The organism is Azonexus sp. GW821-FHT04F04, assembly GCF_059420025.1.
In genome coordinates this window covers 1-55,304 of the sequence record NZ_JBWKSX010000012.1, presented here as the reverse complement: position 1 = coordinate 55,304, position 55,304 = coordinate 1, and the positions used below count along the sequence as shown (strand labels likewise).

The 55,304-nt window shown below is 59.2% G+C and carries 70 protein-coding genes (1 of these 70 running past the window's edge); 65 read left to right on the top strand and 5 right to left on the bottom strand.

What is annotated here, in order from left to right:
• The 7 genes from AC07TV_RS19305 to AC07TV_RS19275 form a co-directional block, all read left to right on the top strand.
• Positions 1-1,510, top strand: the final stretch of a protein-coding gene (locus tag AC07TV_RS19305; RefSeq protein ID WP_494650001.1) for an efflux RND transporter permease subunit. It extends 1,607 nt beyond the left edge of the window; 1,510 of the gene's 3,117 nt are visible here — the last part of the coding sequence; its start codon lies off the left edge, out of view; its stop codon occupies positions 1,508-1,510.
• 94 nt (positions 1,511-1,604) lie between these two features.
• Entirely contained in the window at positions 1,605-4,559 is a 2,955-nt protein-coding gene (locus tag AC07TV_RS19300; RefSeq protein WP_494650000.1) for a Tn3 family transposase, read from the top strand.
• A 73-nt stretch (positions 4,560-4,632) separates the two neighbouring features.
• Positions 4,633-4,938, top strand: a complete 306-nt coding sequence (locus AC07TV_RS19295) for a hypothetical protein (RefSeq protein ID WP_494649999.1) — start codon at positions 4,633-4,635, stop codon at positions 4,936-4,938.
• A 135-nt stretch (positions 4,939-5,073) separates the two neighbouring features.
• Positions 5,074-5,379, top strand: coding sequence for a hypothetical protein (locus tag AC07TV_RS19290; RefSeq protein WP_494649998.1), 306 nt, complete (start codon positions 5,074-5,076; stop codon positions 5,377-5,379).
• Positions 5,380-5,401: 22 nt separating this feature from the next.
• Positions 5,402-6,316: a hypothetical protein gene (locus tag AC07TV_RS19285; protein ID WP_494649997.1), complete on the top strand. Its 915-nt coding sequence runs from the start codon at positions 5,402-5,404 to the stop codon at positions 6,314-6,316.
• A 256-nt stretch (positions 6,317-6,572) separates the two neighbouring features.
• A complete protein-coding gene (locus AC07TV_RS19280; RefSeq protein WP_494649996.1) occupies positions 6,573-9,731 on the top strand; it encodes a DEAD/DEAH box helicase in 3,159 nt (1,052 codons plus the stop codon).
• Positions 9,728-10,297: a GNAT family N-acetyltransferase gene (locus AC07TV_RS19275; protein ID WP_494649995.1), complete on the top strand. Its 570-nt coding sequence runs from the start codon at positions 9,728-9,730 to the stop codon at positions 10,295-10,297. The genes AC07TV_RS19280 and AC07TV_RS19275 overlap by 4 nt, the downstream gene beginning before the upstream one ends.
• Here the strand turns inward: AC07TV_RS19275 and AC07TV_RS19270 are convergent, their stop codons facing one another.
• The 3 genes from AC07TV_RS19270 to radA form a co-directional block, all read right to left on the bottom strand.
• Positions 10,298-11,632, bottom strand: coding sequence for a hypothetical protein (locus tag AC07TV_RS19270; protein WP_494649994.1), 1,335 nt, complete (start codon positions 11,630-11,632; stop codon positions 10,298-10,300).
• Between the two features lie 30 nt (positions 11,633-11,662).
• Entirely contained in the window at positions 11,663-11,965 is a 303-nt protein-coding gene (locus tag AC07TV_RS19265) for a hypothetical protein (protein WP_494649993.1), read from the bottom strand.
• Between the two features lie 129 nt (positions 11,966-12,094).
• Complete coding sequence (gene radA, locus AC07TV_RS19260; RefSeq protein ID WP_494649992.1) at positions 12,095-13,459, bottom strand: DNA repair protein RadA; 1,365 nt, start codon at positions 13,457-13,459, stop codon at positions 12,095-12,097.
• A gap of 131 nt (positions 13,460-13,590) precedes the next feature.
• Here radA and AC07TV_RS19255 point away from each other — a divergent pair, with 131 nt between their 5' ends.
• Positions 13,591-14,607: a GSU2403 family nucleotidyltransferase fold protein gene (locus tag AC07TV_RS19255; RefSeq protein ID WP_494649991.1), complete on the top strand. Its 1,017-nt coding sequence runs from the start codon at positions 13,591-13,593 to the stop codon at positions 14,605-14,607.
• Positions 14,608-14,660: 53 nt separating this feature from the next.
• Here AC07TV_RS19255 and AC07TV_RS19250 read toward each other — a convergent pair whose 3' ends face one another.
• Positions 14,661-16,139, bottom strand: coding sequence for a tetratricopeptide repeat protein (locus tag AC07TV_RS19250; RefSeq protein ID WP_494649990.1), 1,479 nt, complete (start codon positions 16,137-16,139; stop codon positions 14,661-14,663).
• Between the two features lie 366 nt (positions 16,140-16,505).
• Here AC07TV_RS19250 and AC07TV_RS19245 point away from each other — a divergent pair, with 366 nt between their 5' ends.
• From AC07TV_RS19245 to AC07TV_RS18975, 55 genes are all read left to right on the top strand, one after another.
• Positions 16,506-16,847, top strand: a complete 342-nt coding sequence (locus tag AC07TV_RS19245) for a DUF4031 domain-containing protein (RefSeq protein ID WP_494649989.1) — start codon at positions 16,506-16,508, stop codon at positions 16,845-16,847.
• Positions 16,844-17,758: a queuosine salvage family protein gene (locus tag AC07TV_RS19240; protein ID WP_494649988.1), complete on the top strand. Its 915-nt coding sequence runs from the start codon at positions 16,844-16,846 to the stop codon at positions 17,756-17,758. Before AC07TV_RS19245 ends, AC07TV_RS19240 begins: the two co-directional genes overlap by 4 nt.
• 11 nt (positions 17,759-17,769) lie before the next feature.
• Positions 17,770-18,027, top strand: coding sequence for a hypothetical protein (locus AC07TV_RS19235; protein ID WP_494649987.1), 258 nt, complete (start codon positions 17,770-17,772; stop codon positions 18,025-18,027).
• A gap of 109 nt (positions 18,028-18,136) precedes the next feature.
• Entirely contained in the window at positions 18,137-19,270 is a 1,134-nt protein-coding gene (locus AC07TV_RS19230; protein WP_494649986.1) for a phosphoadenosine phosphosulfate reductase domain-containing protein, read from the top strand.
• A gap of 65 nt (positions 19,271-19,335) precedes the next feature.
• The gene (locus AC07TV_RS19225) at positions 19,336-19,872 is read left to right on the top strand and encodes a hypothetical protein (RefSeq protein ID WP_494649985.1); all 537 of its coding nucleotides are present in this window, start codon (positions 19,336-19,338) and stop codon (positions 19,870-19,872) included.
• Complete coding sequence (locus tag AC07TV_RS19220) at positions 19,869-20,819, top strand: hypothetical protein (protein WP_494649984.1); 951 nt, start codon at positions 19,869-19,871, stop codon at positions 20,817-20,819. Before AC07TV_RS19225 ends, AC07TV_RS19220 begins: the two co-directional genes overlap by 4 nt.
• Entirely contained in the window at positions 20,816-22,726 is a 1,911-nt protein-coding gene (locus tag AC07TV_RS19215) for a hypothetical protein (protein ID WP_494649983.1), read from the top strand. The genes AC07TV_RS19220 and AC07TV_RS19215 overlap by 4 nt, the downstream gene beginning before the upstream one ends.
• A 201-nt stretch (positions 22,727-22,927) precedes the next feature.
• Positions 22,928-23,512 carry a FlhC family transcriptional regulator gene (locus AC07TV_RS19210; RefSeq protein WP_494649982.1) on the top strand — a complete coding sequence of 195 codons (585 nt, stop codon included), beginning with the start codon at positions 22,928-22,930 and terminating at the stop codon, positions 23,510-23,512.
• Between the two features lie 112 nt (positions 23,513-23,624).
• Positions 23,625-24,344 (top strand): hypothetical protein, encoded by a 720-nt coding sequence (locus tag AC07TV_RS19205; RefSeq protein ID WP_494649981.1) that lies wholly within the window; start codon positions 23,625-23,627, stop codon positions 24,342-24,344.
• Positions 24,345-24,534: 190 nt separating this feature from the next.
• A complete protein-coding gene (locus AC07TV_RS19200; protein ID WP_494649980.1) occupies positions 24,535-24,984 on the top strand; it encodes a helicase associated domain-containing protein in 450 nt (149 codons plus the stop codon).
• A 303-nt stretch (positions 24,985-25,287) separates the two neighbouring features.
• The gene (locus tag AC07TV_RS19195; RefSeq protein WP_494649979.1) at positions 25,288-25,830 is read left to right on the top strand and encodes a hypothetical protein; all 543 of its coding nucleotides are present in this window, start codon (positions 25,288-25,290) and stop codon (positions 25,828-25,830) included.
• A 151-nt stretch (positions 25,831-25,981) separates the two neighbouring features.
• A complete protein-coding gene (locus AC07TV_RS19190; RefSeq protein WP_494649978.1) occupies positions 25,982-26,260 on the top strand; it encodes a hypothetical protein in 279 nt (92 codons plus the stop codon).
• A 10-nt stretch (positions 26,261-26,270) separates the two neighbouring features.
• The gene (locus AC07TV_RS19185) at positions 26,271-26,684 is read left to right on the top strand and encodes a hypothetical protein (RefSeq protein ID WP_494649977.1); all 414 of its coding nucleotides are present in this window, start codon (positions 26,271-26,273) and stop codon (positions 26,682-26,684) included.
• Between the two features lie 278 nt (positions 26,685-26,962).
• Positions 26,963-27,853, top strand: a complete 891-nt coding sequence (locus AC07TV_RS19180) for a SprT-like domain-containing protein (RefSeq protein ID WP_494649976.1) — start codon at positions 26,963-26,965, stop codon at positions 27,851-27,853.
• 162 nt (positions 27,854-28,015) lie between these two features.
• Positions 28,016-28,372 (top strand): hypothetical protein, encoded by a 357-nt coding sequence (locus AC07TV_RS19175; RefSeq protein ID WP_494649975.1) that lies wholly within the window; start codon positions 28,016-28,018, stop codon positions 28,370-28,372.
• Positions 28,373-28,374: 2 nt separating this feature from the next.
• A complete protein-coding gene (locus AC07TV_RS19170) occupies positions 28,375-28,521 on the top strand; it encodes a hypothetical protein (RefSeq protein ID WP_494649974.1) in 147 nt (48 codons plus the stop codon).
• Entirely contained in the window at positions 28,496-28,774 is a 279-nt protein-coding gene (locus tag AC07TV_RS19165) for a hypothetical protein (RefSeq protein ID WP_494649973.1), read from the top strand. The genes AC07TV_RS19170 and AC07TV_RS19165 overlap by 26 nt, the downstream gene beginning before the upstream one ends.
• A gap of 327 nt (positions 28,775-29,101) precedes the next feature.
• A complete protein-coding gene (locus tag AC07TV_RS19160) occupies positions 29,102-29,425 on the top strand; it encodes a hypothetical protein (protein ID WP_494649972.1) in 324 nt (107 codons plus the stop codon).
• A 66-nt stretch (positions 29,426-29,491) separates the two neighbouring features.
• Positions 29,492-29,833: a type II toxin-antitoxin system PemK/MazF family toxin gene (locus AC07TV_RS19155; protein WP_494649971.1), complete on the top strand. Its 342-nt coding sequence runs from the start codon at positions 29,492-29,494 to the stop codon at positions 29,831-29,833.
• 48 nt (positions 29,834-29,881) lie between these two features.
• A complete protein-coding gene (locus tag AC07TV_RS19150) occupies positions 29,882-30,049 on the top strand; it encodes a hypothetical protein (RefSeq protein ID WP_494649970.1) in 168 nt (55 codons plus the stop codon).
• A 101-nt stretch (positions 30,050-30,150) separates the two neighbouring features.
• Positions 30,151-30,453, top strand: coding sequence for a hypothetical protein (locus tag AC07TV_RS19145; protein ID WP_494649969.1), 303 nt, complete (start codon positions 30,151-30,153; stop codon positions 30,451-30,453).
• Between the two features lie 75 nt (positions 30,454-30,528).
• Complete coding sequence (locus AC07TV_RS19140) at positions 30,529-31,392, top strand: hypothetical protein (protein WP_494649968.1); 864 nt, start codon at positions 30,529-30,531, stop codon at positions 31,390-31,392.
• A gap of 375 nt (positions 31,393-31,767) precedes the next feature.
• The gene (locus tag AC07TV_RS19135) at positions 31,768-32,193 is read left to right on the top strand and encodes a hypothetical protein (RefSeq protein WP_494649967.1); all 426 of its coding nucleotides are present in this window, start codon (positions 31,768-31,770) and stop codon (positions 32,191-32,193) included.
• Between the two features lie 119 nt (positions 32,194-32,312).
• On the top strand, positions 32,313-32,579 hold the full coding sequence (locus tag AC07TV_RS19130) for a hypothetical protein (RefSeq protein ID WP_494649966.1): 267 nt from the start codon (positions 32,313-32,315) through the stop codon (positions 32,577-32,579).
• Between the two features lie 74 nt (positions 32,580-32,653).
• Entirely contained in the window at positions 32,654-34,399 is a 1,746-nt protein-coding gene (locus AC07TV_RS19125; protein WP_494649965.1) for a DUF4942 domain-containing protein, read from the top strand.
• A gap of 224 nt (positions 34,400-34,623) precedes the next feature.
• Positions 34,624-34,866 (top strand): hypothetical protein, encoded by a 243-nt coding sequence (locus AC07TV_RS19120; RefSeq protein WP_494649964.1) that lies wholly within the window; start codon positions 34,624-34,626, stop codon positions 34,864-34,866.
• A gap of 82 nt (positions 34,867-34,948) precedes the next feature.
• Entirely contained in the window at positions 34,949-35,518 is a 570-nt protein-coding gene (locus AC07TV_RS19115; RefSeq protein ID WP_494649963.1) for a hypothetical protein, read from the top strand.
• Positions 35,519-35,589: 71 nt separating this feature from the next.
• The gene (locus AC07TV_RS19110) at positions 35,590-36,372 is read left to right on the top strand and encodes a hypothetical protein (RefSeq protein ID WP_494649962.1); all 783 of its coding nucleotides are present in this window, start codon (positions 35,590-35,592) and stop codon (positions 36,370-36,372) included.
• A gap of 82 nt (positions 36,373-36,454) precedes the next feature.
• Positions 36,455-37,195 (top strand): hypothetical protein, encoded by a 741-nt coding sequence (locus tag AC07TV_RS19105; RefSeq protein ID WP_494649961.1) that lies wholly within the window; start codon positions 36,455-36,457, stop codon positions 37,193-37,195.
• 52 nt (positions 37,196-37,247) lie between these two features.
• Entirely contained in the window at positions 37,248-37,502 is a 255-nt protein-coding gene (locus tag AC07TV_RS19100; RefSeq protein ID WP_494649960.1) for a hypothetical protein, read from the top strand.
• Positions 37,503-37,633: 131 nt separating this feature from the next.
• Positions 37,634-37,852: a hypothetical protein gene (locus AC07TV_RS19095; RefSeq protein ID WP_494649959.1), complete on the top strand. Its 219-nt coding sequence runs from the start codon at positions 37,634-37,636 to the stop codon at positions 37,850-37,852.
• Between the two features lie 12 nt (positions 37,853-37,864).
• Positions 37,865-38,590 (top strand): hypothetical protein, encoded by a 726-nt coding sequence (locus AC07TV_RS19090; RefSeq protein ID WP_494649958.1) that lies wholly within the window; start codon positions 37,865-37,867, stop codon positions 38,588-38,590.
• Positions 38,591-38,594: 4 nt separating this feature from the next.
• Positions 38,595-38,870: a hypothetical protein gene (locus tag AC07TV_RS19085; RefSeq protein WP_494649957.1), complete on the top strand. Its 276-nt coding sequence runs from the start codon at positions 38,595-38,597 to the stop codon at positions 38,868-38,870.
• Positions 38,871-39,224: 354 nt separating this feature from the next.
• Positions 39,225-39,968, top strand: coding sequence for a hypothetical protein (locus AC07TV_RS19080; protein ID WP_494649956.1), 744 nt, complete (start codon positions 39,225-39,227; stop codon positions 39,966-39,968).
• A 58-nt stretch (positions 39,969-40,026) separates the two neighbouring features.
• Positions 40,027-40,428 (top strand): DUF192 domain-containing protein, encoded by a 402-nt coding sequence (locus AC07TV_RS19075; protein WP_494649955.1) that lies wholly within the window; start codon positions 40,027-40,029, stop codon positions 40,426-40,428.
• Positions 40,425-41,030 (top strand): hypothetical protein, encoded by a 606-nt coding sequence (locus AC07TV_RS19070; protein WP_494649954.1) that lies wholly within the window; start codon positions 40,425-40,427, stop codon positions 41,028-41,030. Before AC07TV_RS19075 ends, AC07TV_RS19070 begins: the two co-directional genes overlap by 4 nt.
• 14 nt (positions 41,031-41,044) lie before the next feature.
• Entirely contained in the window at positions 41,045-42,694 is a 1,650-nt protein-coding gene (locus AC07TV_RS19065) for an LPD1 domain-containing protein (protein WP_494649953.1), read from the top strand.
• Between the two features lie 58 nt (positions 42,695-42,752).
• The gene (locus tag AC07TV_RS19060) at positions 42,753-43,013 is read left to right on the top strand and encodes a hypothetical protein (protein ID WP_494649952.1); all 261 of its coding nucleotides are present in this window, start codon (positions 42,753-42,755) and stop codon (positions 43,011-43,013) included.
• 2 nt (positions 43,014-43,015) lie between these two features.
• Positions 43,016-43,249, top strand: coding sequence for a hypothetical protein (locus AC07TV_RS19055; RefSeq protein ID WP_494649951.1), 234 nt, complete (start codon positions 43,016-43,018; stop codon positions 43,247-43,249).
• A gap of 333 nt (positions 43,250-43,582) precedes the next feature.
• Entirely contained in the window at positions 43,583-44,503 is a 921-nt protein-coding gene (locus tag AC07TV_RS19050) for a head GIN domain-containing protein (protein ID WP_494649950.1), read from the top strand.
• Between the two features lie 16 nt (positions 44,504-44,519).
• Positions 44,520-44,867, top strand: coding sequence for a hypothetical protein (locus tag AC07TV_RS19045; protein ID WP_494649949.1), 348 nt, complete (start codon positions 44,520-44,522; stop codon positions 44,865-44,867).
• A gap of 5 nt (positions 44,868-44,872) precedes the next feature.
• Positions 44,873-45,376 (top strand): DUF1643 domain-containing protein, encoded by a 504-nt coding sequence (locus AC07TV_RS19040; protein ID WP_494649948.1) that lies wholly within the window; start codon positions 44,873-44,875, stop codon positions 45,374-45,376.
• 22 nt (positions 45,377-45,398) lie between these two features.
• Positions 45,399-45,749, top strand: a complete 351-nt coding sequence (locus tag AC07TV_RS19035) for a hypothetical protein (RefSeq protein WP_494649947.1) — start codon at positions 45,399-45,401, stop codon at positions 45,747-45,749.
• 85 nt (positions 45,750-45,834) lie between these two features.
• The gene (locus tag AC07TV_RS19030; RefSeq protein ID WP_494649946.1) at positions 45,835-46,014 is read left to right on the top strand and encodes a hypothetical protein; all 180 of its coding nucleotides are present in this window, start codon (positions 45,835-45,837) and stop codon (positions 46,012-46,014) included.
• Positions 46,015-46,184: 170 nt separating this feature from the next.
• On the top strand, positions 46,185-46,484 hold the full coding sequence (locus AC07TV_RS19025; RefSeq protein WP_494649945.1) for a hypothetical protein: 300 nt from the start codon (positions 46,185-46,187) through the stop codon (positions 46,482-46,484).
• Positions 46,485-46,629: 145 nt separating this feature from the next.
• On the top strand, positions 46,630-47,493 hold the full coding sequence (locus AC07TV_RS19020; RefSeq protein ID WP_494649944.1) for a metallophosphoesterase: 864 nt from the start codon (positions 46,630-46,632) through the stop codon (positions 47,491-47,493).
• Entirely contained in the window at positions 47,490-48,263 is a 774-nt protein-coding gene (locus AC07TV_RS19015; RefSeq protein WP_494649943.1) for a hypothetical protein, read from the top strand. The genes AC07TV_RS19020 and AC07TV_RS19015 overlap by 4 nt, the downstream gene beginning before the upstream one ends.
• Positions 48,264-48,265: 2 nt before the next feature.
• Positions 48,266-48,658: a hypothetical protein gene (locus AC07TV_RS19010; RefSeq protein WP_494649942.1), complete on the top strand. Its 393-nt coding sequence runs from the start codon at positions 48,266-48,268 to the stop codon at positions 48,656-48,658.
• Between the two features lie 29 nt (positions 48,659-48,687).
• Complete coding sequence (locus AC07TV_RS19005; RefSeq protein WP_494649941.1) at positions 48,688-49,473, top strand: radical SAM protein; 786 nt, start codon at positions 48,688-48,690, stop codon at positions 49,471-49,473.
• Positions 49,470-50,024: a hypothetical protein gene (locus tag AC07TV_RS19000; protein ID WP_494649940.1), complete on the top strand. Its 555-nt coding sequence runs from the start codon at positions 49,470-49,472 to the stop codon at positions 50,022-50,024. Before AC07TV_RS19005 ends, AC07TV_RS19000 begins: the two co-directional genes overlap by 4 nt.
• 105 nt (positions 50,025-50,129) lie before the next feature.
• Positions 50,130-50,906, top strand: coding sequence for a hypothetical protein (locus AC07TV_RS18995; RefSeq protein WP_494649939.1), 777 nt, complete (start codon positions 50,130-50,132; stop codon positions 50,904-50,906).
• On the top strand, positions 50,906-52,027 hold the full coding sequence (locus tag AC07TV_RS18990; protein WP_494649938.1) for a toxic anion resistance protein: 1,122 nt from the start codon (positions 50,906-50,908) through the stop codon (positions 52,025-52,027). Before AC07TV_RS18995 ends, AC07TV_RS18990 begins: the two co-directional genes overlap by 1 nt.
• A 2-nt stretch (positions 52,028-52,029) precedes the next feature.
• Positions 52,030-52,206 (top strand): hypothetical protein, encoded by a 177-nt coding sequence (locus AC07TV_RS18985; protein ID WP_494649937.1) that lies wholly within the window; start codon positions 52,030-52,032, stop codon positions 52,204-52,206.
• Positions 52,207-52,218: 12 nt separating this feature from the next.
• The gene (locus AC07TV_RS18980; RefSeq protein ID WP_494649936.1) at positions 52,219-52,476 is read left to right on the top strand and encodes a hypothetical protein; all 258 of its coding nucleotides are present in this window, start codon (positions 52,219-52,221) and stop codon (positions 52,474-52,476) included.
• Between the two features lie 22 nt (positions 52,477-52,498).
• Entirely contained in the window at positions 52,499-53,674 is a 1,176-nt protein-coding gene (locus tag AC07TV_RS18975; protein WP_494649935.1) for a hypothetical protein, read from the top strand.
• A gap of 123 nt (positions 53,675-53,797) precedes the next feature.
• On the opposite strand, the gene AC07TV_RS18970 is transcribed toward AC07TV_RS18975, so the two are convergent.
• Positions 53,798-53,977 (bottom strand): hypothetical protein, encoded by a 180-nt coding sequence (locus AC07TV_RS18970; protein ID WP_494649934.1) that lies wholly within the window; start codon positions 53,975-53,977, stop codon positions 53,798-53,800.
• 91 nt (positions 53,978-54,068) lie between these two features.
• Here AC07TV_RS18970 and AC07TV_RS18965 point away from each other — a divergent pair, with 91 nt between their 5' ends.
• On the top strand, positions 54,069-54,362 hold the full coding sequence (locus AC07TV_RS18965) for a hypothetical protein (protein ID WP_494649933.1): 294 nt from the start codon (positions 54,069-54,071) through the stop codon (positions 54,360-54,362).
• 63 nt (positions 54,363-54,425) lie between these two features.
• Positions 54,426-55,283: a winged helix-turn-helix domain-containing protein gene (locus AC07TV_RS18960; protein WP_494649932.1), complete on the top strand. Its 858-nt coding sequence runs from the start codon at positions 54,426-54,428 to the stop codon at positions 55,281-55,283.
• The last annotated feature ends 21 nt before the right edge of the window (positions 55,284-55,304 follow it).

Genomic DNA, 55,304 nt, shown 5'->3' with positions numbered 1-55,304 from the left:
GCGGCACTATCGCTGGGTGGCGGGCGGCGTGGCCGTCCTCACCCTGGCAGGCCTGGCGGCGCTGCCTTTCTTCGGCGGCAGCTTCCTGCCGGAACTGAAGGAAGGCCACTACATCCTGCATATGTCGGCCGTACCCGGCACGTCGCTGGCGGAGTCGCTGCGCATCGGCCGCCAGGTCACGGCGGAACTCTTGAAACTGCCGTCTGTGCGCGCGGTCAGCCAGCGGGTCGGCCGGGCCGAGAAGGCGGACGACACCTGGGGCACCCACTACAGCGAGTTCAACGTCGACCTGAAACCCCTGTCGGGGGAAGAGGCCGAGTTCGCGCAAGCCGACATCCGCAACGCGCTCGCCCGCATCCCCGGCGTGAGCTTCGCGGTTAAGACCTTCCTCACCGAGCGGGTCGAGGAAACCCTGTCCGGCTACACCGCGGCGGTGGTGGTCAATATCTACGGCAACGATCTCGACACCCTGGACGCCGAGGCCCAGCGCGTCGCCCAGGCCCTCGGCCAGGTGCCCGGCGCCACCGAGGTCCAGGTCCAGTCGCCGCCTGGCTCGCCCGAATTGGGTATCCGGGTCCGCCCCGAGGCGCTGGCGCGCTGGGGATTCGACGCCGTGGATGTGCTCGATGCGGTGGAGACCACCTTCCAGGGCTCGGTGGTCGGGCAGGTTTACGACGGCAACCGCGTCTTCAATGTGAGTGTCATCTTGCCGCCAAAGGCCAGACGCAGTATCGCCGACGTGCAGGCGCTGCCGCTGCGAAACGCCGCCGGGGCTTTCGTGCGCCTCGACCAACTCGCCGACGTGTATGCCACGTCCGGCCGCTACGTGGTGCTGCACACCGGCGCCCGGCGCGTGCAGACCATCACCTGTAACGTCGCGGGCCGGGACGTGGCCTCGTTCGTGGCTGACGCCCAGCAAAGCCTTTCCAAGGTGCGCCTGAGTCCTGGCAACTATGTCGAATTCGGTGGCGCCGCGGCAGCCCAGGCCGCCTCGCTGCACGATCTGTTGATCCACTCGGTGATCGCCGCGGTGGCCATCGTGCTGCTCCTCTGGATCACCCTCGGGCGCTGGCGCAACCTCAACCTCGTGCTGCTCAACCTGCCGTTCGCCTTGGTCGGCGGGGTGCTCGCCGTGTTCGCCACCGGCGGCGGCATTTCGCTGGGTTCTCTGGTCGGATTCGTGACGCTCTTCGGCATCACGCTGCGCAACTCGGTGATGCTGCTCTCCCACTATGACCACCTGGTTAATGTCGATGGCCTGGCCTGGGGACCGGAGGCCGCCCTGCGCGGCGCCGTCGAGCGTCTGACGCCGATCCTGATGACGGCGCTCGCCACCGCCCTGGGGCTCCTGCCGCTCGCCATCGGCAGCGGCGACCCGGGGCGCGAGATCGAGGGGCCGATGGCGCTGGTCATCCTGGGCGGGCTCTTCACCTCGACTGCGCTCAACCTGCTGGTGATGCCCAGCCTCGCGCTGCGCTACGGCCGCTTCGGAGCCGTTTTCACCTCATAGTCCTATCCCACGGGTTCGGCCAACTGGCGAGGTCCTGTTGGCCGACCGCATATCCGCCTGAGACCCCAAAGCAACAAGAAGAGGCAAACCCTCTATGGCTTCGATTGAACGTACCGCCTATCCCCGCTTCAAGCGCAGCCCGTCGGCGCGGGAACTGGACACGCTCTACACGCCGACCGAAGACGAGTTGCAGTTCGCACGGCTCATCGCGCGCAAGGTCCAGCCACGCTTCGGCTTGCTGTTGCTGCTCAAGGCATTTCAGCGCCTGGGCTATTTTCCGGCAGTGGAGGACATTCCGGCCGCCATCGTCCAGCACGTGCGCGCCGCGGCCGGCATTGACGCCGAGACGATGCCCGCCTACACGGAGCCGCGCACCCTCTACCGGCATCACCTGGCGATCCGCGAGCGCTTGGGCGTCGCGGCCTGGGGCGAGGAGGGACTGCGGGTAGCGAGCGAAGCGATGGCGAGTGCCGCCGAGGTGATGGACAACCCGGCCGACCTCATCAACGTGGCCATCGAGGAACTGGTGCGCCAGCGCATCGAACTGCCGGCCTTCAGTACCCTCGACCGGCTCTCGCGGCGCATCCGCACCCTGGTGAACGGGCGCTTCTTCGAAGCGGTGCTGGCGCGGCTCGCCGCGGCCGAGCGCGGGCAGCTCGACGCCTTGCTGGAGGTCGGCGACAGTCCCCAGAAGAAAAGCCTGTTCTTCGCGTTGAAGCAACTTCCCAAGCGCTCCTCCCTGGAGCACCTGCAGGACTTGCTCGACCACATCGTCAAGCTGTCGAATACCGTCGGCGCCGACCACCACTTGGCCGGCATCCCCAACGCCAAGATCAAGCACTTCGCGGCGGAGGCCAAGGCGCTCGACGCTGCGGAGCTGAAGAAATTCACCCCGCCCAAGCGCTATGTCCTGGTCCTGAGCCTGATCCACCGCGCCCGCGTCCAGGCCCGCGACGACTTGGCCGACATGTTCATCAAGCGCATGAACCACATCCACCGCCGCGGCAAGGACGAACTGGAGCGGCTGCGTATCCGCTTCCGCCAGAAGACCGAGCATCTGGTGGCGACGCTGGCCGATGTCATCCAGGTGCTGGAGGCCCAGCCGGTGGACGCCGACGCTGGCCGCTCCATCCGGTCGCTGTTGTCCAACCGGGGCGGCGCCCAGGCCCTGCAGGAGGATTGCACGGCCATCAACGCCTTCGGCGGCGACAACTACTTTCCGCTCTTGTGGCGCTTCTATCGCAGCCACCGGCCGACCCTGTTCCGCATGGCGCATCTCCTGACCATGACCTCGACCAGCGAGGACCAGTCGCTGATGCAGGCGCTCGACGTGCTGCTCGCCCATGAAAACCGCAAGGGTGCCTGGATCGACGAGGCGGTAGACCTCTCCTTCACCAACGAGCGCTGGAAGCGCACCGTGCAGGTGAAGACCGACGACGGCGAACGCCTTAGCCGGCCGCACTTCGAGGTGTGCGTGTTCTCCGCGCTGGCCTCCGAAATCAAGTCGGGCGATGTCTCCATCCAGGGCTCCGAAGCCTATGCCGACTACCGCGAGCAACTGCTGTCCTGGGAGGCGTGCGAGCCGCTGGTCGCGGACTACTGCGCGCAACTGGGTTTTGCCACCGATGCCGCCGGGTTCGCTACCAGCCTGCGCGCGAGCCTGACCGAGATCGCCGCGGCCGTGGATGCCGGCTTCCCCGAGAACAAGTCGCTGGGCCTCGACGAGGCCGGCCTGCCGGTATTGAAGCGCGGCACGCCGCGGGAGCCCAAGGCGTCGGCTCGGGCGCTGGAAGCGGCGCTGCTGGAGCGCCTGCCGGAACGAAACGTCATCGACGTGCTCTGCAACGTGGCGCACTGGACGAGTTGGAACCGGCACTTCGGGCCGCTCTCCGGGTCCGACCCCAAGATCGAGAATCCCGGCGAGCGCTACATCCTGACCACCTTCACCTACGGCTGCAACCTCGGGCCGATGCAGGCGTCGCGCCATCTGCGCGGCGCGGTGACGCCCCACATGCTGTCGTTCATCAACCGCCGGCACGTGAACGCCAACAAGCTCAACGCGGCGCTGCGGGACATCATCAACCGCTACCATGGCTTTCAGTTGCCGAAGGTCTGGGGCGAGGGCAAGTCGGCGGCGGCCGACGGCACCAAGTTCGACATGTTCGACCAGAACCTCCTGGCCGAGTACCACATCCGCTACGGCGGTTATGGCGGCATCGCTTACCACCACGTCGCCGACAACTACGTGGCGCTGTTCAGCCACTTCATTCCCTGCGGCGTCTGGGAGGCGGTCTATATCATCGAGGGCCTGCTGCAGAACAAGTCGGACATCCAGCCGGACACCGTGCATGCCGACACCCAGGGGCAGTCGGCGCCGGTCTTCGCACTCGCCTATCTGCTGGGCATCAAGCTGATGCCGCGCATCCGCAACTGGCACGACCTGGTGTTCTTCCGGTCGAGCAAGGAGACGGTCTACGCGCACATCGACGCGCTCTTCAAGGACGCCATCGACTGGGACCTGATCGAGACCCACTGGAAGGACCTGCTGCGCGTGGTGCTCTCGATCAAGGCCGGCAAGATTTCGTCGTCGACGCTCCTGCGCAAACTCGGCAACTACAGCCGCAAGAACCGGCTCTACCAGGCGTTCCGGGAGTTGGGGCGGGTGGTGCGCACCGCCTTCCTGCTGGACTACATCTCGGACCTCGAACTGCGTGAGCAGATCACGGCGACCACCAACAAAGTGGAAGCCTACAACGGCTTCTCCAAGTGGCTGTTCTTCGGCGGGGAAGGGGTTATCGCCGACAACGATCCCGAGGAGCAGGAGAAAATCATCAAGTACAACGATCTCGTGGCCAATGCGATCATCTTCCACAATGTGGTGGACCAGACCCGCATCCTGCGCGACCTCAAGGCGGAAGGGTTCCCGGTAGCCCGAGAGGACGTGGCCACGCTGAGTCCCTACGTCACCAGCCACATCAAGCGCTTCGGCGATTACATCATCGACGCCGAGGCGGTGCCGGAGCCGATTGATCCGACGCTGCCGATCTGAGAAATGTCGGGCATGAGCCGGGTGGGGACGGCTCTATGTCCTGTTTTTACATGTATGTCGGCTGGACCCGAAAATGAAATTCACGGATGAGGATGACCGCATCCTTTTCCTGTGCGTCGCCCTCTGGTATGCCAGGGTTGCACTCGACTGGCTGGAGAAACGCGAAGACGAGGGGCTGCTGAGAGGCGGGGTCTCTTATCGTGAAATGACTGCACAAGCTTCCCAGCTTGGGTCATGGCAGGAACCGAACGAGCAAGCTGCAACCGAAATCCTTCCGGAAGAGTCGAGCATCGTTGACGAATTGGACGAAGAAGATCCAAGAGTGGCGAGATACCAGCGCTGGACCTACATCGACATAGATTTCGAAGACTGCCTCTAAGCCAAAACCTCCCAGGTCTTCTCCATAGCTATGTCGCACGCTTCTTGATAGGGCAAGCCCCGATTTAGACATTGGCCCCCAGGCCACGGCCATCTGTATCGTCATCCTTTTCAATCCACGCTGGAAGGATGCACGATGAACGCCCCAGAATCACGACCCGCCGGCCGCATCTGGACCTACAGTCCGACGATTGCCGAGAGCAAAGTTGCGAACATCACGCGGATTGGCACGATGGCCGGTATCTGGTTCATCGGCCTGGCTATTTCCGTCATTATCGGCACCCACATCGACAAGGTAGTCGCCGGCGCCATGATCGCTATCGCGCTCGCGGTGATCGCCAGTTGCAGCATCTGGATGGTGATCGCCGTCCGGGACGCAAGGCGTGCTATTCGGCTGGTAATTGACGGGCAACCGCTCGACAGCAAACCTATCCGCTACTGATCGCCGGATGCAATCCGGCATCATGAATATCCCTGAACTGCCCAAGGCATTCCACGCGCTCGCCACCGTACTCGCAAAAGCGACAGCGGCCGGCATGAAGATCATCGTCAATTTCGAAGGCGAGAACATGCCCCTTCGGCAAGTCGAACTGCACGATGATGGGGTACGCATCCGCTACGGCAGCTCACCACGGGGCCAGTACTCGACCGTCCTCATGCAGGTACAGCGGGTTGGCGAACATTTCTGCCTTGGCATCGATGACGATGACGAAGAATTCATTGTTTGGGCCAAGCATGCGCGCCGCATGGACGCCATACCGGCCGAGCAGCCGACGACGGATGATTACGGTTACATCGGACGTGTCTATGGGCAACTCACCGTCCTGCAAACAATGGGATGGAAGAACCGCAACCGGATGGCGCTGTGCGTCTGCACCTGCGGGGGGCTGAAGCTCGCCCGTATCTCGTCTTTGCGGCTGGGCTGGGTCATCTCCTGCGGTTGCCGGCGCGGCAAGAACACCGAACTACCGCTTGAGGCAGGTAGCACCTACGGCCATCTCACCGTAATCCGTCAAGTTGAGCGACCAGCGGACCAGACCAAGAAGGAAGGCTACTACCTGGTGCGCTGCATCTGCGGTACCGAACAAATAAGGGGGCGGGAAAACATCGTCACGCCGAAGCAACCCGATTGCGGTTGTCGGGGGCGAAGCCTGCTCGAGGGACAGCGCTTTGGAAAACTGGTCATCCTCGGCGAAACCAAGAAATCGGAACGCCAGCTGCTGGTACTGACGAGATGCGATTGCGGTACCGAAAGCTTTGCTCGCCTTGGCAGCTTGCGTAGCGGAAAGAAGAAGAGCTGCGGCTGCATGAAATCCGGACCGCGCGCCAGCCAACTGAATCAGGAACAGACATGCAAAAACGAGCCAGAGCCCTCCTGAAGGCTATTGCTACGACCGTCGTGGCCATGATGGCCGCCTACGCGGTTGCCTCGGCTGCCGGGCATCACCTGGCAGACATCGCCCGATCGTTCAAGCCAGCCGTGTCGGCACAACCCAAAGCACGCCCCCATTCGGCACCGGCCGAACGCACGGGAAGACCATAGGCCGATTTCCAAACTCCGGTTAGGATTCCGGCATTTATCCATTCCGGGAATCCGGAGCAGAACACGAAGATTCACAAGGGAGCAGCAGTACCATGAACGAGAAGACCTTCCTCAACCTGGTCACCTTCTGGCGCGATGTCGAAGCATTGAGCCCGCAGGAGATTCCAAAGAAGGCGCCCAACGATCAGAAGGAACCGGCCCGCGACTGGGGGGCGGACTCGAATCCTCCCTGGCTGGATCATGGCTTCAAGCGCCGCCCGATCTCGTCGGCACGCGCCTGGCGCCACAGCGTCTATGCCGCCACCTACGACCGCCCCCGCTTCATTGAGTTGCTCGAACAGCGCCTCGGCAAACAGCCCGATGTATTCGAGGAACGTCCGGGCGGCCAATCATGCGTGTTCTCCATTTCCGTTGATGAGAACGGTCGCCCCCTTGTTGAAACCATGATGATCAGCATGGCGGCGTGGGCCTTCGGCATCGTCGAGTCGCAAGGATTGAATGCGCTCACCAGCAACGAGGCCTGCGATACCGCGGGCCTGCACGTGCCGGCGGGCAAATTGGATGTCCTTCCATCGGATAGCGGCTTTCCGGGCTTCGACCTGCAACTGGACAGGCTGCGTGAAGAACTTGCCTGGCGGCTGGGCAATCTCCCCGATAAGCAGCCGATCGACCAGCCGTGGTTCGCCGATTTCGTGCAGTTGGTCATCGACAAGCTCAAACTCGGCAACCTGGTCGGGGCCGAACCTGTCTGCCGGATCAAGTCAGTGCAGATCTTCCGCCCGAAGAAGCAAGACAACGAACTGCGTTCGAAAGCCGACGATGATTTCCTCAACTCGTTCTTCATCAAGGATCTCAACCGCCTGATCGCCGGCAAGCTCGGGAAAGCGGGGGAGGGGCTGCGGCGCTACCTTGAACCGCCCCCGGGCATGACCAGGATCGATGTCCGGCAGGATCGCGGGCGGGCGCTCGACCTCCTGCACCCGATGAACTTCCCCGAAGGCTGCTGGCCGGCCGAACATCCCCTGGTCTGGAGCCAGCAGGTTGCCATCAACGCCATGTGGAAGGATCTCGCGCACGCCGCCGGCACTTTCGCGGTCAATGGCCCGCCCGGTACCGGAAAAACCACGCTGCTGCGTGATGTCGTCGCCGCCATCGTGGTCGACCGGGCCAAGTTGCTCGCTACCCGGGGGGCCGGCCTGCTGGGCGACAAGCGCACGCTCGATATCGGCGGCCGCACCGTCCCGTATTACGCTCTCGATCCGGCGCTCAGCGGTTTCTCCATTGTTGTCGCCTCGAGCAACAACGGCGCCGTCGAAAACGTCTCACTAGAATTGCCTCGGGAAGCTGCGATTCACGACATCTGGCACGGGGAAGTTGACGCATATCGCGACATCGCCGCCGAGCTGCTCGACGAACCGGCGTGGGCGATGATCGCCGGTCGCTTGGGCAACAAGGGCAATCGCAACGACTTCGTGAGCAAGTTCTGGTGGCAGAAGGAGGAGACGAAAGTAGAGGAAGGCAAGGAACCCGAGATCGTCAAGGTCGCAGGCCTGCGCGATCGCCTCGATGCGATCAAACAGGGCAAGGCCGCCCCCGGCATCCGGTGGTCGGAGGCTGTCGCCAAGTTCAACGAGGCGCTGGGCGCCGAGCAAGCCTGGCGCAAGCAGCTACTGAAGATGCACGCCATTCCGGCGACAATCGAAAGTCTCGGCCACGACCGCGCCAAGCTCGGTACCGAACATCTCGGTGCCATCGATGAGCAGGGCAACCTGCAGGCTCAGGTCACCAGCTTGCTCGAGCGCATCGCTCACGCCGGCACGACCATGAAGCGCCTTAACCAACGGCTGGCAACGGTCAAGGATACGAAGCCGGGCTTCCTCGAATGGCTATCGAGCCTGGGGAAATCGCACCGCGAGTGGCGGGCCGATCTGCGCCGCCTACTGGATGAAATCCGCAAGATCGAAGACGCCGAGTCCGTCCTGCAGGGGCAGTCCAAAAGTGCGAACCAATCCCTATCCAGGGCAGATGCTCGTGTTGCACAACTCAACGTGAAGCTCCGCGACCTGCATGCCAAAATCGAAGAGACCGAAGAGGCGCTAGCCAAGGTCAGGGAAATCATGGGCCAGCACTGGCCGGACCTGGCCGCCCCCGATCACGATCAGGAACGCTCAAGCCCGTGGGCACATCCATCATGGCGGGAGGCCCGGATCCGCGTCTTCGTCGCTGCCATGAACCTGCACCGGGCGTTCGTCGAAGAAAACGCCTGGAAGATGATGGCCAACCTCGGCATCGCCATGGACATGCTTGGGGGCGGAATTCCTGACCCGAAGGCGAGGGCCGTCGCGCTGGAAAGCATGGCGCTGGTCTGCCCGGTCATCTCGACCACCTTTGCCTCTGTCGCCGCACTGTTCGGCGAACTCGGGCCGGAGACGATCGGCTGGCTGCTGATCGACGAAGCCGGCCAGGCCACCCCGCAGGCTGCCGCCGGCGCGATCTGGCGCGCGCAGCGCGTCGTTGTCGTCGGTGATCCCCTGCAGCTGGAACCGGTTGTCACGCTGCCGCGCACCGTCGAGGCCTCGCTTGCCGCCTGCAATGGGGGCGTCGACAACCGTTGGCATCCATCCCGCACGTCGGTGCAGATGCTGGCCGACCAAACCACGCCGATCGGCACCACGGTAGGCGAGGGCGACGACGGTATTTGGGTCGGGGCCCCGCTGCGCGTGCATCGCCGGTGCGACGATCCGATGTTCTCGATCTCCAATGCCGTCGCCTACGACGGATTGATGGTGCATCAGAAAAAGCCGTCATCCGCCCCCTGGCCGGCCAGCGCCTGGATCGATGTGCCCAAGGCCTCGGGGAACGGCAACTGGATCCCGGCCGAAGGCGAAGCGCTGCGCGAGCTGCTGCAGGACCTGCTGAGAAATCATCAGGTGCCGGCCGACGATATCTTCCTGATTTCCCCGTTCCGGGAAGTTGTCCGGGAACTGCGCGGTATCGGCCATGATTTCAAGCTGGACTATCGGCGCGTCGGTACTGTCCATACCACTCAGGGGAAGGAAGCCGACGTCGTGATCATGGTGCTCGGGGGCGGCACCGCCGGCGCCCGCGACTGGGCGGCATCCAAACCGAACCTGCTAAATGTCGCCGCCAGTCGGGCGAAAGCACGGCTATTCGTCGTTGGCGATCGCGGTGACTGGGCCAAGCGCAGGCATTTTGACGTCATGGCCCGGGAATTACCATTACGCCAATGAAACGCCGCCTGTTACAACGATTCGAGGATTTCCTGCGCGATCTGATCGCCACACTCAGAAAGATCAGGGGAGTGCAGCCGACAATTCCGCGCTACCGGGTGCAAGAGGAAACGCAGCCGATCGATCAGCTGGTATTGACGGAGCAGATCCCAGAACGCCGGCGCCCAAACGAGGGCTTTATGGTCATGGCCTCAGAAGGTGGTCCCCGGTCTATAGGCTACGTTGCTGGCAGGATCGCGCCGTTCTCGTCGACCTGTTTTATTGAGGCGCTCTACATCGATAACCGCGCCTACCTGGGCAAAGGGCTATCGGTTCGCTTGCTTGAACGGGCGGTGGCGATCACCGGATGCCAAAACATTGTGCCGGTCGCCATTGAGGAACGGGCCGTCAGCTATTGGCAGCACCTTCGGAATCGCCCGGGTCTCAACGTTGGCGATGGGATCGACTCGAAGTGCATGAGAGAACGGCTTGAAAGCGAATTCGTCCTGGACTGGAAACAACGGAATGCGGAGTTTGATCCGACAACATTGCTCGCCGCCGAAACGACGGCATCAATCCCGAAATAATCAGCGCCGAGGCTCAATAGGGAAAACGTTCTCGATCGATTCGAAGAACTCGACGTGCCGCGAACTGAGATCGGACATTGCATCGATATTCGATTCGGGATCCCGGCAAATGGCGGCGCAGGTCGCAACCACATCGCGATAGATGGCGGCCGGGATCTTCTGTGTTCCGTTGAAATTCAGAAAATTCCGCGCCATTGCCGCCGTCAGCTTGCTGCCGCGGGGGATCATCAGGACATTCAAACCGTAGTCGTACGACATGTAGCACAGGTAATGCCAACTCGGGTCCGGCATGCCTTTGTCGGGCACCGCGTCGATGGAAAAGATCAGGTCGCCACCGTGGTTGAGTGAATCGTAGCAAGCAATCGCATGCAACGGCGTCTCGGCGATCAGGACGCAAGGGCCTTCCGCTTCCATGTATCCGTTACGATCGTCAATGCCCATGCCTACCAAGGCAAGCAGCTTGGACAGCTTGCCATCGGGAAGCTCTGCTTTCCCGCTGATCATCCACTGGATATCCTTGACCGTCACGCCGATCGCAGCGGCTACCGACTTCTGGCCGCCGGGCCAGCAATGGATCAGGCTGCAGAGAGTCTTGAATGCAAACTCGTCCAGTCCAATATCCTCAAGCTCCTCCTGAGCACCGGCAAGCGAGCGCAACAAGTGATCTTCGACCACGAGGGAGCGCTGAATACCGCGGACGGCATTGCTCTCCCAGGAATTCAGCCAGGAACCGGGCTTCCAGTCCAGTTGATCGACTTGCAATGCCAGCGGCGTTGCAAAGTGGAAAGCCTCCCAAGCTCTGGCGACTTCACGTTGCGCAGGTGTGCGCAACAGATATTCCCGGTCCCGGGGTCGGCTGGCGAACCGGTTGAGATCGTCGACCGACAAGAGGGACTCCTTCCGCCCCCAGAAGGAAAGCTCCCAAGCATCCTTCTGGCAGCTTCGAAGCGCGCCCGAGTGTGATTTGTCCTTGGTGCCCGAAAGAGTCACCGCCATCCCTTGCGAAAGCAGCTTCTGCACAATACCATCGTCGGCCTCGGCAAGGGCCCGGCTGATGCGGAGCTTGTTCGGCATCCCGCGCAACATCGGCACGCTGTTCCAGATATCGGCCAGAACATTGGAAATGGGCTGCGGCTGATCCAGGGGCGCAAAGCGCAAATGACAGCCGGGAACTCCGGGCATCGTCAGTCCATAGACGATCAACGGGGTCAGTCCATACATGCCAGCTTCAGACAGTGGCAAGGGATCAACCGGGAAAACGATGCCGTGCTTCGCGTGCAGGAAAACCTGCTTGGCGGTGGCAATATTGAAGTACTGCTCGCGTTCGACTGACATATGGCAACTCGCGTGGAAAGAGGGCGGCGACTACAGGTCCTCAGATTCGCCAATCGGCGATCCGTCGGCCTGCGAGAACAGCGCCGCAAACTCGTCAGGCTTGAATACCGCGTACTGGTGGAAGGTTTCGTTCCAGACGATCCAGTCGCCGGACTCTACAAGCACAGACCCGCATCGACCGCCGCTCAACAAGCCGTATCGAACATCATCCTCGTTGGGGAAACTCTCCCAGTTCGAGCCATTCATACCGAAAACATGCGGATGATCGCCATGCTTCATCCAGCGAGTGGCGGTCAGAGGGGTTTTGCAGATTACGTTCATGGTCTGGCGCATATTACCTCATCCTAAACAGGCAGCTGGCGCAGCAATGTGGTCGTCAGCGAGAAGCAGCCGGCAGCGTGTAGCGCATTGATCGCGGCAGCCCGCACAGCGGTCGTTTCCAGATTGTTCATCGTGCTTCGCTCAAGCCAGGTCCTTGATCTTCTTGATCGCCTCTTCCAGGCGACGAACCGGAATCACCTCCAGTCCGGGAATCGGCTGCTTGGGCGCGTTGGCTTCCGGAACGACGGCGACCGAGAAACCGAGCTTCACTGCTTCCTTGAGCCGATCCTGCCCGCGGGGGGCGGGGCGAATCTCGCCGGCGAGGCCAACTTCGCCGAACGCCACCATCTTTTCCGGCAGCGGGCGGTTGGTCAGCGAGGAAATGATCGCCAGCAGGACGGCTAAGTCAGCGGCCGGCTCGCCGATCTTCACGCCCCCGACCGCATTGACGAATACATCCTGGTCGAAGCACGCGATGCTGCCGTGCCGATGCAGGACGGCCAGCAACATCGCGAGGCGCTGCGCCTCAAGGCCAACGGTCAGCCGGCGCGGATTGCCGTGGGCGCTGTCCACCAACGCCTGGATCTCGACCAAGAGTGGGCGGGTGCCTTCCTGGGTCACCATGACGCAGGACCCGGCCACCATCTGGCTGTGCTGGGAGAGAAAGAGGGCGGAAGGGTTGTTCACGCCCTTCAGTCCGCGTTCGGTCATGGCGAAGACGCCAAGCTCGTTGACCGCGCCAAAGCGGTTCTTGAAGGCACGGATCAGGCGGAAACTCGAATGCGGATCACCCTCGAAGTAGAGAACGGTATCGACGATATGCTCAAGCACCCGCGGGCCGGCGAGGGCGCCTTCCTTCGTGACGTGTCCGACCAGGATGATGGTCGTCCCCGTTTGCTTGGCCAGGCGCGTCAGCTGAGCCGCGCATTCGCGCACCTGGGCAACCGACCCCGGGGCGCTGGAAAGCTGATCCGACCAGAGGGTCTGGATGGAGTCGATGACGGCAACCTGCGGTTTCTCCGCTTGCAGGGTGCCGAGAATCTTTTCGAGGTTGATTTCGGTCAGCAAGTTGACGCGATCAGTATCCAGCGAGAGCCGGCGTGCGCGCAGCGCCACCTGCTCGGCAGATTCCTCGCCGCTGACGTAGAGAACCTTGCTGGAAAGGGAAAGCGACGACAAGGCCTGCAACAGCAACGTGCTCTTGCCGATACCGGGATCGCCCCCGATGAGAACCACGCCGCCGGCGACGAGCCCGCCCCCGAGAGGGCGATCAAATTCCGGAATGCCCGTTGGCACGCGCTCGCATTCCTTTGCCTCGATCTCGGAGAGCGTACGCAACTTGGCGGAACCCGGTGCAAGGGATTCGAAGCGGCTATTGGGCGTCGCCTTCTCGGCGACTGCCTCGACCAAGGTATTCCACTCGTTGCAGCCAGGACATTGGCCTTGCCATTTGGGGCTGGTTGCGCCACATTCGGTACAGCTGTAAATCAGTTTCGCTTTGGACATTTGGGCTGCTCAACTCAAGTGATAGTGTGATCAGCATCCCATAGTCGACGTGTTTTTCAAGATGGTACTAGCCAATTGAATACACAAGGATTATCCTGAAATTGATCAAATTTGGTTAATCAGGATAAAACGTGATCTATCAATTATTTACCGACGAACAGCGGCGGCTGCTGGCAAACCTGGCCCAGTATTACGATGCCTACATGGAAGCAGAGCGTGCCAAGGTGGCCGCTGGTGACTATCCTCTGCACTGGAAAACGGTCAGCGGTCGGGAATACCTGTACCAGATCATCGATAGCCGGGGCAATGGTAAGAGCCTCGGACCACGCTCCGACGACACCACATCCCGCTATGAAGCATGGCACAGCGCACGCGAGCGAAGCGATAACGCCAAAGCTGCGCTCGTGGAAGTCGGGCGCATGTACCGCAGCCTGCGCCTGGGCAGCATCTCGGCCGAGGCTGCAGCCATTCTCCGGGAAGCAGATCGGCGGGGCATGCTCGGTACCGCGATCATCGTCGTTGGCACGAACGCCATGCCAGCCTACGAGATCGAGGCGCAAAGCCGCATCGGTACCGGGCTGGATGAAACGCAGGATTTCGATATGGCATGGCTGGGGAATCTTGTCCTGGCGACGGCCAGCCAATCCAGCGCTGCTGCCAATCCGGTCTGGACCATGCTCAAGGCCGTGGATTCAACCTATACCGTCAATACCGAGCGCCCGTTCCAGGCCAGAAACGCAAAGGCCTATGAGGTCGAATTGCTGGTCGCCCCAAGCCGGGCGCCATCGCTCGAAATTGGCGATCGCCCGGTACCCATTCCATTGCCCGAGCAGGAATGGCTGCTCAACGGCAGATTCGTCGACCACGTGATCTGCGGACGCGACGGAAGTGCTGCCCGAGTGGTTGCCCCGGATCCACGCTGGTTTGCGCTGCATAAGCTGTGGATGAGCGATCAGGAGAAGCGGAACCCGCTCAAACGTCCCAAGGACAAAAAGCAGGGTATCCGCCTGCTTGATGCCGTCGAGACCTACATGCCGCATTACCCGCTCGATGCCGGCTTTGCCGCAGAACTGCCACCGGAACTGTCGCCATACTTGGAAAACTGGCGGGCCACTACGGAAAGCCGCCCCCAAACTTCGTCGTGGTAAGGCTCACAGCCACGAATGAGCTCTGGCTTGCCAGAGCCCACTCGATTCTCAGGTCAAGCGACCGCCAAGCGCTTGGAAGTTTCCAGGGTTGCTGCCTCCCAGTCGGATAGCAGTGTTGTTTTCCCGGTTCCATCCGGCTTTTGGCGATCTGCGCTAGCCTTTCCAAACAACGCCTCAAGTTCCTTCTCGGCGGTAAGTACGGCAGGCTGCTGTAGCAATCGAACAAAAACCTCTTCGGTTTTCGCGGGATTGCCCTCGCAAACATTGCAGTAATCAAACCACAGCATTTCCACGTCTGGGATGCAGCCCCGGTGCCACTTGCGATCCCTGCTTCGAATATCGGGTAACGAGCGCTCAAGGATGAGCGGGCGAAGCGCCGGGAAGGCGAACAGCGCTCGTAGGAACAATGCCTTGCCTTCTTCCGTATCGCCTGCAACCAGTAGGCAGAGGCTGCGCACTAACAGAACGTGTCCATCCTGCGCATCGTCGGGCTTGCTGATCCGCGCTAAAGCAACTTTTGCTTTGGCATGCTCGCCATTGGCGGCCAGCAATGCGGGCAGGGAGATGCGAACACCGAGATTGTCGTCTTTGTTAAGACGCAATTGCCGCTGGGCGAGTTCGATAGCCAGTTCCATCGAACCAAATTCTGCACACCAGCGCATGTGAGCAAACAGCAAACGATGGTAGAAGCGATTGTTCAGGTAGTACCAACTGATTTCACCTTTGAATTGTGTCGGGATGAGCTGATTGGCACGCTGGATGGCTTCCGCCAAGATGGGGCCGGTTTTGGCCGGCTCCCCGTCTAAGTCCGTGATCGACGCGAGTGCCAAGCTGCCCTCAAGAAAATCCGGACGCTTCTTGGTGATCGTCTCGACGTAACGCCGGGCCTTGGTCTGTGCGGCTTTCGGTAGATCATCGTAACCCTGCCAAAGTGCATCAAGCTCCTCAACCAAGGCGGCGCATGCTGGACTCCATTGAAACTCCCCGCCGCCATCAACGGCTGTGAAGGCATACAGGGGTGCGGCACTGTCCTCGGGCCTTCGTTTGCACAGCAGAGACCACGTATCAGCGTTGTAGAGCTTGGCGAGGCTATCAAGGATGACTGGCAATGGTTGGCCGAGTGCAACCGCTAGGCGGCGTCCAAGGGCTTCCACGCCAGCGATTTGATCGGCGTCGGGCGAGTTGTCCGCACCAATAGCGATCAGCAGGGGGAGCGCGGGGAGAAATGGTTCAAAAACGTCGGCAGTGGCCATTCGCCGGCTGCCACGGTCGGGTGGCGCATAGTGTTCAACAAAGTGCTGGCACAAGGTCTGGAAAGCATGCCAATTTGGGAATCCGGCGCCCTGTGCGACGGCCTCCAGTCGTTTGCGGTGCCCGAGATCGGGTGCGGAGTCCTTCAAGAATCGGGCGAGGCGTTTGGCGGCATCGAGCAGACGCTCGCCCAGATGATCGGGCGCAACCAAGAATGTCGCAGACAGGTGAGACCCAATGCCAACCCGCTGGGCGGCAGCAATAAATTCGGTGCTATTCATAACGTGTCCTTTAGCGCCACGCTAAACAAACGGCTCACTCGTTCACCGGGCGCAAAAACACGATGAAATGGGGGTATGACTGATAGGCAGCTTGGTTATTCGGATTGGCCGATGTGAGCGGCAGGCGCACCAAGGAAGCACCGTCCGTAATGATCGGTCAGTTTTCGTGTGGCTGTCAAACCTGAGCGTATTCCGCGTGAGGGTACCGCCACCTCTTGGGAAAAATAGTTCCCCGTCATTCGCCGCGCCGTGCACCGGAAAATCCGGATATCCGAATACCCACCCCCCAAAGTAGCGGTTTAGAACGTCGAAATTCCGGGCCGGAAAGCGAAGAATCGTCAGACACTTCAATTTCCGGAACCTCGAATGACAATCTACGTCGATGACATGCGGGCTGGCTACGGCCAAATGATCATGTGCCACATGATCGGGCCGGAGGCCGAACTGCTTGAGATGGCGGATCGCATCGGCGTTAAACGTCGCTGGTATCAAGGCGATCATTTTGATATCTGCCAGAGCAAACGCAACCTCGCGCTGAAGGCCGGCGCCAAGGAAATTACCTCCCGGCAAGCCGCGGCCATGCGCCGCCGCCGCCGCGAAACCGGCGATCACGGTTCCCCAGCTGATGCGGAAGCCTGGGTAGCAAACTTCTTCCGCAGCCGAAGAACTGACAACCGCGTTGCTACGTCAGTCGGAGAACCGGCATGAAGCAGCCCTCGTCCCTGGATCGGGTACTTCTCGTTCGCTTGGCGGAAGATCACTACGACCCCACGTTAGCAAAGATCATCCCGGAGCAAATCCGTGTCATTCCGTGGCCAGGCGGCTCTGTCGAACCGATGATCATGCAGTTGCCGGAGGCAATGGCGAACAACCCGGTCGAAGCCGTCTGCTTCCTGCTGTCCATGACCGCGATCAACTATCGATTCTGGAACCAGTTGCCCGATGGCTCGGTGGGCCGGTACAAACACCTGGGCACATCCGGCGCTCGCGCCTTGTGGGCAGCGTTCGAGGGAGCATGGGGCGTGCTGCCCAACCACGGTACCGAACTCGCCAACCGCCTGAACGCCGGTGAGTTCGCCGCGATCTTCGGAAGCATCCAGGATCGCGAAGGCCGACTGGCAATCCTCGCCGAAGTTCTCAGCCCGGAAAAGCTGCCGGCGCTGGCCGAATGCCTGATCGCCGACATCCGGGCCAACAAGCGGGTAACGGTTAGCCAAGCAGCCTGCCTGGCACAGCAGTTCCCCTTGGCGTTCGACGATCCGTATCTGAAGAAGGCCCAGCTGGCGATGTCCATGATCGCCGCCTATCTCAGGAGCCACGATATCGAAGTCGATACGGCTGACCTGACCGCCTTTGCCGACTATCAGGTTCCGCGAGTCATGCGTGCCCTTGGCGTGATTGAATATGGCGTTTCGCTCGCCGACAAGGTTGATCAGCAGATACCCATCCAGGAAGGGAGCAGGGAAGAACAGGCGATCCGCGCCGCGACGATCCTTGGTTGCGAAGCAATCGCCGAGCACACCGGTGGAACATCAGCTGACATCGACAACCTGCTGTGGCTGGCGCAGGACCTGGCCGGCGACGCGCCCTTCCACCTGACCGAGACCCGGCGGTATTAATGGGAGCGAGCATGACCGCAACCACGCCACCCGTAACCAATCCGGAAGTCGACAGCGTCTGCGTCCGAATGTCGAACTGGATTGCCGACACCGCTCCAGACGATACAACCACCATCACGCTGAGCAGGGCGGAAGTGCAGTGGCTGCTTGCCGAAATCGAAGGCGGGCGCGAGGCATTCGGTACCGTCGTGCGGAACGCAGCGGGTCTTCGCAAGCGAATAGCCGAAATGCAGCGAACCATCGACACGCTCATGTCGATGCGCCGGTAGGAACCGAGTAAGTCCTGAGGGTACGGATTTGCCAACTTGTTATCAGAACGCAACCCGGTAACTTGGCAATGGCACCAACCAATCCCACGGCACAGGAGACTACTTTTCGATGGATCGCCTTCAGCTTGACCTCTTCGCTCCGGCTCTCGCCGCGACCGCCATGTATGACGTGGCCGTCACGCCGGAAGTCAGCGAGTGGCTGGCGGCAGGCGCCGTCTGTGCCCTTGGGGTCAGTGGAGGCAAGGATAGTCAGGCAATGGCGATCCGCTTGGCCGAATACCTCGACAAGATCGGCCACAAGGGGCCGCGCGTGCTGATTCACAGTGATTTGGGCGTTGTCGAGTGGAAGGATAGCCTTCCTGTCTGCGAGCGCCTTGCCCAGCGCCTGGGGTGGGAATTAATCGTCCTGCGTCGGTCGGCCGGCGACATGATGGACCGTTGGGAAGCGCGCTGGGCGAGCAGCCTGGAACGCTATTCAACCCTGTCCTGCGTCAAGATCATCCTGCCTTGGTCGACGCCTGGCATGCGCTTTTGCACAAGCGAATTGAAGACAGACCTCATCTGCCGCGAGCTGACAAAGCGGTACCCGGGCCAGAAGATCCTGTCCGCAACGGGCGTGCGCCATGACGAGAGTGCATCACGAGCCAAGATGCCGATCGCGGCCCCCCAGCCGAAGCTGTCGGCCCGCGGGTGCCAGGGGCTGAACTGGAACCCCATCGCGCCTTGGTCGACACCATCGGTCTACGACTACATCGCCCTCAAGCAGGAAGCCCTGCACGAGGCCTACACGGTGTATGGCAGCACGCGTGTCAGCTGCGCCTTCTGCATCATGGGCTCCGCCGGCGACCTGAAGGCGTCCGCATCCTGCCCGGACAACGCCGACATATACCGCCGAATGGTACGTCTGGAAATCGCGTCGACATTCGCCCTGCAGGGAGCAAAGTGGCTCGGCGACGTGGCGCCGCATCTGCTGACCGCTGAAGAGCGGGAAGGACTGGCCCAAGCCAAGCACCGTGCAGCTTTGCGCGTACAGGCCGAATCTCGGCTGACTGCAAACCTACTCTATACCTCCGGGTGGCCGGCCTGCGTGCCGACCGAGGAAGAAGCCAACTTGATCGCCGAGGTGCGTCTGGAAGTAGCCAGCATCCTGGGCATCTCCGTGGGCTTCACCACTGCCAGTGAAGTCATCGCTCGATACCAGGAATTGCTTGCCATCCGCCAAACCAAGGTCAAGGCAGGCTGACTGATGCACCAATCGCTCTTTCGACCCGCCTTCTGCGGTCACCTGAGTTCAGGAAGGAAATCCAGATGAGAACCAACACCGACGAAGCCGAAAACAAGTCCAGCAGCATGCTCAGCACGATGCTGTCGGGCGCAATGCCTCCCATGCCAACGCCGGCCCCGGGAGCGGTGCGAGTGCATCGTCTCGACGATGCCCGCCCCCAAGGCCGTCAAACCGCGGCAACGCTACCGCCGGCGCAAACGCTGAAACCCCGCGAATTCACGTCGGCCGACAAGGCACTGATCCGCCGGGTGCACGGGTACATGGCGCCGCTTCAACTGCTCGGCATCCTTAACGAACGCCTGGTATGTGACATGGGCGACAGTGCCGCGCTCTACACCATTGACCAACTGAAGGCCGAGATCGCCAGCGTAACCACGGCCGTTCCGGCAACCGGCAACGATTGGGGAACGCTCCGCAAGCTCGTCGCCAAGGCCCGGCGGCAAGGCGTCCTTGATCTGGTCAACGAGCAGGTCATCAATGATTTTGCCGTCGTGTACTCCCTCAATCAGAAGCAAGTCATGACCATCAAGGACATCTTGCTTAACGGAGACGAAGAATGAGCCATTCCCATACCGTGATCCGTCGCTCTGAAATGGTCGGTGCAAGCCTGAATCTGGGCGGCCAGCCGATCGACCTGACGGAGTACTCGACAACCGGCCTGATGGCCCTGGCTGTAGGTCCTCGCGGATTCGGCAAAACCAATGCCGGCCTTCTGATGGCCGAACAACTCTCCACGCAGGGGTGGGTTTCCGTGCTCCTGGATCCGGAAGGCGAGCTCGAATCCATCTATGGCGCCGCCGTGGCCGATGCCGAAGCATTGCGCGAACGGCTCATCGTGCGAGATACGCCAATCGTTGTCGTTTCCGCCAAGGATGCGCAGGAATTCATCCCCTATGGCCGGGTGGTCCTCGAGGTCGCAGACGAGCACCGCAAGCCACTATTCGTCTGCATCGACGAAGGGCAGTTGTTCAGTGCCGCAAGGAAACGCGCCGATGGGGTGGGCGAGGCCTGCGACATCATTGCCGAGTTCGCCGAACGGGGGCGGAAACGCGCTCTCGATTTGTTCGTAACGGCACTGCGCTATACCGGCACGCTGCACCGGACCATGTTCTCCAACTCGAATTTGAAGCTGATCGGTGCCCAGGAAGATCCCACCGCCTGGTCGGCGCTGGCGCCGATGTTCCGGTCATCCGGCATCGAGTTCAAGGATCTGAATGCCTTGGGGCCGGGCGAGTTCGTCTGCTTTTCGCGGCGCGGCATCGAGAAAACCCGCATGCCGATGGCCGACGGCCTGAAGAAGGTGGCGCCCAAGGCAAAGACCGTGAAGCGGACATTGCCGGCGACATTCAGCCAATGGGATCGTGCCATGCGCGAGATTTCCACAGAACGGCTGGAGGCACTTTCCGACCCGGTGGTCGAACTGCTGGGTGCGGTCGCTGGATTGTCCCCGCAGCAGATGCTGGCCGGTGCCCGGGCGCTCGGTGATGAATTGGAGGCGCGGGGGTGACCGAAAGGCCAAAGCTGTCCGATTGGGAAGCGTTTGTCATCGACAACGGCTGGCATGCGCAGGCATGCGAGCTGGCGGCAGTCATCGGGCAACCCATCGACGCGATACAGCGTCTGCGCAGCACCGGGGCATGTTCACGCCTGGACAAATCCAAGGACTTCGCCGAACTGTTTTCCCTCTGGCATGGACGCGAACCGGCCGAGGATGATTGGCCGCCCCCGCAGAAAAGGGGAGCGAATGGCACCTACGAATGGCAGCAGCCGGAGGTGGCGCTGCTGGCCAGCCTGGTCGGGCAGATCGGCATGGATGATATTGCCGAGGTCCTGACAGCGCGCTTGCGTGAAAAAACCGGCGACCAGGACGCAGAACGAACCCGCAACGCCGTTCAAGTCCGCATGAACCTCATCGGCCTTCAAACGACCGACGTCGTTGGCGGTATAACCACGTCCGCCGCGGCGCGCGAGATCGGATCGCTGGCCATCGTCAATCAGATGATCCAGAAACGGGAACTCCCAGCCAAGAAGGTGGGGCGGCTCTGGGTGATTCCCTATGATGCCTGGACCGCATGGAAGGCAAAGCGCGTTTTCCCGCCAGATGGCTACGTTCAGCTGAGCACCATCCGGGAAATCCTGGCGATTCGCAGTGACAAGCTGTCCGAATATGCCCGGATGGAGCTGATTCCAACTGCAGTCCGCTGCAACCCGTACGGCACCAAAGGACCGTCGTCGAAATTCGGCACCTGGTGGATATCGAAGGAAGTGGCCGAGCAACTGGTTGCCGATCGACGGGCCGGGCGCAAGATGCCATGGCACGGCAAATACTCGGACAACCTGCGAACCTCATTCAAACTCTGGGAAAAGCGCAAGCACCCCGCAACATGCAGGACCTGTGCCGACATTTGGGGGGAGCAGGGCGCTCCAACGACCTTCGAGGACTACGCTGCCCGCTACCCGGCAATTGCCCACGGCGCCAAGCGCCATCTGACCCGCCCCTGGTCACCAGGCATCACGCTCGAGGAGGTCGCCGAGCAGGCCGGCCGAAGTATCGATGTCGTCAGGCTGGCCATCACGAACGGCGTTCTGGCTTCAACAATCGACGGAGAGGTTGAATACGTCTCCCGGACCGACGCCACGCGGTGGTGCGCAAGGAAATGTCCGGACGGCGAGAGCGAGAGGTCCTGGATATCGCTGAAGACGGCCAGCGACAGCTACTACTTCACGATCGAGGAACTGCGCGCCTTCATCGCCGCCGGCACGCTGACGCTCAAGGTGGGGACTGCGGGCGCATCACGCGGCATCGAATACGTTTCCCGCCACCAGTGCGGCCAGCTGCGCGAGAAGATCGGTTTTACCGAAGAAGAGGCGGCGCAGCGACTCGGCCTGACCGTCGCCCATTTCCGGCACCTACTGGACGGGGTGGATTGGCGCAAGGCCGCGAAGATTCCGTTGATCACGGTCGACGCAGTACGCAAACGCATGGAATCACGCAACGGCTACAGCATCGAGGACGCGGCGAGCCGGGTAGGAAAGACGCCTCAGTGGGTACAGGAGCGCATCGAGGACGGCACCATCCGCATATCAAGCGTGCCTTGGGACCAGCGCATCATCTACATCACGAAACCAATGCTCAAGCGTCTGCAGGCAGCAGCAGCCGGCGACCGCACCAAGCCCGAGAAACTCGGGGCAGAGTGGCTTACGTTGAACGACGCTGCCATGGATGCGGGAGTGTCAATGGCAACGCTCAACGAATGGGGCAACAAGGGCGAGCTCGCCTACCGTGAATCCAGTCGGAAGCGCCATTACCACATTGAAGCGGTCAGAGCCCGGGCACGGAAGTATTGGCAAACCGTCCGCTTCCATAGGGCCGAGCCGCCGGCCTGGCTGCAGGAAGAAACCCGTCAGGCCTGATTCTGGCGACATATGGGCGAACGACTGGGAATCAACTTGCATTAATCCTTCCACTGCCCATACAATGAACTCGGCTTTGTCGAAGCCTGCAGCCCACCACGCGAACCCGCTCCGGCGGACGACACATGGAAATCCTTTTTATTGGCAGATTCTGGTAGTGGGCGCCACTGAATCAATGCCGTATTAAAAAAGGACTTATCCATGGTCACAAAAACCACCATCATGCGTATCAAGAAGACTGCCAAGCTTTACGGGAAAGGCGGTCAGATTCCCCATCACCTTGCGCTGGAAAAAGCAGCCAGGGAGGAGGGATTCAAGTCGTACCATGAGGCGATATCAGGAAGCATGGTTGCCATGTCCTCGTCGATAAAAGAGACCGATACATCAGCGATCCGCATAGATGAATGTCTCCTTGGAACCCGTGCCCTCATCCGAGCTGAACAGGCAATCAAGTTGGGGGCCCGCCCGATGGTTGCAAGTGCTATCTCGGGCCTCGCTACGGGGACGGTGCACAGGATGTATCGTGCTATTACCGGGAACCAGCCGCCCGGCGGTCGTTTACCAGGTTCCTTGTCATGGTTCTTGTCCACAAATGAACGCAAGGCTCAGGCTGCAAAGATCGCCACTATCAGCAAACGGATGTTTGGGCATGACCGAACATCGCTGGATAACCCATATTTAGCGACCTATGAGGAATACAAGCGACAGATCAAAGGGAATGCTGAATTCAGCTTCGATCTGGTTTTTGCCTATCTTCGCGTGATTAACCAATCGGTGCACGCCTAGGACTGCCGCCCCAGGGGCTTGAGCATACGGGGGCGGCGGCGCCCCCAACGCAGATCATGGCATGAAGAGCCATCTAGAATTCGAAACAGTCGTCAGTAGCATGGGAACCATCATGACGACACAACTCACCATCCACACCAAAGCCACCGCCGCCCCCAACCTGTTCGAGGCCTACTGGACCACCGGACGCAAGCAGGGCGTGATCGAAGTTACGATTTCCGATCCGAACACCCAGGATGCAGCAATCATCGCCGAACTTTCCGCGATGCACTTCCTGCTCAGCCACAAGGAAATCTGCGGCAGCGACCGGGCCGGCAACGGCATGGAGATCAACGTCACCTTCGGCGCCATCCGCAAGGTTGCGCAGAACGCCTCCAACAAGAAGCATCTCTTCGCCCACAGCCGCTTCCTTCTCACCCGATACGCCGAGGCAAAGATCTGTGTTTCCAAGGACAGTGACTGGATAAGCTTGGCGCGCGCCGAGAACCGCCGCGAGCAGTTGGTGATCAACGAGCCGTTGCCAGAAATCATCCAGGTGACCGGATTCGGCAAGGTCGGCCTGTCCTTCCACATCATCGATCGGATGATGGAACGTGCCAACTACAGCAGCATCGGAGCCGCTTGGCGCCATCTCTGTCGTATGCTCTCGGGTGGGCAGGTATCGGAAGTTCCTCTGCCGGCCGACGTCGCCCAACAGAAGGCCGCCAAACACGGCTCCGTCGGCAAACACTTGCGCGTCGCGGCCGAGCCGTGGCGCTTCGTCCTTAGCAACGGCAACCGCGGCCACCAGGTCAGTATGCCGATGCTGGTAACCGCCTACGTACGTGCATAGGTAATGAAACGTAGCTCAGACAAAATTTGAGGGCATGAGTGCATCAAAAAGGAAAGGACCAACATGAGTTTGGGATCAACGATAACCGTGCCGACGATGTTGGCCTGCGGTGCGCAAGCCAGATCACTACCGAGTAGCCTGGAATTGGACGGGCAAGGGGTGCCCTATCGAATGATCACTGCAGTCAGCCATGACCATGACTAATAAAACCGTCACGAAACATGATGTCGCATGGGAAAAGCACTTCGCATTGCTGAAGAAAATTTATCAGTCTGGCGACATCGGTAGCGTAGTTCGGACAACCGTGATCGACGATTTGAACATCGGCGCATGGGTCGCAAACCAACGCCACGCCCACGGCAAAGGGAAACTTTCGACAGAGCGAACCGCGAAACTTGAGGGGATCGGTTTCATCTTCGAACCATTCGTTTCACGGTGGGACAAGCATTTTGTCATCCTGCAACGCCTTCACGAAGCTGGCACAGACATCAATCTACCGAGGGATGCGATCGTGGACGGACTCAATATCGGACGCTGGCTCGAGAGTCAGCGATATAGGGGCTACACGAAAGGGAGACTATCAGCCGAGCAGATCACGTTGTTGGAATCCATCGGCATGAAATGGACTTTGGGAAAGTGATGTTGAGGCCACGCTTATATTGGTGGTAGCATAAGCACCGGTAGCTGGCGTTACCGAACCCAAGCCAGCAATTCATCGGGCATCAAGCCCTGCGTCCAGGACGCACACCTATCCAGTTGTTTCAGCCCATCGAGAACCTTCAGCAGAGCGAAATTGTGCTCCGTTGAGGATTTTCTACGTCGTTTGACGTGAATCGGTAGCTGGCAGCACCGGGCATTGCGCCTAAGCCAGTATTTCAAACCCACGCGGGGTACTACTCTCCGTATGGGGGTGGTGTCTCCGCATCTTTTCTGGAGACTCATCATGTCGCAAACCACCACGTCCCAAACGCCGAACATGGCCAGCCCTGGCGAAGTCATCGCCGATATCGCCTTCATGGCAGGCAATATGTTCGCGGCCGGCAAGCTTCCCGAGGTCGAAAACTCTCGCGATCTGATGTCGGACATCATGGTCTGGGCCAACCAGTTCGAAGAAGCTTTCGACCAGGAAGTCCACGGCGATGACTATATCGAGTTGATCGACGCGTTCGCAGAATACCGCCTGCGTGGCAAGGATGCCGACGCCGAGCGCATTCTGTCCATGATGAAGCGCCTGAAGGCGATTCGCTATGGCACGATCGATATCAACGCCAAGGCGCAGCCTGCTGAAAAGCAGACCACCGTCGAGGAACTGCCGGGCTATCTCTTCACCAATCGCGGTGTCGAGGGCTGCAACGGCGCGTACGTCCTGCCCCCGGGCGGTCGTGCAAACATCGACAGCGATTGGCTCGGTTTCTTCCCGACCATCGATGCAGCAGTTGCGGCGGCCACCAGCCATCGCGACCGTCTGCAGAAGAAGGCCGCCTAGTGCGGACCCATCACCAACCCTTGGAGGGGCCTGTCCCCTCTGGGGGCGGGTGCCTACCATCCACCACCTAAGCGCCATTCAATCACACCACCTATGAGGGGTTTTCTTGCCCTCATGGGGCGGAACTCCCCCAATTTAAAAGGGGAAGCAAATGATGACCAAAGCCGAAAAAGCTCACGATACGAAGACCTTTCGTGCAGCTCGTGAACTTTCAGCTCGTATCGCAGAACTGCCCAGCCCGGTAACGGATGAGCAGGTCCTGGAAGTGATGCAGAGCCACAAATGCAGCAAGCGAGTCCTGTCCGATGCCTTCGCGTTGCTGGATAACGAAGCATCCCGGTTCGCCAACCACCAGACTTGGCATCCGCGCCTGCGCAGCTTGCGCAACAATCCGAATGTCGGCGAACGCATGTTTGCCCTGTTTCAATAAGGAGTCCGCGATGAACATCAAAGACCTCGAATGGAAACTGGGACTGTTTTCCGATGCGGCGGTATTCGACGCAGAAAGCAAGGAAGCCTTACGCCATGCACGCGATATCGTTGCGGCGCTTCGAGCCGCACGGGATCTGCCGAACACCTTCAACGCCAAGGACCTGGTTGCGGAAATTTGGGCTACCCAGGAAAGCAGCAACCCGGGGCGAACCGATGAGGAAATCGTTGACCAGACCAATCGTCTGGCGCGCGAGATGCTCCGGTTGACCGGTGTCGGCTATGAGGTGCCGGAAGGCTATCAGTTTCATCTTGAGAAGGACCGTCATCCCCGAGCGCGCAATGCGTGGGATATGGCCCGTACCGCTCAGGAGATGCTGACGAGCACCGATCCGCAAGATGCGCTGGATAACCTTGCCGGCTGACGATCGACAGTCGTCCAGTAATTCAAAGTGGCAGGCCAACCTGCAACACTGCCCCGCGCCCAGGATCTTCCTGGCCGGGGCATTTTCCCATCACCTCACCGGCAGGAAAGCCGGGATGTACCGTTTCTGCAACCCTGGAAGCCGATTTAGATACGCGAGCCCATCTCTGAACCTGAGTACAGTCGAGACAATACGCAACGGTCGCCACGCCACAGAAGTCTCGCCGGCAGCAGTTGCCTTCATCCAGATTTCCGGCAATTAGATTGTGCAATCCAATTATGGCTGATACCACACGGCAGGCCCCGACCCCACTGGTCTACAAGGAATGGCAGGACGCCTGGGAGTTCTTCAACGAGCGCCTGTTTAAGGGAGAACTGCCGCCCTGCTTGATTACCTTGCATCGCCACCCTCGCAGCCGTGGCTATTTCGCCGAAGACCGCTTCGTGAATCGGGACGGTGAAACGACTGACGAGATTGCGCTGAACCCGGAATACTTTGCCGCACAATCGCCAAAGAGCGTCCTTTCTACGCTGTGCCACGAAATGGCACATTCCTGGCAAGCACATTGTGGCCAGGACAAGAGCCGTCACACCTACCACAACACGGAATGGGCCGACAAAATGACGGCCATCGGGCTGGAGCCCAGCAGCACCGGCATGCCGGATGGCAAACGTACCGGCGAGAAGGTTACCCACTACATCATCAAGGGCGGACCGTTCGACGTCTTCTGCGATGAACTGCTAGCCACCGGTGATTTCGTCAGTTGGTTCGATCGGCACTCCGCCGTCGACGGCGAACTGAACCACTATGTCCACGCCGGCGGGACGGTTGAGCCCAGTACCGTACAGAACGTAGAACAGCCTGCAGATGCGCCCGAGGCCGAGGCTCATCCCACACCGGCGCCACAACCAGACGAGGCTTCTGCCGCAACTGCTCCCGCGAAAGCAGCACCGCCCCCGGCCGCCGCCCCCGTTGGAAAGGCGCTTGGCGCGCAAGTCGCGGCGAAACTGAGCACGCCGACAGCCAGAAAGGCTGCCAATGGCGGCGTGAACAAGTCCAACCGGGCAAAATACGTCTGCCCAGATTGCACCGTTGCCGCCTGGGGCAAGCCCGGCCTCCATTTGATATGCGGCGCCTGCCAACAGGATATGCCGGCCATCACGGAATGAGCGGGTCGATTGCTTCCAATGGTCAAACAGTAGCCACTGGCAATTTCTGCAACAAACGGCACAATAACGTCATAGATCGTCTAGCCGAGAGCCATCCGTAGTTTGCCCAGCGCACACCGAATACCGCACTCTCGGCCCAAAAAACATACATAGGGAAACGGAATGTTCCGAGCGCTCGAATCAAAACGAGGTGTAGAAGTCGGACTAGCCATCTGGCTAATCTGGTTTGCTGCAGCCTGTATTGAGGTGGTATTTGATCCATTCAACTGGATGGCAACCTGGTCCACCATGAAACCTGGGTGTGTTGAGCAACTGCACCAAATCCGCAGTGTTGGCGAGGGAATTCATCTGATGACGGCGGCCGCGTGTGAAACCCCAATGACCATTGGGGTCGCACATCATGTCTCCAGTTTCGGCCTCATCGTATTCGCCTTAATCTGGCTCCGTGCCAAAGCACGCTTCGACACCATGCATAAGGGTTGCCGCAAAATCGGGACGGGCGAACAACAAAGGAATTGACCATGCAAAGTCTATTTAGCGAATGGTTCTGGTCAGAAGAGATGGCAAATAAGGCGGCGAGACGACTGGAGCGCGAGGGCTACAAAACGTCCGTTGCCTACGAAATGCGGGCGGATGGTAGTCATGACTGGCTGCTGCAAGCCTATTAAACAGGAGAAGGTACAAGGTATGGCAAGCGTGACACTTACGATTAGCGACCGCCCTGGTGGCGAATTGCAAGTCGCCTTCAAGGGCGATGGGTTGAAAACTGCCTCAACCCTTAATAAGAATACTGCTGCCCAAAATGCTGCGATTGCGCTGTCTTTCTGGATGAAGGAACACGGGTTGGGTGGGGATACCATTCCGGATCTTGAAAACGATGACGCTTTGAATGCTTGGGCAGCCAAGCATCAGACTAAATAGAAAAGCAGCCTCCTATTTTCAACCACGAAGGCACAATCGCTGGGAATCATTGCTGAAACGGCCGACTCCCGATAGCATACCGAGCATGAGGTAGCTGGCACCACCTCGGCACCACGCCAAAGCCAGCCATCATCGGGCCGACCGGCTAAAATTCCATCCATAAAGAGATTCCTGTGCCGAGCGACCACGCTCCGTCGAGGATTTTCTACGCCTTTGCGCGTGAAACGGTAGCTGACATCACCGGACATTGCGTCGCAGTCAGCATTCCATCAACCCATGCGGGATCATCCCGCTGGGGATGCTTCCGCAACTTTTACGGAGCATCACATGGCATTGAACAACGCAATCCTCATCTACGAGGAAAACGGCCAGATCAAGCAACGTTTCTGCCCTGAGCAGGAGGCGCGGGAATTTCTCGCCACTGCTTCGAAGGAAATGCGTGGCGGATCGATGTTCGCATCTGATGGGATGGAGGCCGAGTTTGTGCTCAGCATCAGCCCAGACCTTCGCGATCGCGTCGCTGCAGCAAAGACCAAACTGAAGTCGGATACCCGCTTGCGGGATCTTCTGACCAAGCACGGCGTGCCGGTCGACCAGGATCTCCGGATAGCCATCTACAAGGCTTTCGAAGACTGGAAGTCCGGCATCTGAAAACCACTTCAACCCGTCCCGGGGGCATCCCCGGAAGGGGGCGCTCCTTTTCCAAAGGAGTTCATCATGAAAGCAGGAGATATCGTGTGGGTGAAATTCCCGTACGAAGGCCAGTCAGCCGACAAGCCGCATCCTGCCCTCGTGCTGGATGTCCTGGAAGCCGGGCAAGCTGTTCTCGCCTACGGCAGTTCCAAGCACGTCGATGGCAATTGCCCGCCCCCCAATGAAGTGACCGTCACGGAACCCAACGACCTGCAGGAATGCGGTCTGAGAGTTCCAACCCGGTTCGACCTGGGAATTCGGGCAAAAATGACCGTTCGCCGCAGTGACCTCATCGGTACGCTGCCGACACGGAAGCACAAGCAACTGGTCAAGGCCGCGATCGTTTGCGGCTTGATCAAGGCTTGATTTACTGACCCCTCCGAGTACCCTTTTAGGTGTACCCGGAGGTTCATCATGAAACGGAGAAAGAAAATTCAGTTCCCGAAGATCAAAAAGCACCATCAGGTGCCTGCCGAAACGCAGTATCCCGGCCTCGTAGCGCTTCTCCAGGAGTCCGGCCTGCTCGATGAGCAGGGCAAGCTCACGGAAGAGGGCAAGAAGGCCGTCAACGATCGCGGCTAATCGCCGACCATCGCCACGCCAGCCGGCGTGAGCAAACCATCCCAAGAGGGGCATCAACCCCTCGCGGGGTGGTGCTCCTTCACTTTTTGAAGGAGAACTTCATGAGCATTATCGAAAACGAGTATTCCACGCTGGTTCGTGAGTGTGCTGAGCAAGGGCGTCAGTTGATGCAATTGCTCAGCAACAGGGGAACCCCGGAACCGCTCTATCTTTACGCCCGCGAAAGCAAACCTGGGGAACCTGGGCGGTTGTTCCTTGTGCGCGATGCTGCCCCGAACCCTCACGGCTACAAGCTGGTTACGGGCGAAGGGTTGCGTATCAACGTGCCGTACGACAGCTACTTCCAGTGGATCTATGAGCGTGCTCGTTCTGCTCGGATTCTGCGTATCGAAGAAGCCGCTTAAAGCGTACCAAATCAATCCCAAGAGGGGCATCAGCCCCTCGGGGTGGTGCTCCTTCATTTTTTGAAGGAGAAATACATGAGCAAGCAAGTCTCAGCCAAGGAACTGGCAGAAATCGTCACAAAACTTCTGACTGATCCCAATAGCTCAGGAGAACTGGACGGCTTTGAAACGTTTCAGCAGTTCATGACGGACATCGCCGAGGTCGTCTGCGACCACTGTGGCGGGGAAATTCACAATCCGGCCGATCTGCTCGAGGACGTCTGGTACGTGGGCATCCACGGAAATGATTCGCTGCCAGATGCCTTTGGCGGTATCTGGCGCGAGTACGACAGAGAAGGGGAATTGTTCGCCGAGACATCAGCTGAGGCTTTGGCCGAATCTGGCGTCACGGACTATTGCAATCAGGTATGCGGCGGAGGCAATTGCGGCACTGGCGATCTTTGCCAGTACGGCATTGACCACAAAACGCACATGCCCCCTACGAACCGCAACGTGTTCCTTGAAATCATGGATGCCAAGGCCATGTCGATCGGGGCGCCGAATGCAATCGTAGGTGCCGATACCGTAGAGGTTCGCCATGATCTGGTGGCTGCCGAACTGCTTTCGCAGTATCCGGCCGATACCATCATCACGCGTGAGCGGTATGACGCGAACGATGCCTTCGGGGAAGCGATCTGCTGGCTGTCACCGTTCTTCGAATTCCCGAACTGGGAAGGAAGAACGCTCGGCGAACTGCTGAACGCCTATCCCACCGGTGCTGACCGGGAGTGCAGCAACGTCCTGCAGTACCGGACGAACTCATCCAACAAGGATGGGATTCATGCAAAGAACGTGACACTGGCTGAAGTGCGCGCGGCCGCACCGCTACCGGGAAACCGCTGGCTGCTGCCTGACAACGCAACTCTCCAACTGATCACTGCAGGCTGCTCGTCAGTCTGAAGCGTAACAACCAAAGGAAGCGCCCGAAAGGGTGTTTCCTTTCCTGGAAAGGGCACCATTGGGCCGGCACCGGCGTTCGCGAACTCCACCCAATTTCTGCTACTATATCCAAACGGTAGCTGGCGTTACCGCTCAAAGAAGCCAGCCGGTCAACAGACATCAGTCCTGACGCGCCAATTGCGCGAAATCCCCTATCTCCGAAAGTCCTGTCCAGAGCGAATACGCGCTCCGGTGAGGATTTTCTACGTCATAGCGACGTGAAACGGTAGCTGATCACACCGGGCCTCTCGCCTAAGTCAGCATTTCAAATCCGCCCACCGGGTCGCAATCCCGGTATGGGAGCGGCTCCAAGGGCATTCACTTTTGGAGAAAGCAATGAAAAAGTATCTCATCACAACCGTGTTTGCCCTGCTGCTGTCGATCACCGGCATCAGCAATGCCATGGCCCGCTGCGACGGCTGCACCTTCGCAGCTGGTGCAGCAACGGCAAGTGCGGTGATCATGGCAGCCCAGATGTCGCGCCCGGCCTACTCGGCGCCTGCGTATTACCAGCAGCCGTCGTATTACCAGCCGCAAGCCTACTATCAGCCGCAACCGCAACCGTACTATCAGTCGATGCCGTCGTATTACCAGCCGCAACCGCAGCCGGTTTATGCACCGCCGGTTCAGACTGTGTACGTACAGCAGCCCAGTCCGCAGCCTCAAAGCAACTGGTATTACTGCCAAAGTTCTTCGCGCTACTACCCGTACACGAAGCACTGTCCGGAAGGGTGGATGGAAGTTGTTCCGCGCCGTCCTTGATGTAACCGTCCGCATTCCTGAGTTCTAAAGAGATTGGCCAGTGGACGCTGGCTGATCAACTAAACAACCGCCCGAACTCACCTTCGGGTGGTTGGGCAGAAGACAGAAAAGGAAAGACGATGGCCAAGTACGAACTGGTCCCGCCTGAGTTCAATGGAGCGACCAATGAAACCGATAGCCTGGTGTTCTGGGTAGAGTGCGCAATGGAGCCTGAGGAGTTAGCGGCATACCTGAAGCGAGAGCTTGGAGGTATTGTTGCCAAGTGCACGCCTCTGCCTGAGAGCTTCGACATGGATTTCAAGCTGCCGAAGGACATGAAAGCCCTAAAGCATAAAATTCAAAAACAGGTTCGTGAACATCAGCCTATAGCCAACCGGCCGAAGTAATCTTTCAACCCACGCGGGGAAGCCATTTCCCAGCGTGGGGAATGGTGTCTCCGCACGCTTCATGGAGAACCATCATGTTCCAAAACGACGATTTGCAGTGGTACCCGACCCCTCAAAAGTTGGGGCGGCAGGCCTGGGCAAAGTTCAAAAACCAGAACTTCATCCGCGTCCTCGAACCGAGCGCCGGCGACGGTGCTCTGATCAAGGCGCATCCGCACTGGGATCAACGTGGCTACTACCGGATGCCTCCGGTCGACGCCATCGAAATGGACCTGACGAAGCACGATGCCATCCGCAGTTGTGGCGCGGATGTAGTCGGCATCGACTTCATGTCCTTCGCGAACGGGGCCATGTACTCTCATGTGATCCTCAACCCGCCGTTCAAGTATGGTGCGCAGCACGTCCTAAAAGCCTGGGAAATTCTCTGGGACGGGGAACTGGTTGCCATCATCAACGCCGAGACCCTGCGCAATCCCTTCTCGAAGGAACGCCAGATGCTGGCGCGGCTCATCCAACTGTACGGTGAGGTCGAATTCATCCAGGACGCCTTCCAGGGTTCGGATGTCGTTCGTGAAGCCGAAGTCGAAATCGCGCTGGTCTACCTGAAGAAGGAAGCCAACCTCGATGTCGATATCTTCGGTGACATGTTCGACGGCCTGGCCAATGACGGTGAAACCGGCGAGGGCCTGGCAGGGCAGTTCCGCCAGATGTTCGAAGTGGCTTTGCCCAATTCGCTGATCGAAAACCGCGTGGCCACCTTCAACGCTGCCGTACGGGCAATGCAGGGGGCCGTGTTTGCGGAAGCCAAGGCAATGCATTACGCCAGCCTGCTGGGCAAGACCATGGCCGAGCATATCGACCAGAAGGGTGCGAAAGCGAGCAATGTCGAGACACTTACCTACGTCAAGACCACAATCGCCGAGCGCTACGGGAAGCTGAAGGATTCGGCCTGGGCTGGAATCCTACGGTCCTCCAATGTGACCTCAAAGCTGTCGTCCAAGGCACAGCGTCGTGTTGAATCGGAGTTCGAGCGCATCAAGAAACTCGAATTTACCTGCCAGACGATCTACGGTTTCCTCTTGGGAATCGTGGAAAGCCAGGGGCAGATCCAGATCGACATGGCCTGCGACGTGTTCGACGCCATTTCTCAGCATCATTCGGATAACACCGTCTGGTACAAGGGGTGGAAAAGCAACGACAAGCACAGGACCTGCGGCCGGAAGATCAAGCTGACGCGCTTCGTGATTCCTCGGAATCGCACCTGGTGCGATAGCCTGGACTGGGACTCGATGCAAATGCTCCGGGATTTCGACAAGGTGTTCGCAATGCTCGATGCACAGGCGGCACCGGAAGTCAGTCTCGAAAGCCTCTTCACGAACCATCTGCGGGAACTGAAGCACGGGGCTCGTCTGAGTGGGTCGTACTTCGACGTCCGGTTCTATCCTGGCGCGGGAACGATTCATTTCTTCCCGAACAAGAAGAAAAACCTCGTCGACCGCCTCAATCGCCTGGTAGGGCGCCACCGTCAGTGGCTACCGGATCAGGACAAGGGCGTGAGCGAGAACTTCTGGCTTGCCTACGACAAGGCCGAGAAACTGGATGCCGAAGTGCATAAGGCGACGGCCAAGAGCAGGGGAACCTCCTGGGCCACTCCGTTCCACAGGATGTTCTGCCGGGATGGTGAAGACCGCGCTCAGGCGGAGGCTGTGATCGTCGATGCCATCGAAAGCGTACTGGAGGCGAACGGCATTTCGCCACACTTCCAGGCGCTCGAGCATACCGGCGCTCCGAAGCAGCAGCCGCTGTTGTTGGCAGCTTAAAGGCGAATAGCCAGCTACACGACGGGTTTCCGTCGTGTAGCCCTTTCTTTTCCGCAGGAGAACCCTGACCAGAGCGGCGCTCCGGTGAGGATTTTCTACGCGCAAGCGTGAAACGGTAGCTGGCAATACCGGGCATTGGGCCTCAAGCCAGCATTCATCAAACCCGTCCGGGGGAATCCTCCCTCGGGGCAGGTTCTCCTTGGACATCATTTCGGGAGTGAATCATGTTGCAATCAGCCATTTTGGCTAACCCGCCGATCGGCAAGCTCGCCGAGCAAGATTTTGGTGTTCGTCTGCCGCTGACGGTTCTGGAATCGCAAAAAGGTTTCTTCCTCGGAACAATCGATGAGGAAGGCCCAGTTTCCCGCGAGAGCGTCGAATACTGGACCGAAGAAGCCGATGCCATCGCAGCACTGAAGACCTCGAACACTGATACCCAAGCATGGACTCAGCGTACCGAAGCCTGACGTTGCACCGGCAATCGAACAATCAACCCAAGCGGGGATTCATCCCCGTCCCGGGATGCTCCGCAATTCTCAGGAGACACACGTGGAAGGACTCAACTCGATGAAATTCTCGGAACTGCTCGATGCGTATCTGGACCTCCGTGGTCAGGACGCCGCAAGCTACGAGAAGGGCTACAAAGTCTATTACCGGCACCTGGATGAACTCCGGGTTGCTATGGATGCCAAGATCGAAGGTAAACCGGCGCCGGCCGCCAGCGTGTCTGGCGATGCCGTAACGACCTTTGCCGACATCAAGGCGATGCTGGTGCAAGTCACAACACACCAGGCTCTCTGCACGCTGAACGATGACGTCGAGAGACGTTTCAATGCGATGCAGCTGAGCATGACGGACGCAGATTGGCAAGAATGGACGTTGTTGGTAGCGGGCAAGGCATCGCAGTTGGATGTGACCGCCTCTACCTCCAACCCCGTACGCACCATGACCTACGATGAATTCTCGGCCCCCCTGTCGCCGACGGAATCCCCCGTCTTCGACCAAAGCGCCGGCGGGTTCATTGTCATTTCGCGCCCGGATCTCGGTTCGTTCCCGAAGTCGTACCGCGATGCGCTCGACGCTCTCGCCAGAGAGCAAGGCGTCACGCTCAAAGACTGAAAAGTCATCTCACAACCCGCCTGGGCCTCACTTCCCGGCGGGTTGTGAGGCCCGATTCATTGGAGCCTCACATGTTGGAATGGCTTGAACCATACCGAAACGGAACCAAGGTCAGCACGGCACAGGCGATCGCCGCCTATGCCAGCTACTACGGGACCGACGAAAGTTGCGACGAGCTCGGTCTGGATGAAGAAGACGGCTCGGCCATCCCGCGCTGGCCCCTCCGGGGCTACGCGAGCATGACCGGCACGCTTCGCAATCTGGCTGCACTCGACGACGCTGGCTGGCACGTGCTTCTCTCGCCGGCCGGATCACTCAACCCCAAGGGGCGACCCTACGCGCTCGACAACGGCGCGTGGACAGCCCACCAGCAAGGAACCGAATTCGACAGCGACGCCTTCATGCACGCCGTCGATAAAGTTGGCGAAAAGGCTGAATGGATCGTACTGCCCGATATCGTGATGGGTGGTCAGCGATCCCTCGACCTTTCCCTTTCATGGCTGGAAAAACTGGCAGGTCTGCCGGCCAGACTGCTGATTGCCGTGCAAAACGGCATGACGCTCGATGACGTCAGGAACCACCTCAACCCAATGGTTGGCATCTTCGTTGGCGGTGACAGCGCCTGGAAGGAAGAAACGACCCCGATGTGGGGAAGTCTTGCCCGCCGGCGGAACTGCTACCTGCACGTCGGTCGCGTAAATTCGCAACGTCGCATCGCGATCTGCGCAGCTGCAGGGGCAGATAGCTTTGACGGAACCTCGGTGACTCGATACGCAGTCACCATGCGTCCACTCGATGCCGCACGTCGGCAATCCGACCTGTTCCCGGCCTCCGGGATCTGGACAGACATTTGACCGCCTGAAAAGGCTTAACCCACCGGGGACCATCTTCCCGGCGGGGAGGGTGGGCTCCCGGATTCATTGAAGGAGATTCACCATGCAAGTTATCGAAAAGAAACACGCCAAGGGCCGCACCTTCGAAATGCAATTTGACTCGAAGAACATGCTGCTCCTGGTGATGCGTTATGACGAAGCGCCAAGCTTCGCTATCGGCTGGCTGCTCAACGGCCGCTGGTGCTACCAACCGCTGATGTGGTCGTGCCGGGCTGGCCGGAAGTTCTGGTTTCGTCCGTTGGTCGCGTTCTACCGCTACATCCGGAAGAACAAGATCACGGATCACAGCCTGCGCTTCCTCGCCTGGGGTGAAAATCGCCTCAAGCACGGCGGCTACGTCTTCGGCAGCGAAAGCTACCTGCGCTGGAAAGCCATCGGTGACCGTCGTGCGGAGGAGCGCAAGCGCGAAGCAGATATCGCGGCTACCGTACGCCATGCGCTGACACGTCTCGACCTCGGCGATCGCTGGACATTGGAAATCGGCAGCAACGATTTCTATGTCTTCAACGAGCAGACGCCGGCCGCCGGGATGAACACCGGTTGCATCACCGTCAAAGTCGTCTTCGACAGCATCTTCATTCAGCGGATCACGGGCACCAGTACCCGCCCCAACGATCCCGATCCGTTCAGGAACATGAAGATGCGCCGTGAGCATGCGCCCCAGCGAATCGCCAATGCCGATCAACCTTCCATGCAGTTGGTCGACGAAGCGATGCGGGAAATCGAGAACCTGATGGCCGAACGCTGCAAAGCGGGCTGGCCTGGTATCGAACGCGCCGCCTGAAACCACCCAAGGGGAAAGCCCCTTGGGGCTCCCAGCCAGACAGGAGTAAGTCATGATCGAAGTCATCCAGCACCGGATTCGGATTCTGCCGTTCAGAGCCACACCCCATGAAGGGGAGATCGCCAAACTGGCGGTCCAGAACTACGGCTTTGTTCTCAAGGATCATCCGTTCGGCACGCCGACGCGATATTCCTTCTCGGAATTCGCAGCCAAGATCGAGCAACAGTACGGCACCACGAACCCGCGCAATGCGGAAGTCGTGGGCGTCCTGCAGGCTCTGCACCAACGCAATACCGCGATGCACTGACCGGTAAGCGGACGCCACCATTCCTCACGGAATTGGTGGCGTTTTCTTTTCCGGCCACCGTGTTTTGCCACCTTGTAAACACGGCGTTGCTGGGCACACTGACTGGAGTCAAAGCACTCATCCAACACATCATGCTGCTCATCATCCCTATCATTTTCGCCATCTACCTCGCCTCGAGCGCTATTTTCATGCCGCCGGGTGTTGCGCTGGCCCCTGTAGCGCAGCAAGCGCCCGTAGCCCATGTCCACTATCTAGCCAAGGGTGTTCTGCAGGTCAATCCGGACACCCTCGCAACCCGCTTCATCCCGTACGGTCGCGGCATCGAGGACCGTCGGAAGAACAGGGCATAAGGGAGAAGCCGCATGAAACTGTTCAACCCGATTGAGATGATTGTTCGTCGCCTGGGTGAGATCGAGGACGATATCGACAACGCCGCTGCACTGATCGAAGCCAAGTTGTCCGATCTGCCGCAAGCGGGAAACGCATCCGGCGATATCGAACGGATCATTACCGAGGAACGAGACATGCTGCTGACCAAGGTCAAGCGTCGTTTCACGGATTCGGAAATTGAGGCAGCAGACGTCATGTGCAACCGCTGCAATGACTCTGGCCTGTGGGCAAATACCAACCGAGTAGGGCAGGGGGCGGATCGCTTCCGGCTGGCCATCGACAACGCAGGTGGAAGCATCCGGTACGTGCCGGAAGGAAACCAGGTGTCGGCACACGTCTTCGCCCACTACAACCTCAACACCGGCCGTGCTGTCGTACTGATGATCGCCGGCAGCTTCGGTACCAGCATCACGAATGCAGCCGATCGAATCATCCCGTTTATCCAGCGCCAGCATATCGGCCGGCGCGGAATCCGGTGGAAAGACGTGGCGTGGATCTACCGAGACACGATGATGGCCTGGGATCAGATTCTGGTGACCGGCTTTGACGGCGGCAATCATGCCGCCATCGGATTTGCTCCCCTAGGCAAGCGAACCGAGCAGGATGCTATGGCCGTGCTGACAGCCAATGGCATCGTCCTCGATGGGCATGATCTTGCTCACATTCAGAGGGCGCTGTGGCTGCGGAGAAAGGTCTGAACCAATGAATATCCATGATGGGCGAATTGGGCTTTCAAGCGACGAACTCGAAGACCTGAGACGGCGAGGATTCTCTGTCTCGCAGCACACGAACCATTACATGAATGGCATCGTTGCGTCGTTTGGTGACGTGACAGTTGGCCTGTACAACTGGCTGGACGGGCTGGACGCATACGTTGGCGATACGCAGGTGCTCATCAAGACCGAAGAGCAGGCTCAGCGCTTTCTTGCAGTGATGGATAGCTTGGTTGAACTCAACAAAGCTATCGAGCCCAAATGAGCCGTAACGGCTCGCCTTTTCCCGATCTTGTCGAACTTTCATAACCCCTCAAATGGCATTTTAGCCACTGGCTGAACTCGACCGTAACCGGGAACAATGCGGTCTTTCATGGCGTGTTTCCCCCCGCACTGATATTGCTTGCCGCTGGCACGTCGGCTCCGGATCTTCCGAGCGGTATCACCAAAGGTGTGGTTTCCCCCCGGATCAAGCCCGGGAACGTGCGAAGTGCTTGTGGCAGCCGGAACAGTACGGCATCAACACGCAAGGTGACTTGGCCAGGCCTTTCCGGGTAGTGCCAAAGAACACCGCGAGTCACCTTGACGTGTTGGTCTTTCCCAATCAAATGGAGCACACATGCTGAAAAGTTCGATAGCGCGTTTCCTGTCCGACATAGTTGCTGTCCAGCGAAACCATCCCGCGGTTGCCGCAATGATCTGGTTGGGGTCCAGCCTGGGTGCGGCGCTGGTGACGTTCCCGCGAAGCGTGACCGATCTGCCAATGTTGGCAATGCTAACCGCTGTCGCAGCCACAGTCGGATGCCATACCCTGTCCCGGTATGAAAAGGTCCTGGAAGCGCGAATGTCAGCACACGAAGGCGGGGTCAAATGGCAAGTTGCCGTCAATGGCATAACCGTTGGCGAAATGAGCGATGCGGTATACGCAGGCATCTGCCATTCGGTGTTTTTCGATGCTCGTGTGTATGGCGCGCAACTTCTCAACTTTGCAAACGTCGGCTGGTGGCTCACGAACCACCTATTTACCGGGATACCGCTGGTTGCCTTCTGGGCCGCCTTCAGTTGCTTCGTGTTCGCACCGGACAACTTCGTATCTGCGATGGCCGTGCTCCAACAACTGACTCCTGCGCAGGCGGTCGCCGCGGTCCCAACCCTGGTCAATCTGTTCTTTATTACAGCGATCATGACCATCGGGATACGGATTGCCATGGGCGGTTACTTCGGCTTTGTCGATCGTTTCGACCAGGCATGTAACGACCGCATCCGCCGCGCTCTCAACTGCGCTACTTACGGTGAGATTTCCATGTTCCATTTCGGGGGCGGCACCATTACCGATCATCTGACGCCGGCCAGCCCGCAATAACGATCGTGACAAGGGAAGGGGAAAAATCTTGAAGCGTTGGAGCGCCGTCGCACTGGCGATGATCGGCAGCATCGCCATCGGCGGATGTTTCTGGCTGAAGCCGTCACAACCGTTGCCGGTCCGCGCGATATCGACCGGCGCCGGCGGCTTTGAAGTCGAGGTCGCCGAAGATATGGTCAGTCAGATTCGCGGGCTCATGAATCGAACCTCCCTGCCGGAGAACGGCGGGATGCTGTTCGACTTCAAAACATCGGCAACCCGGTGTCTGTGGATGCGCAACACGCCGATTCCGCTTTCGGTCGCGTGGCTGGATGCCGATAGCGTCGTTATCGACATCCAGGACATGGCACCCAATACGGACGATCCGCATTGCTCGCCGAAACCATCACGATACGCGCTCGAGGTTGCGCAAGGGGAATTTGCCAGGAAGGGCATCAAAGTCGGAGACCGTTTCAAATGACTGCAAATCCGCAATCCCACGTCAGTTATGCATTTCATGGCGAGACTATGCATCCTGTGCAGCTTTCTATGCGCCAAATCCACCGCGCCATCGACGCAAGGGCCTGCAATGCCTTGGCCGAAATCTTCCAAATGACAGGTTCCGTAGAGCGTGCCTTCGATTGCGCGGAAGAGGCTAGCAGCATCGCGATCTCGCTGGCCTGGGAAACGGATGTTTTGCCGCTGATGTTCGAAAATCACGCCGTCCTTCGTGAGGCATGGGAGACCACCCGCGAGGTCATCGATCAAGAGAAGGCGGAGACACTCCGATACGCTGCTGAAAAGGCACACCAGGCACACGTCGAGAACTGCATCGCGGCTGGAAGTTGGATACAGCTCGGCATGCCATCGCCGGCCGAGGCGCTGAGCACATTGCTCGCCGGCGAAGAATTGGAAGCCAACGGCCACACCGCCCTGTACGACAGCGCCGATAGCGTCACCTGGTGCGTAAATCCGTACGGAGTCGACGGCATTCTTTGCAACGGACAACCGACCTTGGAACAGGTCACTTCATTCCTCAAAGACATGGCCCGTGGCAAGGAATACGGTCCTGTCCCATACTGACGGAGAGGGCACTGATGGGCGCCGAGGAACACCTTGACGACGGGCAATACCTACCCGGATCAGCCAAGGAAAAGGCCGCCATGCAGGCTCTTCAGGACGAACTGGCCGGCATCGAACCCGAAGACGCGCCGGATTCCATTCCAGAATACGAAGGATTACCAAAACTGTCCGACTGGTGGCCAGAACCGGACTGGAAGGCATGGGTTGAGTCGGGGTTGCCGGCCCAGTTGGCAGCGGATCTCTTCTTTCTCCGGAAGAACCTCCCTAACCGGCCACCATCGCCAGCGTTCGGGGTAGAAGCCGACGGTTGGGCGCGCATGTACCTACGCGCGATCGAGGCAATGAAGCAAATGCTGGCCGGCCTGCAGATGACCGACACCTTCGACAGTCTCAACAAGCGCTACGAGGCATTACTTGAATGGACGCCGAGCCAGTTGAAGGACAAACGCCTGGACAAGGAAATAGCCTACGCTCCCTATGGACTCGCCAAGGCCTCCTTGCGGCGTGTCCGGCATCCGTTCAGCCTAACCGGGTTGATGCGCGCCCGGCGACCGGTCATCGCCAGCCTGGGCTGGCCACTTGACCCGGATATTCCCGCCGATCCGCCCTGGCTCCCCGTCGAACTCATTGATCGCAGCACGGGCGCGGTCAGCTGGCAGCTTTGCCGGGTCAATGGCAGCGGCTATTTGCCATCCGGCGATGCACACGACGATGAAGAAATGGCCATCATCGATGCCATCCTTCGAATCAAGGCGGATGCTCGGGAAAAGGAGGAAGGGAAGGGCAATCCCTTCGATCGCCCGCCCGTCACCGGTGACATTCATCGAACGGGGCCAGACTGGCGTGAAGGCCGAAACATCAGCACCGACGAATTCCTTACGCGATTCCGATTTCGCGGCATTCAGTTCGGAAACTGGGTGACCCAAAAGGAACGGCAGCACGTGCTGAACCACGCCTGGGATGCGCTGCATGATCTGACCGATATCTGTGGCTTGCCGCCCGAGGCAGCATCGCTCAATGGATTCATCGTCGGTATCGCCTTCGGTGCCCGGGGCAAGCCGGGATCTGCGGCTCACTGGGAGCCGGATCAGCGGATCATGCACTTCACCAGGATGCGGGGTGCCGGCGCTATCGCCCATGAATGGTCGCATGCGGCCGACAATTTCCTCGGCGTGCTGGCCTATCAGAGCACCATCGATGCGATGGGCGACTACCGTCCATCGGACCGGGAAATCGCCCATTCGCGGCAACACGCATATCTCACGACCATTCGAGAGACCGTGCGCACCTTCCCACAAACCACGGCCATGATGAAGGTGCGGAACGCGATACGAAATCGCGATGGCTACGACGATGCCTTGTGCAGGAATCGCTCGATCTTCCTGCGCGACGCCCGCCAGATCGACGGCCCCGGCAACGACTACTGGCAGAGTCCAAAGGAACTGTGGGCTCGAGCTTTCGAGGCATGGGTTTATGACGTACTGAGCGAGTTGGGCCGGCGCTCAGACTACCTGGTCTTTGGTGTCGATGAAGAACGCTGGATGCAGCCTGGCCGCCCAAGTCCGTACCCGCTTGATGCCGAGCGCGCTCGCATCGGTTCATCCATTTCAGGGGCGGTAAAAGTTTGGCGCGAGCTTCTATCCAGGGGCATCACTGGTGGCTAGAAATAGCGCATGCGCCCTGTAGATTCAAGCTCAGATACCAACAGGAGCCCGCATCACCATGTCGCAAACGAATGCCGCCGCCACAGACAGCCAAACCAGGCGGCTAATGGCAACGATCCAGAACTTGCAGGGTGCCTTGCGGCTGGCCAGCGATACCATCATGTTTCTCGCCGACGGCCACACCGCGGAAGGTCGCGAGGAAGCACACACCCGTGCGGCCAGCGTCGTTATGGCCCTGAACATGGCTGCTGCCAAAGCGCAGATTAACGTTTTACCGGTGGTAGACCTCAGCCGCTTCGAGGAAATGCAGGAGGGTTGAATATGCGCAAGTCAATCATCGTCGCGAAAACTATGGATGCGAAGGGGGCGGAAGCCTTCTGGGAAGTCCTACGCACCGGCGCAGTCGCCTTCGACAATCGTCCGAACTGGGTACTCATTGCCTCGCCGATCGGTGCCGCACCAAGGAAGCAGGACCTGCGCTGGGTTCATCCGAGCGAACTGCGGTTTGTCTGGGTCCGCCCGTTCACTTTTGCCAGCCAGGTGGTGACCGCATGAGCCAGAATCAACGGTGCGATGGCTGCAAACACAACTGGTACTCAGCGGACAACGGACAGCAAGGTTACCCCGGCTGCGACCCAATCGTGCTGCAGCCTCACTCGCGTTGCCTTCACTTCGCCGCCTACATTCCAATGGTCATCGAGCGGAAGAAGGGCTGCGATGGCACGTACTCGAACCAATGGGTGCGCAGCGAGATCCCGCCCGGATGCCCTACTTTTTCGCAAGGACAGCTGCTGTAGCCAGCAGCCATAAATAGAGCCCGGCACCGTAGCCGGTTATCATAGACACCCCGGCCAGCGGGCCGGCACAGGAACCACGAAAGACAGTCGAATGTTTGGGAAGAACACGAAAACGGCAGAACTTGAGCAGCGGATTCAGGATCAATTCGAGAAACTGACCGGCTATCACAAGGCAATGCAGAAGATCGCCAACCACGTCGGCGTGGATATTGGCGGGAAACCGAACCCCGAGCAGTGGGCAGACGAAATCTGTGCCGGCATCGACCGCTTGGCCGGACAAGTAAGCACGAAAGTTGAAGCCGGAACCGAGGAACGGAAGATTGCCGCCGGCGTCCGGAATATCAAGCTCGATGGTTGCGTCAATGTGGTCGTCGTTCAAGGCGACAAACCGGGCCTGACGATCCGTTGCGAAGACAAGAACTACCTGCCGAAGGTACTCACCAGCGTGTCCGGCAACACCCTCACGATCGACAACGAGCCGACCATGATCACTCAGGTGGGCGGCATTACCTCGATCTTCAAAGGAGCCGTACAGCAGATCGCCGGCCGCAACATCATCAACCGAGGCCCGACGCAGATGGCGATGGGCAACGGCAACATCCAGATCAGTACGAGTATCGGGGGCCCTCTCGCCGAAGTCACCGTTGTGCTGCCCGAAGTCTCCGGACTGCGGATAAAGGGCGCCGGCAAGGTTGCCTATCACGGCTTCACCCAGGAAGAACTCAACATCGACATCACCGGTAGCGGGGATGTCGATCTGGACGGCAAGGCCGAACGCCTGGAAGCAGACATTTCAGGGTCCGGGGAAGTCGCCGCCTACCGCTTGACCGTCAAGACTGCCCGTCTCCGCGTATCAGGATCGGGGGATATTCGTGCGACCGTGACGGAATCCGTGCGGGCACGGGTATCCGGTTCCGGCAAGATCAAGATTTCCGGCAACCCAGCAGAGCGGGATACCGATGTTTCGGGCTCCGGCAAGATCAAGTTCGTCCAGTTTGTGGACAACAACTGAACGGTCAGGACAGCCAATGCTCACCAAACGCACCCTCTGGATCGGGACACTCGTCGCCGTTTTCGCTCTCGCACTTATCGGCATCGGCCGGCAGGCTGGTGAAGACGTAGCGAAAGCTGATATCGAACTTCTCTCCTTAGTCTGGCCCTACGTGATGGACATGCAGCAAAACGAGCGAGCGCTGCTGGCCGGACTCTCGATCACCTGCAGGCTAAGCCAGACAGCAACCGACAGGGAAAGCGTCATTGCCTGCCTCCGATCGGCCGCCGCCGGGCCGGCACACCTACCCAAAGATATACCGCCCGAAGAAGCTGCTAGTCGTCTGGAACGGTTGCTGGCATCGGCACCGGTGGCCAACAAGTGACCAGGATGGAAAACCGCCGCCAAACAGCGAGCCAGGAGAGTTCGAGCGGTGCCACATTCTCTGCTTGCCGAACCTTCCGCTATAGCCTGTGGCGCCGATGGGATGGCGGGGAGGGAATCGTCATGTTCATCGGCCTCAATCCGAGTACTGCCGACGAAATCGAAAACGACCGAACGGTAAACAGGTGCATTTCCTTCGCGAAGTCGTGGGGCTACGCGGGCCTGTGCATGACCAACCTATTCGCGTTCCGGGCGACCGATCCTGCGGTGATGCTGGCTGCCCCAGCCCCCATCGGGCCAGACAACGATCGCTACCTTTTGGAGTACGCGGCCCAAGCCGATCTGGTAGTTGCCGCCTGGGGAACTGACGGCACCCACCTCGGGCGCGATCGCGATGTCAGGCGACTGCTCCGGAACCTGCATTATCTGCGCCTGACCAAAGATGGGCATCCCGGCCACCCGCTCTATCTGCCAGGAATCTTGACGCCGGTTCCGTGGGTATCGGAGTAGGAACGCCACAAATTTGGAAGACATGTCTGAACACTCGACGAAGAAGGAACACAGAATGAATATGCGACAGAAGGTAGCCAAGAGACTGATCCTTGCAAGCGATCCGCACGCATTTGATGAGGGAACTCTCTTGGCCGAGGTGGAACAGCATGAAGCTCGCCTTGCCAACGATCCCCACGTTCAGCGGCGGAAAGAGGAAGCCAGGAAAGCAGTGAACCGCGAGTTTTTGCCGCTACTCGTTATGGGCATCCTCTTCAATGCTGCGCTCTATGGCGCCGCGTCCTGGTTCCTCCCGGGTTTCGTGACGCCAACCTTCGCGGGTATCGCTTTCATCGCCACCTCCGGGCTCTTCTGGCGCACCGTGCGTCAGTAATCAACCGGTAAGGAATATGAGACCTGGAGAGCAATTCTTCCGTGGGGTGATCCGGCAACCCGATGGTTCTGGTGAAAAGGTTGTGGTGGGGAAGGCTACGAAGGCACTGGCCGAACGTATGGCGACCACTGAAGCCGGCCGCCTAAACTGGGACTGGTTTGTGGAACATTGCCGGGTCGACGGCGATGGCGCCGATCAACAGGTTACCGTCATCGAGCAATGGTCGTCGCTGGCTGGGCATGAAATTCTGGATACCCAGTCATAGCAGCTGATTCATCACCCGGAATGCGTCGTTTCTGCCAGCTTGCAATCGGCATATCATGTGAGATGCTGTATCCAGACGACATGGTACGAAACAACGTAACCGGGCGATTCATCCCCCTTTAGCCCCGGCCAGCCCCGGCCGGTGTCGTTCCCAATCGGAGAACGGCACGCATGAACATCATAGAATTTCTCGACGCAATCGGTCCGGTCGCTCGCGTTCTGCTACTCAGTGGCATCGTCGTCGTTCTCGTCTTCAGCGCGAACTGGGTAGCCGAACGGATGGGTTGGGAAGACACAGGCAGCATCGACCTCTCTGGCATCAGTGACCGCATCAAAAACCGTCAGCTGGAACTCGCGACGATCACCACACGGCCTGCCCAGGCCGGCCCGCTCGCCCGGTCCCTCGCACGCCCAGAGTCAGCAGTTCAGCGCCACCAGGATCATTTCTACCCCCCTTATGGCCGTTTCTGACACCGGAAAGCTTTTCGCCGACATGTGAAGCTTCGTCTCGCGGCACGGTGGCAGAACGCCACCGGGAAGGTTTCAGCATCCGATCCTCGAGTTGGTCACAGCACGGTGTCGCTCCAATCATCCATTTCCATCGACGGGAGCTTCTGTGGCCATCATTGTCGGCCGGCTTCCCGCCAACTTAGCCGGGCGGGACATCATCATCGGTGACCTGCACGGGCACACGGAAATTCTGCATCGCCTCCTGGAACAAGCGAAATTTGACCCATCCAGGGACAGGGTAATATCGACGGGTGATCTGGTCGACCGTGGTCCGGACTCCATCGGCTGTCTCGACTTCCTGAACGAACCGTGGTTTTTCGCAGTACGCGGCAACCATGAACAGAATCTGGCGGCCATGATCACTACGGCTGCCGCGACGATCAACCGCGGACAGTCCGTTGCCGACGCGATCCCCGATATCTCTGATGCCGTCGCCCGGATGAGCGCCACTTGGTTTCCGCAATGGCTGGCCGGCCGCACATTTGATCGCCAGTACATGGATGCGATCTACACCAGGATCATGAGTCTCCCGCACATCCTCGTCGTTGGCGATGGGCGCCAGCGATTCAATGTGGTCCACGCGGACCTGGTTGAAGCGGGTTTGGCCAGCGACGACCAGATCGACGCAGCACATGGCCTGCAGGACAGCTATTGCGAGCAAGCACTGCTCTGGTCGCGCACTGCTTATCGTTGCCTACAGGATGGCTATGACGCGCCCGGTCTGGACCAGCAGTTGTCGCTGACCTTCTGCGGTCACAACGCCACGCCATTACTGATGACTTGGGGGCGGCACATGTTCATCGATACCGGTTGCGGCTACCTTGCCAGTCCGGATTTCGGTCTATCCGCCGTCGTCGTTCCAAGTGGCGATGTCCTTTTCGAACCCATGCCAGCGGTAATTTGGGGACTGGAAAACACAACGAGAAAGCGCATCCTCATCGGTGACAAGACCAAAAGGATTCCCCAATGAACGACGAAAATTCCACCATCACACACCCCATTCCGAAACACATCGCCGACGATATCGAACGTGTCGACTGGACCCCGAAAGAAGCACTGCGCTTCTACGCCGACGGCAAACACTTCGATGTGGTCGACGGCGCCACTCGCATCATCGACACCGGCGCGATCGCCAGCAATGCCCTGAAGCATGCAGATACCGATTACGCGACGATGAAAGGCGATGTCGTCTTGCTCGATGTCCAGGAACTGCGCGAGCGCGAAGCCACGCTTCGTCAAATCGCCGAAGAGGCCAACGAGAACCTGGCCGCGCTCCGCGGCGAACTCGACGATCTGTTCTGGCCGGTCAACCCGAGCAAGTCACGCCGCCAGCTGATCAATCAGATCGGCCAAATGAACTACCGCCTGTCCGCCGTCCGCAAGCAAAACAGCGGTCTGGAAAACCGCAACAAAGGGCTTCGCGAGCAGGTCGCCGTCCTCAATCGGGCGATCGAGAAACGCAAGGCTGTCGTCAGCGCGCTCGAGGTAACGACCACCGCCATCAATACTGCCCGCCGGATTCTCGAGCAGATCCCGTCGACCAGCCTTGAACTGTACGAGCAGGCGGGCAAGGGCATCGACCAGTTGGACAGTGCCTTGCAGGTCATCGGCGAACTCGACGCCGGCACCAGTGATGCCAATACGGACCTGTCCTCAACGCTCGACCGCATAACCCTGGACTTCGCCGAAATCATCGGCAAGGGCAAACCGCAAGCGGCCGCCGGCGGCGAGAGAGCCTAGCTATGCTGCGACTCGCTTTTGCCATTGCGGACCATACCGGCCGTGCCTTGTTCTTTCGGCACGATCTCTCCGGCCTTCCGAAGAAGACGGACACGTTGGTCATGCTGATTTTCGTCGCCTCGGCTGCACTCTCCGCGCTCAACTCCGGTGTTGCCTGGTACTTCCCGGTTCATATGCTCTGGCTGTTCTCCATGAGCTTCCTGTTCTCCGTTCGCCTGACAGTGATTTACGCCATGCTGTCCATGGCAATCGACGGCTTGGCCTGGGGCATCATGGCCGGATTGGGGAACGACTTCGCCAAGCCGCTGGAACTGTGGGAAATCGCTTGTCTCATCGTGCTGATGAACCGCGACCGGAAGCTCAAGGAATCATCCCGGGAGCAAGACAATGGGTAGGGACTGCTATCGGCTGAGAAAGGATGTCCATGTCGAACTTTGACGATAAGCGAACGGGTACGGGCACGAACGAATGGTCGGAGCGTACCGAAAATATTCAGCGTGGGTGCAGCCACAACTGTCTCTACTGCTACGCCAGTAGCAATGCGGTGCGTTTCAAGCTGCGTGAGCGCAACGACTGGGAACGTGAAGAGCTGACGAAGAAGGCATTCATCACGAGCTACCCGAAGCGTGAGGGGGTCATCATGTTCCCGTCGGCCCACGACATCACGCCGCCGAATGTGGAGCATTACATCCGCGTGGCTACGCTGATGCTGGAAAAGGGTAATCGCCTGCTGATCGTCAGCAAACCTCACCTGGAATGCGTCGCCAAGATGTGCGCTGCATTCCAGGCCTTCCGTGACCAGGTTCTGTTCCGCTTTACGATTGGCACGATGGACAACGATGTGGCTGCACATTGGGAGCCGGGTGCGCCGCCGCCGAGCGAGCGGGTCGAAGCGCTGAAACTGGCCTTTGATCGCGATTATCGCACGTCGATTTCGGCTGAGCCGCTGTTAGGCGGTGCAGAGACGGCGGTAACGCTCATGGATGCAGTGCGTCCCTATGTGACCGATACCGTATGGATCGGCAAGATGAACAAGATCCGCAAGCGGGTCGACATGAGTGCGCCGGGCAACCTGGCGCGGGCCGAAGAAATCGAAACAGCGCAAACCGACGCTGAGGTCTTGCGGATGGTCTCCATCCTTGCTGGTGATCCGCTCGTGCGCTGGAAAGACAGCGTTGAGGAAGTACTGATCAAGGCTGCAAAAGAATGAGTGGAAGCACGAAAATCATTGAGATCGGTTGGCGACTCCGCATCCGGATGGCTGAGAACGGCATTGCCTCCGCTGTTGAGTTGCAGGAGCGCTTGGCTGCGGTTGGCTACGAGATCAGCAGTGCGCAACTGTCGCGGATAGTCGACAAGAGGCCTGATCAAGTGAAGACGGCCTTGCTGGGAGCTCTACTCGCCGTGCTTGGCGGTACGCTGGAAGACCTGATGCCCATCGAGCGACGCCCCGGCGCGTTCACCGACACCGGTGGCGCGATGCCAATCAACGCACCACGTGTTGAAGCAGTGATCGACGCCGTAATGGAACGCTATCCCGGCATGGGGCCAGCAGCGCAGCTGAGATATTACGAAGCCGTCCACCAGGCACTGGGGCCATTGGCCAGGGATCTCGAGCGAGAAAGCGCCATTCAAAGCAAATCGCTTGAAAACATCCGACTATTCGCGGCAAGACACCGGAAAGAAGGCTGGGGCCAGCAAATTTTGAAGTATTGCGAGGAAGCCGGGTTTCGAGGTTCACCGCTGCGCCGGACTTCGTGACTGATGATTGCCATCTTGTATCTGAGACAATATGTGCAAAAGTGATGGCAATGGAATCATCCTGCGCCAGCACATGACGACAAATTGGAACAAGGACCACGAAGCTTGACCAAGACCGAATACAGCGAAGACGACAGCAAGACAATTGACACCCTGATGCAGGGTATCGACTTGTCTTCCGCTTCGTCGATTGCCACCTACACCAACCTCACGACGTCCGGCGCCCGCAGTGATGCGCTCGCTGCGCTTTTCGAGCAGTCGCCGGTATCCCTGCTGGCCGGGAAGATTGCCGAGGTCGTTGCGCGCCTCGAGGAAGCCGACCCTCAAAAGGTCACGGTAAAGGCTGGATGGTTGGCGCGGTTCTCCGGTGCCGACCTGGAAAACAAGGTTCGTTATCAGGTATCCAGAAAGGCCGTTGATACGCTCTTGGAAGAGGCGGACCGCCTCGCAGATCGTGTCATGAATCTAGTCGAACAGATCGATGCTGCGATGGCCGAACATTTCGAGGATGTCAGCAACCTGCGACTCCGTATCGCAGCCGGTCGGCTCTACCTGGATCGGAATCCGACTGCCGGGGTGCCTGTCGAGGGGGAAATGTCATTCGACAATCCCCGCGAGCGATTCGAACGCCGCATCGCCAGCATGTCGGCACTCCTCAGTTCCCACGAAATGAACACCGCCCAGCTCAAGCTATCAAGAGCACAGGCGATCGATATGGTCGACCGCTACCACGAAACAAGTACCGTGCTTGTGCCGGTATGGCGGCACCACACGTTGGCCATTTCTTCCAATCTCAACAATACGCCAGAAGCCATCGCCTTGGCAGCCAAAGCCCAGGAATCGCTAATCAACAGCCTATCCGCGCTGAAAGGAATCGCCTGATGAACAGCAGCAATATTGTCGCCGCCGAAACGACCCAAGTAACCCAGCCCCGCGGCCTCGATGAGAAAACGATGGTTGCCATCGGAGTAACGGTGGCAGACATGCCGGCGATCAACGAGCTCGCTGCCAAGATCGAGGCGAACAATCCGCTGACGGTTGCAGAATTCGGCCGCGACGTCGCCGAGCATACGTCGCGCTACACGGACAGCCTGCTCGAGCAGGTCCGCAGTACCGACCTCGACGAAGCCGGCGACAAGTTGAACCAGGTTGTCATTGCCGCCAAAACGCTCAACCTCAATGCGCTCTCGGATCGCCGGTCCAAGATCCCGGTCATTGGGCGTTTCATCGACCGCATGAAGCTGTCAAAGGACCGCTTCGTGCAACAGTTCAACTCGACCAAGGAACAGGTCGATTCGCTGATTGGCGAGGTCGAGCGTACGCAAAATGGACTTTCTCAACGTATCGGCAGCCTCGATGCCATGTTCGGGTCCGTCAAGGAGGAATACCGGCTCCAGGGGCTGCACATTGCCGCCGGCAAGATTCGCCTCGAAGACCTGCGCGCCGAAGCACAGGAAATGCGTGGCCGCACCTTGTCTCCGGGCGAAGTGCAGCAACTGAACGACCTGGAAAACCTGATCGCGAATCTCGACAAGCGGGTCGGCGATCTCATGGCGCTCCAGCATGCCGCGCTCCAGTCGCTGCCGATGATTCGCATGATCCAGTCGAACAACAACATGCTGGTGGACAAATTCCACACCATCAAGGAATTGACCGTGCCGGCATGGAAACGCCAGTTCCTTTTGGCGCTCTCTCTCAACGAGCAGCAGAACGCCGTACAACTGACGGATACCATCGACAACGCGACTAACGAGTTCCTGCGCCGGAATGCCGAATTGCTGCACAAGAATTCCGTCGAAACGGCCAAGGCAAATCAACGCCTGGTGATCGATATCGACACCCTGCAGAAGGTTCAGCAGACCTTGATTACAACCGTCGAAGATGTGATCCGAATCCAGCAGGAAGGGATCCGTAGTCGCCACGACGCCGAAGCGCAACTGGTCAGCATGCGTGCCGAACTGGAAGACCATCTGACGCGTCGTCTACCCAATAAGGCAGCCTGACCATGACTGAACAACGCAAAGCCGCACTGGCTATCGTCATCGGACTTCTCACGATGGCCTGTGGCGCAATCATCATCAGCAACGACCCGCATTCCATTCTGAATTGGGTCGGTGGACTCGCTTCGATCTTGGGCGGTGTTTTGCTCGAAGAGAAATATTTGCTGCGGCGGCACCGCTAACCAGGAAAAGACATGGCCGACATTACAACGGATGACAAGCTCATTTGGGACCTGTCGAACGGCACTCGCCTGACCTGTACGAAATCGGTGGTGATGACCGACGACCAGACCGAGGCATTTACAGCCGGCCTAGTCTATGTGGTCGATTCGATCCACCCGATTGCTGAGCCGGCCTATGTCCGTCTCACAAACAATCAAGGGGAGTCCCACAAAATGGCCGGAGAACATATCCGCCAGTTCTTCAACTGCTCGTTCAATCAGCAACCCTGAAATACCCGGAAAACCAATCGCGATGCCTGAACATATAGAAACCATGACCGCAGCAGAACCAACCACCAGGTCAGCCATTGCCGGCCTGAAAGAGCGCGCCAAGCGGATTCGTGTAAAAGGCATCAGTTTGCTAAGTGCTGCAGGGATTGCCGCGCTCGGCTGTGCGATCGCTTTTACGGTTTACTTGAATACCGATTCGGCCAGCGGCTTCACCTCTATTGACATGCCTGCTGTTGCGAAATCAGTGGTCGAACCGCTCCCAAATTCCGCTCCATCCTCGCTCAAGTCGATTAGCGGGTCTCCGTTTCAATCTCCAGCAAACGCCCTGGTCGAAATAACCAACTCGCCTATCTGGAAGGTCCTGGGCATCGTTGGAATAGCAGTACTCGGCCTAGTGTTTGTGTCTGGTGGATCTCTCAATATCGGCGCCATCATTGGTCTTATTGGATTCGTGTTCGTGGTCCCGACTGTTCTATCGTCGCTATTGTCCGGAGAGTCGGGCGAGAACGTCGAGAAAGCCACGCCGCCGGCTGCAAGTAACTTCATCAAGCAACTCGTTGATGAAAAGCGCTATGCGGAACTGGCAGAAGTAAGCAGCACGATGATGCCAAAGGGTCAGGCGGCCTACGTGAACGCACAGATCGCCTACATATTGCAGAAGAAGGAAGCTGCTCAAGCGGAACTCGGCCAACTCAATCCATCCAGTCTTGCTGGATGGTCACCAGACTGGGGGCGTATCAGCGCGATGGAAACATATGCGTTTGGCTCGCAACGCTTGCCACAGTCGCAACAATACGCTGCTGAGGTGCGGCAAAAAGCTGACAGTGCCTATTCGAAGGTAACGGCGTTGGCAGGCGCGACGATCATTCTCGCTATCCCGGGAATCGCGCTGTTTGGCTTCGGTTTCTCGATGAGAAAACGGGCAGATCGACTGGAATCAATGCTCGGCCTTCAGGAACCTCAAAGCCAGGTGCTGCTGAGCACCTCGGAACCCGTGAGATTGACGCCCACGGATCCGGGATGGGTTCCAGCATGGCAGCGGTCGTCCGAAGCCAAACCTGAGCGGCGTAGCGGAAACCAATCCGATTCCGCGATCATGGGAGTAGGAGCTGCCACAGTGGTCGGCGCAAGCCTGGATAGCGGCAGTTCAACATGCGATAGCACAAGCAGCGTCGGCGCTGACGGAGGCTGTATCTGACATGAAAACCAAGGCTATTCTTTCCATTCTGTTCGTCGCGCTCTCGACGGGAACCACCGGCGAGGTGCTGGCCGGGGTGACATCGAGTGGCGCCCGAAGCTCAAGCATCTCGGTTTCGCGCAGCTACAGCCCGGCCAGGCCCTCATACTCCGGCGCGGCGGCAAAGCCAAGTTCGGCGAGCAAGCAGCAATCGACCGCCACCCCTGCGTCGTCGAAACCGACAACCACTGCTGCAGCTGCGCCAGCCACACCCCCGACTTCGCAACAGAACCATTCCGGCTCCTTCTGGACGCCTTTACTCATTGGCTACATGCTTGCCCCTTCCAGTAGCCATGCCAGCACGCCAAAGGCGCCAGCAAGTGCCACCGTGCCAAATTCTGCTCCCGGACAACAAGTGGTCCCCGTCCCCGCCGATGCTGCTCGGCCGGCTGCAGAACAAAAGACAGGCCCATTTACCATCGATATCCCTGGTCGGGAACTGCTTGATGAAAACTGCCACGTCAAACAAGCGGCCAAGGAGTTCATCAATGGGGCCAAGATCGAGAAATCGGTGTTGTTCATCACGTTGCCGGATGGCGGACGTTGCGAAGACAGCAGGGTAAAGCTCCGGACGGAAGTCGCGCCGGCCATCCTGGTTCGCTCGGAGAACGGTAACGTACAACTGATCCGAATGATCGGCCAACAATAGGGGTGAGCACGCGGGGCACGACACCCCCCTTGAAATCAGGAGATTGGTCGGTAGCGTAGTTGCATGGACCGACCAAACCCACTTCAACTCAACCTCTTCACTGAGGTCCTGCACGCCTACACCGCGGAACGCGATGGGTGCCTCGACAATGCAACGCTGTATCGCGACGTGGCGGATCGCGCCGGCATTCCGGCAGAAGCATTTTCCGAGCGGGCCCCCGTCGGCAAAGATGGGCAGTTGCATAGCCTTCTGGCCCGGCAGGTACGGTGGCATCAGCAAACCCTGAAACACGCCGGCATCCTACAGAAGGTTGAGGATGAACGCGGCTGGTGGAAGCTGACGAAGCCGGCCAAGAAAGACCTGAGTGAGGTCGGACGTGGCGTCGCGCTGATTGGCTTTTCGACCGAATTGGGGGCGGCAATCCTGGGCCACTGCGATCACGTCTTCGCCGCGATCGACTCCCCTATAACTTTGGTCGTCACCAGCCCCCCGTATCCCCTGACCAAGGCCCGCAACTACGGCAACGTGCCTTTGAGCATGTACGTGGACTGGATCGTCAATACCATCGCGCCAGTTGTGAAGAACATGATTCCCGGCGCCAGCATCTGCATCAACCTCAGCAATGACAAGTTCGTTCCTGGCTCGCCGGCACGGTCGACCTATCTGGAGCGCCTGACGCTGGCGCTGGAAGACCGCCTCGGGCTGCACCTGATGGATCGGCTGGTATGGAACAGCCCGGCAAAGGCTCCTGGGCCAGTGAAGTATGCAAGCATCGACCGCACCCAGTTGAATGTTGGCTGGGAACCTGTGCTCTGGATGACCACGGACCCGCACCGGGTGCGTTCGAACAATCGTCGCGTCCTGCATTATATGGCATGTAAAAACTATCATAATTTGGCGGAATTGGAACAGTTTCCATAGCGTTATTTGCATTTTTTCGTC

Coding starts and splice junctions, on each gene's coding strand:
- AC07TV_RS19300 (WP_494650000.1), top strand. CDS start 1,605: ATGGCTTCGATTGAACGTACCGCCTATCCCCGCTTCAAGCGCAGCCCG.
- AC07TV_RS19295 (WP_494649999.1), top strand. CDS start 4,633: ATGAAATTCACGGATGAGGATGACCGCATCCTTTTCCTGTGCGTCGCC.
- AC07TV_RS19290 (WP_494649998.1), top strand. CDS start 5,074: ATGAACGCCCCAGAATCACGACCCGCCGGCCGCATCTGGACCTACAGT.
- AC07TV_RS19285 (WP_494649997.1), top strand. CDS start 5,402: ATGAATATCCCTGAACTGCCCAAGGCATTCCACGCGCTCGCCACCGTA.
- AC07TV_RS19280 (WP_494649996.1), top strand. CDS start 6,573: ATGAACGAGAAGACCTTCCTCAACCTGGTCACCTTCTGGCGCGATGTC.
- AC07TV_RS19275 (WP_494649995.1), top strand. CDS start 9,728: ATGAAACGCCGCCTGTTACAACGATTCGAGGATTTCCTGCGCGATCTG.
- AC07TV_RS19270 (WP_494649994.1), bottom strand. CDS start 11,632: ATGTCAGTCGAACGCGAGCAGTACTTCAATATTGCCACCGCCAAGCAG.
- AC07TV_RS19265 (WP_494649993.1), bottom strand. CDS start 11,965: ATGCGCCAGACCATGAACGTAATCTGCAAAACCCCTCTGACCGCCACT.
- radA (WP_494649992.1), bottom strand. CDS start 13,459: ATGTCCAAAGCGAAACTGATTTACAGCTGTACCGAATGTGGCGCAACC.
- AC07TV_RS19250 (WP_494649990.1), bottom strand. CDS start 16,139: ATGAATAGCACCGAATTTATTGCTGCCGCCCAGCGGGTTGGCATTGGG.
- AC07TV_RS19245 (WP_494649989.1), top strand. CDS start 16,506: ATGACAATCTACGTCGATGACATGCGGGCTGGCTACGGCCAAATGATC.
- AC07TV_RS19240 (WP_494649988.1), top strand. CDS start 16,844: ATGAAGCAGCCCTCGTCCCTGGATCGGGTACTTCTCGTTCGCTTGGCG.
- AC07TV_RS19235 (WP_494649987.1), top strand. CDS start 17,770: ATGACCGCAACCACGCCACCCGTAACCAATCCGGAAGTCGACAGCGTC.
- AC07TV_RS19230 (WP_494649986.1), top strand. CDS start 18,137: ATGGATCGCCTTCAGCTTGACCTCTTCGCTCCGGCTCTCGCCGCGACC.
- AC07TV_RS19225 (WP_494649985.1), top strand. CDS start 19,336: ATGAGAACCAACACCGACGAAGCCGAAAACAAGTCCAGCAGCATGCTC.
- AC07TV_RS19220 (WP_494649984.1), top strand. CDS start 19,869: ATGAGCCATTCCCATACCGTGATCCGTCGCTCTGAAATGGTCGGTGCA.
- AC07TV_RS19210 (WP_494649982.1), top strand. CDS start 22,928: ATGGTCACAAAAACCACCATCATGCGTATCAAGAAGACTGCCAAGCTT.
- AC07TV_RS19205 (WP_494649981.1), top strand. CDS start 23,625: ATGACGACACAACTCACCATCCACACCAAAGCCACCGCCGCCCCCAAC.
- AC07TV_RS19200 (WP_494649980.1), top strand. CDS start 24,535: ATGACCATGACTAATAAAACCGTCACGAAACATGATGTCGCATGGGAA.
- AC07TV_RS19195 (WP_494649979.1), top strand. CDS start 25,288: ATGTCGCAAACCACCACGTCCCAAACGCCGAACATGGCCAGCCCTGGC.
- AC07TV_RS19190 (WP_494649978.1), top strand. CDS start 25,982: ATGATGACCAAAGCCGAAAAAGCTCACGATACGAAGACCTTTCGTGCA.
- AC07TV_RS19185 (WP_494649977.1), top strand. CDS start 26,271: ATGAACATCAAAGACCTCGAATGGAAACTGGGACTGTTTTCCGATGCG.
- AC07TV_RS19180 (WP_494649976.1), top strand. CDS start 26,963: ATGGCTGATACCACACGGCAGGCCCCGACCCCACTGGTCTACAAGGAA.
- AC07TV_RS19175 (WP_494649975.1), top strand. CDS start 28,016: ATGTTCCGAGCGCTCGAATCAAAACGAGGTGTAGAAGTCGGACTAGCC.
- AC07TV_RS19170 (WP_494649974.1), top strand. CDS start 28,375: ATGCAAAGTCTATTTAGCGAATGGTTCTGGTCAGAAGAGATGGCAAAT.
- AC07TV_RS19165 (WP_494649973.1), top strand. CDS start 28,496: ATGACTGGCTGCTGCAAGCCTATTAAACAGGAGAAGGTACAAGGTATG.
- AC07TV_RS19160 (WP_494649972.1), top strand. CDS start 29,102: ATGGCATTGAACAACGCAATCCTCATCTACGAGGAAAACGGCCAGATC.
- AC07TV_RS19155 (WP_494649971.1), top strand. CDS start 29,492: ATGAAAGCAGGAGATATCGTGTGGGTGAAATTCCCGTACGAAGGCCAG.
- AC07TV_RS19150 (WP_494649970.1), top strand. CDS start 29,882: ATGAAACGGAGAAAGAAAATTCAGTTCCCGAAGATCAAAAAGCACCAT.
- AC07TV_RS19145 (WP_494649969.1), top strand. CDS start 30,151: ATGAGCATTATCGAAAACGAGTATTCCACGCTGGTTCGTGAGTGTGCT.
- AC07TV_RS19140 (WP_494649968.1), top strand. CDS start 30,529: ATGAGCAAGCAAGTCTCAGCCAAGGAACTGGCAGAAATCGTCACAAAA.
- AC07TV_RS19135 (WP_494649967.1), top strand. CDS start 31,768: ATGAAAAAGTATCTCATCACAACCGTGTTTGCCCTGCTGCTGTCGATC.
- AC07TV_RS19130 (WP_494649966.1), top strand. CDS start 32,313: ATGGCCAAGTACGAACTGGTCCCGCCTGAGTTCAATGGAGCGACCAAT.
- AC07TV_RS19125 (WP_494649965.1), top strand. CDS start 32,654: ATGTTCCAAAACGACGATTTGCAGTGGTACCCGACCCCTCAAAAGTTG.
- AC07TV_RS19120 (WP_494649964.1), top strand. CDS start 34,624: ATGTTGCAATCAGCCATTTTGGCTAACCCGCCGATCGGCAAGCTCGCC.
- AC07TV_RS19110 (WP_494649962.1), top strand. CDS start 35,590: ATGTTGGAATGGCTTGAACCATACCGAAACGGAACCAAGGTCAGCACG.
- AC07TV_RS19105 (WP_494649961.1), top strand. CDS start 36,455: ATGCAAGTTATCGAAAAGAAACACGCCAAGGGCCGCACCTTCGAAATG.
- AC07TV_RS19100 (WP_494649960.1), top strand. CDS start 37,248: ATGATCGAAGTCATCCAGCACCGGATTCGGATTCTGCCGTTCAGAGCC.
- AC07TV_RS19095 (WP_494649959.1), top strand. CDS start 37,634: ATGCTGCTCATCATCCCTATCATTTTCGCCATCTACCTCGCCTCGAGC.
- AC07TV_RS19090 (WP_494649958.1), top strand. CDS start 37,865: ATGAAACTGTTCAACCCGATTGAGATGATTGTTCGTCGCCTGGGTGAG.
- AC07TV_RS19085 (WP_494649957.1), top strand. CDS start 38,595: ATGAATATCCATGATGGGCGAATTGGGCTTTCAAGCGACGAACTCGAA.
- AC07TV_RS19080 (WP_494649956.1), top strand. CDS start 39,225: ATGCTGAAAAGTTCGATAGCGCGTTTCCTGTCCGACATAGTTGCTGTC.
- AC07TV_RS19075 (WP_494649955.1), top strand. CDS start 40,027: ATGATCGGCAGCATCGCCATCGGCGGATGTTTCTGGCTGAAGCCGTCA.
- AC07TV_RS19070 (WP_494649954.1), top strand. CDS start 40,425: ATGACTGCAAATCCGCAATCCCACGTCAGTTATGCATTTCATGGCGAG.
- AC07TV_RS19065 (WP_494649953.1), top strand. CDS start 41,045: ATGGGCGCCGAGGAACACCTTGACGACGGGCAATACCTACCCGGATCA.
- AC07TV_RS19060 (WP_494649952.1), top strand. CDS start 42,753: ATGTCGCAAACGAATGCCGCCGCCACAGACAGCCAAACCAGGCGGCTA.
- AC07TV_RS19055 (WP_494649951.1), top strand. CDS start 43,016: ATGCGCAAGTCAATCATCGTCGCGAAAACTATGGATGCGAAGGGGGCG.
- AC07TV_RS19050 (WP_494649950.1), top strand. CDS start 43,583: ATGTTTGGGAAGAACACGAAAACGGCAGAACTTGAGCAGCGGATTCAG.
- AC07TV_RS19045 (WP_494649949.1), top strand. CDS start 44,520: ATGCTCACCAAACGCACCCTCTGGATCGGGACACTCGTCGCCGTTTTC.
- AC07TV_RS19040 (WP_494649948.1), top strand. CDS start 44,873: ATGGAAAACCGCCGCCAAACAGCGAGCCAGGAGAGTTCGAGCGGTGCC.
- AC07TV_RS19035 (WP_494649947.1), top strand. CDS start 45,399: ATGTCTGAACACTCGACGAAGAAGGAACACAGAATGAATATGCGACAG.
- AC07TV_RS19025 (WP_494649945.1), top strand. CDS start 46,185: ATGAACATCATAGAATTTCTCGACGCAATCGGTCCGGTCGCTCGCGTT.
- AC07TV_RS19015 (WP_494649943.1), top strand. CDS start 47,490: ATGAACGACGAAAATTCCACCATCACACACCCCATTCCGAAACACATC.
- AC07TV_RS19010 (WP_494649942.1), top strand. CDS start 48,266: ATGCTGCGACTCGCTTTTGCCATTGCGGACCATACCGGCCGTGCCTTG.
- AC07TV_RS19005 (WP_494649941.1), top strand. CDS start 48,688: ATGTCGAACTTTGACGATAAGCGAACGGGTACGGGCACGAACGAATGG.
- AC07TV_RS19000 (WP_494649940.1), top strand. CDS start 49,470: ATGAGTGGAAGCACGAAAATCATTGAGATCGGTTGGCGACTCCGCATC.
- AC07TV_RS18990 (WP_494649938.1), top strand. CDS start 50,906: ATGAACAGCAGCAATATTGTCGCCGCCGAAACGACCCAAGTAACCCAG.
- AC07TV_RS18985 (WP_494649937.1), top strand. CDS start 52,030: ATGACTGAACAACGCAAAGCCGCACTGGCTATCGTCATCGGACTTCTC.
- AC07TV_RS18980 (WP_494649936.1), top strand. CDS start 52,219: ATGGCCGACATTACAACGGATGACAAGCTCATTTGGGACCTGTCGAAC.
- AC07TV_RS18975 (WP_494649935.1), top strand. CDS start 52,499: ATGCCTGAACATATAGAAACCATGACCGCAGCAGAACCAACCACCAGG.
- AC07TV_RS18970 (WP_494649934.1), bottom strand. CDS start 53,977: ATGAGTAAAGGCGTCCAGAAGGAGCCGGAATGGTTCTGTTGCGAAGTC.
- AC07TV_RS18960 (WP_494649932.1), top strand. CDS start 54,426: ATGGACCGACCAAACCCACTTCAACTCAACCTCTTCACTGAGGTCCTG.